Annotated in this window: 51 protein-coding genes, 1 pseudogene and 3 CRISPR repeat arrays (1 of these 55 running past the window's edge); of the genes and pseudogenes, 18 read left to right on the top strand and 34 right to left on the bottom strand. The window is 69.1% G+C overall.

All coding sequences use genetic code 11. The annotated features are described in order from the left end of the window. The first annotated feature begins 157 nt into the window (after window positions 1–157). Entirely contained in the window at window positions 158–754 is a 597-nt protein-coding gene (gene amaP / locus ACWC9R_RS10050) for an alkaline shock response membrane anchor protein AmaP (RefSeq protein WP_450730168.1), read from the top strand. 141 nt (window positions 755–895) lie between these two features. Here amaP and ACWC9R_RS10055 read toward each other — a convergent pair whose 3' ends face one another. The 4 genes from ACWC9R_RS10055 to ACWC9R_RS10070 form a co-directional block, all read right to left on the bottom strand. Then, window positions 896–1,024, bottom strand: a complete 129-nt coding sequence (locus ACWC9R_RS10055) for an LPFR motif small protein (RefSeq protein WP_263295776.1) — start codon at window positions 1,022–1,024, stop codon at window positions 896–898. Between the two features lie 83 nt (window positions 1,025–1,107). Then, window positions 1,108–1,491, bottom strand: a complete 384-nt coding sequence (locus ACWC9R_RS10060; RefSeq protein ID WP_450730170.1) for a hypothetical protein — start codon at window positions 1,489–1,491, stop codon at window positions 1,108–1,110. A 169-nt stretch (window positions 1,492–1,660) separates the two neighbouring features. Beyond that, window positions 1,661–2,635: an SRPBCC family protein gene (locus tag ACWC9R_RS10065; protein ID WP_450730172.1), complete on the bottom strand. Its 975-nt coding sequence runs from the start codon at window positions 2,633–2,635 to the stop codon at window positions 1,661–1,663. Between the two features lie 3 nt (window positions 2,636–2,638). Beyond that, complete coding sequence (locus tag ACWC9R_RS10070; protein ID WP_450730174.1) at window positions 2,639–3,277, bottom strand: hypothetical protein; 639 nt, start codon at window positions 3,275–3,277, stop codon at window positions 2,639–2,641. A gap of 828 nt (window positions 3,278–4,105) precedes the next feature. Here ACWC9R_RS10070 and ACWC9R_RS10075 point away from each other — a divergent pair. Together ACWC9R_RS10075 and ACWC9R_RS10080 are read left to right on the top strand one after the other, a co-directional pair. Further along, on the top strand, window positions 4,106–4,987 hold the full coding sequence (locus tag ACWC9R_RS10075; RefSeq protein WP_450730176.1) for a SigB/SigF/SigG family RNA polymerase sigma factor: 882 nt from the start codon (window positions 4,106–4,108) through the stop codon (window positions 4,985–4,987). A gap of 288 nt (window positions 4,988–5,275) precedes the next feature. After that, window positions 5,276–5,776 (top strand): annotated as a pseudogene (locus tag ACWC9R_RS10080) (hypothetical protein); the annotation flags it as partial. A gap of 106 nt (window positions 5,777–5,882) precedes the next feature. On the opposite strand, the gene ACWC9R_RS10085 reads toward ACWC9R_RS10080, so the two are convergent. The 3 genes from ACWC9R_RS10085 to ACWC9R_RS10095 form a co-directional block, all read right to left on the bottom strand. After that, complete coding sequence (locus ACWC9R_RS10085) at window positions 5,883–6,329, bottom strand: hypothetical protein (protein WP_450730178.1); 447 nt, start codon at window positions 6,327–6,329, stop codon at window positions 5,883–5,885. A gap of 686 nt (window positions 6,330–7,015) precedes the next feature. Continuing rightward, window positions 7,016–7,387 carry a zinc finger domain-containing protein gene (locus ACWC9R_RS10090; RefSeq protein ID WP_450730179.1) on the bottom strand — a complete coding sequence of 124 codons (372 nt, stop codon included), beginning with the start codon at window positions 7,385–7,387 and terminating at the stop codon, window positions 7,016–7,018. Between the two features lie 294 nt (window positions 7,388–7,681). After that, entirely contained in the window at window positions 7,682–9,619 is a 1,938-nt protein-coding gene (locus ACWC9R_RS10095; protein ID WP_450730181.1) for an AfsR/SARP family transcriptional regulator, read from the bottom strand. A gap of 111 nt (window positions 9,620–9,730) precedes the next feature. Here ACWC9R_RS10095 and ACWC9R_RS10100 point away from each other — a divergent pair, with 111 nt between their 5' ends. After that, entirely contained in the window at window positions 9,731–10,609 is an 879-nt protein-coding gene (locus tag ACWC9R_RS10100; protein WP_450730183.1) for an alpha/beta fold hydrolase, read from the top strand. Window positions 10,610–10,986: 377 nt separating this feature from the next. Here the strand turns inward: ACWC9R_RS10100 and ACWC9R_RS10105 are convergent, their stop codons facing one another. Next, entirely contained in the window at window positions 10,987–11,973 is a 987-nt protein-coding gene (locus ACWC9R_RS10105; protein ID WP_450730185.1) for an alpha/beta fold hydrolase, read from the bottom strand. A 142-nt stretch (window positions 11,974–12,115) separates the two neighbouring features. On the opposite strand from ACWC9R_RS10105, the gene ACWC9R_RS10110 reads away from it, so the two are divergent. Further along, window positions 12,116–12,721 carry a helix-turn-helix domain-containing protein gene (locus ACWC9R_RS10110; protein WP_450730186.1) on the top strand — a complete coding sequence of 202 codons (606 nt, stop codon included), beginning with the start codon at window positions 12,116–12,118 and terminating at the stop codon, window positions 12,719–12,721. A 687-nt stretch (window positions 12,722–13,408) separates the two neighbouring features. Here the strand turns inward: ACWC9R_RS10110 and ACWC9R_RS10115 are convergent. The 4 genes from ACWC9R_RS10115 to ACWC9R_RS10130 are packed head-to-tail and all read right to left on the bottom strand — an operon-like array spanning window position 13,409 to window position 16,696. After that, complete coding sequence (locus tag ACWC9R_RS10115) at window positions 13,409–14,299, bottom strand: glycosyltransferase (protein ID WP_450730188.1); 891 nt, start codon at window positions 14,297–14,299, stop codon at window positions 13,409–13,411. Beyond that, a complete protein-coding gene (locus ACWC9R_RS10120) occupies window positions 14,296–14,913 on the bottom strand; it encodes a class I SAM-dependent DNA methyltransferase (RefSeq protein ID WP_450730190.1) in 618 nt (205 codons plus the stop codon). Before ACWC9R_RS10120 ends, ACWC9R_RS10115 begins: the two co-directional genes overlap by 4 nt. Then, complete coding sequence (locus ACWC9R_RS10125; RefSeq protein ID WP_450730192.1) at window positions 14,910–15,677, bottom strand: PIG-L deacetylase family protein; 768 nt, start codon at window positions 15,675–15,677, stop codon at window positions 14,910–14,912. Before ACWC9R_RS10125 ends, ACWC9R_RS10120 begins: the two co-directional genes overlap by 4 nt. Next, window positions 15,674–16,696, bottom strand: a complete 1,023-nt coding sequence (locus ACWC9R_RS10130) for an acyl-CoA dehydrogenase (RefSeq protein ID WP_450730194.1) — start codon at window positions 16,694–16,696, stop codon at window positions 15,674–15,676. Before ACWC9R_RS10130 ends, ACWC9R_RS10125 begins: the two co-directional genes overlap by 4 nt. A 615-nt stretch (window positions 16,697–17,311) precedes the next feature. Between ACWC9R_RS10130 and ACWC9R_RS10135 the strand changes: the two genes are divergently transcribed. Then, window positions 17,312–18,379 (top strand): YihY/virulence factor BrkB family protein, encoded by a 1,068-nt coding sequence (locus ACWC9R_RS10135; RefSeq protein ID WP_450730196.1) that lies wholly within the window; start codon window positions 17,312–17,314, stop codon window positions 18,377–18,379. 478 nt (window positions 18,380–18,857) lie between these two features. Here the strand turns inward: ACWC9R_RS10135 and ACWC9R_RS10140 are convergent, their stop codons facing one another. Beyond that, window positions 18,858–19,247, bottom strand: coding sequence for an STAS domain-containing protein (locus tag ACWC9R_RS10140; protein ID WP_450730198.1), 390 nt, complete (start codon window positions 19,245–19,247; stop codon window positions 18,858–18,860). Between the two features lie 520 nt (window positions 19,248–19,767). Here ACWC9R_RS10140 and ACWC9R_RS10145 point away from each other — a divergent pair. Both ACWC9R_RS10145 and ACWC9R_RS10150 read left to right on the top strand, forming a co-directional pair. Further along, window positions 19,768–20,211 (top strand): hypothetical protein, encoded by a 444-nt coding sequence (locus ACWC9R_RS10145; RefSeq protein ID WP_450730200.1) that lies wholly within the window; start codon window positions 19,768–19,770, stop codon window positions 20,209–20,211. A gap of 502 nt (window positions 20,212–20,713) precedes the next feature. Continuing rightward, complete coding sequence (locus tag ACWC9R_RS10150; protein ID WP_450730202.1) at window positions 20,714–22,330, top strand: IPT/TIG domain-containing protein; 1,617 nt, start codon at window positions 20,714–20,716, stop codon at window positions 22,328–22,330. Window positions 22,331–23,382: 1,052 nt separating this feature from the next. Here the strand turns inward: ACWC9R_RS10150 and ACWC9R_RS10155 are convergent. Then, a complete protein-coding gene (locus ACWC9R_RS10155; protein ID WP_450730204.1) occupies window positions 23,383–23,634 on the bottom strand; it encodes a hypothetical protein in 252 nt (83 codons plus the stop codon). Between the two features lie 593 nt (window positions 23,635–24,227). On the opposite strand from ACWC9R_RS10155, the gene ACWC9R_RS10160 reads away from it, so the two are divergent. Then, the gene (locus ACWC9R_RS10160; RefSeq protein WP_450730205.1) at window positions 24,228–24,962 is read left to right on the top strand and encodes a GAP family protein; all 735 of its coding nucleotides are present in this window, start codon (window positions 24,228–24,230) and stop codon (window positions 24,960–24,962) included. Window positions 24,963–24,971: 9 nt separating this feature from the next. Then, the gene (locus ACWC9R_RS10165) at window positions 24,972–25,613 is read left to right on the top strand and encodes a carbonic anhydrase (protein ID WP_450730206.1); all 642 of its coding nucleotides are present in this window, start codon (window positions 24,972–24,974) and stop codon (window positions 25,611–25,613) included. 287 nt (window positions 25,614–25,900) lie between these two features. On the opposite strand, the gene ACWC9R_RS10170 is transcribed toward ACWC9R_RS10165, so the two are convergent. The 3 genes from ACWC9R_RS10170 to ACWC9R_RS10180 all read right to left on the bottom strand — a co-directional run bounded on the left by ACWC9R_RS10170 (window position 25,901) and on the right by ACWC9R_RS10180 (window position 29,410). Then, entirely contained in the window at window positions 25,901–26,878 is a 978-nt protein-coding gene (locus ACWC9R_RS10170; protein ID WP_450730208.1) for an L-threonylcarbamoyladenylate synthase, read from the bottom strand. 1,111 nt (window positions 26,879–27,989) lie between these two features. Continuing rightward, the gene (locus tag ACWC9R_RS10175) at window positions 27,990–28,316 is read right to left on the bottom strand and encodes a plasmid stabilization protein (RefSeq protein ID WP_450730210.1); all 327 of its coding nucleotides are present in this window, start codon (window positions 28,314–28,316) and stop codon (window positions 27,990–27,992) included. Between the two features lie 533 nt (window positions 28,317–28,849). Then, entirely contained in the window at window positions 28,850–29,410 is a 561-nt protein-coding gene (locus tag ACWC9R_RS10180; protein WP_450730212.1) for a hemerythrin domain-containing protein, read from the bottom strand. A gap of 447 nt (window positions 29,411–29,857) precedes the next feature. Between ACWC9R_RS10180 and ACWC9R_RS10185 the strand changes: the two genes are divergently transcribed. Both ACWC9R_RS10185 and ACWC9R_RS10190 read left to right on the top strand, forming a co-directional pair. Continuing rightward, window positions 29,858–31,159 carry a polyprenyl synthetase family protein gene (locus ACWC9R_RS10185; RefSeq protein WP_450730214.1) on the top strand — a complete coding sequence of 434 codons (1,302 nt, stop codon included), beginning with the start codon at window positions 29,858–29,860 and terminating at the stop codon, window positions 31,157–31,159. Between the two features lie 134 nt (window positions 31,160–31,293). Further along, entirely contained in the window at window positions 31,294–31,533 is a 240-nt protein-coding gene (locus tag ACWC9R_RS10190; protein ID WP_086715492.1) for a hypothetical protein, read from the top strand. 21 nt (window positions 31,534–31,554) lie between these two features. Here the strand turns inward: ACWC9R_RS10190 and ACWC9R_RS10195 are convergent, their stop codons facing one another. From ACWC9R_RS10195 to ACWC9R_RS10205, 3 genes are all read right to left on the bottom strand, one after another. Further along, on the bottom strand, window positions 31,555–31,887 hold the full coding sequence (locus tag ACWC9R_RS10195) for a hypothetical protein (RefSeq protein WP_450730216.1): 333 nt from the start codon (window positions 31,885–31,887) through the stop codon (window positions 31,555–31,557). Window positions 31,888–32,387: 500 nt separating this feature from the next. Then, a complete protein-coding gene (locus ACWC9R_RS10200; RefSeq protein WP_450730218.1) occupies window positions 32,388–34,715 on the bottom strand; it encodes an ATP-binding protein in 2,328 nt (775 codons plus the stop codon). Beyond that, a complete protein-coding gene (locus tag ACWC9R_RS10205; RefSeq protein ID WP_450730219.1) occupies window positions 34,693–35,022 on the bottom strand; it encodes a hypothetical protein in 330 nt (109 codons plus the stop codon). The genes ACWC9R_RS10200 and ACWC9R_RS10205 overlap by 23 nt, the downstream gene beginning before the upstream one ends. A gap of 538 nt (window positions 35,023–35,560) precedes the next feature. Here ACWC9R_RS10205 and ACWC9R_RS10210 point away from each other — a divergent pair. After that, on the top strand, window positions 35,561–36,745 hold the full coding sequence (locus ACWC9R_RS10210) for a zinc-dependent alcohol dehydrogenase (RefSeq protein ID WP_450730221.1): 1,185 nt from the start codon (window positions 35,561–35,563) through the stop codon (window positions 36,743–36,745). Window positions 36,746–36,828: 83 nt separating this feature from the next. Next, complete coding sequence (locus tag ACWC9R_RS10215; protein WP_450730223.1) at window positions 36,829–37,719, top strand: SDR family oxidoreductase; 891 nt, start codon at window positions 36,829–36,831, stop codon at window positions 37,717–37,719. 622 nt (window positions 37,720–38,341) lie between these two features. Here ACWC9R_RS10215 and ACWC9R_RS10220 read toward each other — a convergent pair. The 3 genes from ACWC9R_RS10220 to ACWC9R_RS10230 form a co-directional block, all read right to left on the bottom strand. Further along, window positions 38,342–38,578 carry a hypothetical protein gene (locus tag ACWC9R_RS10220; protein ID WP_450730224.1) on the bottom strand — a complete coding sequence of 79 codons (237 nt, stop codon included), beginning with the start codon at window positions 38,576–38,578 and terminating at the stop codon, window positions 38,342–38,344. Window positions 38,579–38,742: 164 nt separating this feature from the next. Next, window positions 38,743–38,895, bottom strand: a complete 153-nt coding sequence (locus ACWC9R_RS10225) for a hypothetical protein (RefSeq protein ID WP_450730226.1) — start codon at window positions 38,893–38,895, stop codon at window positions 38,743–38,745. Window positions 38,896–39,114: 219 nt separating this feature from the next. After that, window positions 39,115–39,336, bottom strand: coding sequence for a hypothetical protein (locus ACWC9R_RS10230; RefSeq protein WP_361328193.1), 222 nt, complete (start codon window positions 39,334–39,336; stop codon window positions 39,115–39,117). A 254-nt stretch (window positions 39,337–39,590) separates the two neighbouring features. Here ACWC9R_RS10230 and ACWC9R_RS10235 point away from each other — a divergent pair, with 254 nt between their 5' ends. From ACWC9R_RS10235 to ACWC9R_RS10250, 4 genes are all read left to right on the top strand, one after another. Continuing rightward, window positions 39,591–40,241 carry a carbonic anhydrase gene (locus ACWC9R_RS10235; protein WP_450730228.1) on the top strand — a complete coding sequence of 217 codons (651 nt, stop codon included), beginning with the start codon at window positions 39,591–39,593 and terminating at the stop codon, window positions 40,239–40,241. A gap of 344 nt (window positions 40,242–40,585) precedes the next feature. Next, entirely contained in the window at window positions 40,586–41,260 is a 675-nt protein-coding gene (locus ACWC9R_RS10240) for a TRADD-N-associated membrane domain-containing protein (RefSeq protein WP_450730230.1), read from the top strand. A gap of 86 nt (window positions 41,261–41,346) precedes the next feature. Beyond that, complete coding sequence (locus ACWC9R_RS10245) at window positions 41,347–41,715, top strand: hypothetical protein (RefSeq protein ID WP_450730406.1); 369 nt, start codon at window positions 41,347–41,349, stop codon at window positions 41,713–41,715. 381 nt (window positions 41,716–42,096) lie between these two features. Then, window positions 42,097–42,288, top strand: coding sequence for a GntR family transcriptional regulator (locus ACWC9R_RS10250; protein ID WP_450730232.1), 192 nt, complete (start codon window positions 42,097–42,099; stop codon window positions 42,286–42,288). A 56-nt stretch (window positions 42,289–42,344) separates the two neighbouring features. Here the strand turns inward: ACWC9R_RS10250 and ACWC9R_RS10255 are convergent, their stop codons facing one another. The 11 genes from ACWC9R_RS10255 to casA all read right to left on the bottom strand — a co-directional run bounded on the left by ACWC9R_RS10255 (window position 42,345) and on the right by casA (window position 54,984). Beyond that, window positions 42,345–42,542 (bottom strand): hypothetical protein, encoded by a 198-nt coding sequence (locus tag ACWC9R_RS10255; RefSeq protein WP_450730233.1) that lies wholly within the window; start codon window positions 42,540–42,542, stop codon window positions 42,345–42,347. Window positions 42,543–43,386: 844 nt separating this feature from the next. After that, window positions 43,387–43,605, bottom strand: a complete 219-nt coding sequence (locus tag ACWC9R_RS10260; protein WP_361328358.1) for a DUF3761 domain-containing protein — start codon at window positions 43,603–43,605, stop codon at window positions 43,387–43,389. 384 nt (window positions 43,606–43,989) lie between these two features. Beyond that, window positions 43,990–44,384: direct repeats of the CRISPR family, unit length 29 nt; unit sequence CGGCCCACCTCCGCCTGCGCGGAGAGCAC. Window positions 44,385–44,402: 18 nt separating this feature from the next. Next, the gene (gene cas2e, locus ACWC9R_RS10265) at window positions 44,403–44,732 is read right to left on the bottom strand and encodes a type I-E CRISPR-associated endoribonuclease Cas2e (protein ID WP_450730235.1); all 330 of its coding nucleotides are present in this window, start codon (window positions 44,730–44,732) and stop codon (window positions 44,403–44,405) included. A gap of 25 nt (window positions 44,733–44,757) precedes the next feature. Then, entirely contained in the window at window positions 44,758–45,735 is a 978-nt protein-coding gene (gene cas1e, locus ACWC9R_RS10270) for a type I-E CRISPR-associated endonuclease Cas1e (RefSeq protein ID WP_450730237.1), read from the bottom strand. Beyond that, window positions 45,732–46,388: a type I-E CRISPR-associated protein Cas6/Cse3/CasE gene (cas6e, locus tag ACWC9R_RS10275; RefSeq protein ID WP_450730239.1), complete on the bottom strand. Its 657-nt coding sequence runs from the start codon at window positions 46,386–46,388 to the stop codon at window positions 45,732–45,734. The genes cas1e and cas6e (ACWC9R_RS10275) overlap by 4 nt, the downstream gene beginning before the upstream one ends. A 272-nt stretch (window positions 46,389–46,660) precedes the next feature. After that, entirely contained in the window at window positions 46,661–49,429 is a 2,769-nt protein-coding gene (gene cas3, locus ACWC9R_RS10280) for a CRISPR-associated helicase Cas3' (RefSeq protein ID WP_450730241.1), read from the bottom strand. A 153-nt stretch (window positions 49,430–49,582) separates the two neighbouring features. Continuing rightward, window positions 49,583–49,917: a CRISPR direct-repeat array (repeat unit 30 nt; unit sequence CGGGACACCTCCGCCTGCGCGGAGCGGACG). A 39-nt stretch (window positions 49,918–49,956) separates the two neighbouring features. Further along, a complete protein-coding gene (gene cas6e / locus ACWC9R_RS10285) occupies window positions 49,957–50,616 on the bottom strand; it encodes a type I-E CRISPR-associated protein Cas6/Cse3/CasE (RefSeq protein ID WP_450730243.1) in 660 nt (219 codons plus the stop codon). 20 nt (window positions 50,617–50,636) lie between these two features. Further along, the gene (gene cas5e, locus ACWC9R_RS10290; protein WP_450730245.1) at window positions 50,637–51,368 is read right to left on the bottom strand and encodes a type I-E CRISPR-associated protein Cas5/CasD; all 732 of its coding nucleotides are present in this window, start codon (window positions 51,366–51,368) and stop codon (window positions 50,637–50,639) included. A 123-nt stretch (window positions 51,369–51,491) separates the two neighbouring features. Further along, on the bottom strand, window positions 51,492–52,775 hold the full coding sequence (locus ACWC9R_RS10295) for a type I-E CRISPR-associated protein Cas7/Cse4/CasC (protein ID WP_450730247.1): 1,284 nt from the start codon (window positions 52,773–52,775) through the stop codon (window positions 51,492–51,494). Continuing rightward, window positions 52,772–53,416: a type I-E CRISPR-associated protein Cse2/CasB gene (gene casB / locus ACWC9R_RS10300; protein ID WP_450730248.1), complete on the bottom strand. Its 645-nt coding sequence runs from the start codon at window positions 53,414–53,416 to the stop codon at window positions 52,772–52,774. Before casB ends, ACWC9R_RS10295 begins: the two co-directional genes overlap by 4 nt. Continuing rightward, on the bottom strand, window positions 53,413–54,984 hold the full coding sequence (gene casA, locus ACWC9R_RS10305; protein ID WP_450730250.1) for a type I-E CRISPR-associated protein Cse1/CasA: 1,572 nt from the start codon (window positions 54,982–54,984) through the stop codon (window positions 53,413–53,415). Before casA ends, casB begins: the two co-directional genes overlap by 4 nt. Before the next feature lie 572 nt (window positions 54,985–55,556). Further along, window positions 55,557–55,973: direct repeats of the CRISPR family, unit length 29 nt; unit sequence GTCCTCTCTGCGCGAGCAGAGGTGAACCG; it runs 346 nt beyond the window's last position.

Consider the following 55,973-nt stretch of genomic DNA (forward strand, 5'->3'; position numbering starts at 1 on the left):
ACCGCCGATGTGAAGGACGACCTCGCCGACACCCTTCGCCGCGAGGCACGCGACCAACTCGCCTTGGCGCGTCCTCCTCGGCTGAAGGTCCGCGTGCACCGGAGCACGAAGTAGCGAGCCCCGGACCGGGTACGCACAGACTCGCTAGGAGAACATGATGAGGAGACACGCTAAGACCAACCGAACTCTGCTCGCCCTGCTCGGGCTCGTGCTGCTGGGCGGCGGCCTCCTGGTGCTCGCCGGCGGCGCCGACATCTACCGGCGTCGGCACCTCGTACCCCCGGTCGGCTGGCCGCTCACCACTGCGCGCGATGTCCTGGTCCCATCCGCCGTTCAGACCAGGTGGACGGACATGAGCTGGTGGTGGCCGGCCGTCATCGCGGCACTGGCCCTGCTCATGCTGCTCGCCCTGGTGTGGCTGCTGTCCCAGCATCGGCGCCACCCCCGCCGACTGACCGTCGCGGACTCATCCGAGGAGACGGTGACGGTCAGCAACCACGCGTTGAGCGACGCGCTCGCCACCGACCTCGCCATGCTGCCGGGCGTCCGGGACAGCCGAGCACTGTTCTACGGCAAGCACACGCACCCACAGGCCCGTATCGGCCTCGCCCTTGGCCCGGGCACCGGTCCGGAGCAGATCCTGAAGGGCCTGCACGACGCCGTCGAACGGGCACGACGATCCGCCGGCTGGGACAACCTCCCCACCCGTGTCGACCTGAGCGTCGCCCACCACAGAGCACACCGCGTCGAATGACACCACGTCCCGTTCACGGTTCGGGACGCAGCTGAAGGACAGGGCAGCGGCGAGCCAACGCAGGCCGCGCTGGTCGCTTAGTTGGGGGCGCCGCCCGGCCTGCCGGGAAGTTCCAGTCCGCGGCCTGGGCAGAGCGAGGGTTCAGTGGCGTCCGTGGGCGCTGTCGGCAGCTCCGCCGAACAGCCGGGCGACGGCACGAAATGGGAGGGTGACGACGGTGGCGATGGCCCCGCCGATAGACCTGAGTACGTCTGCGATGGCCGTGAGCATGTCGATCCTCCAAGGGTCTCCTCGACCGCGGCGGGCGACGTGCTGCGGATCGCCGTGCGGTCGTGATGCGTCAGCTGGGCAGCTCAGTCCGACTTGGAGCGCGGTTCCTGCGGGTCGACGCCGGAGGATGCCTCGGCATCCCTGCTGCCGCTGGGGCGCTGCGAACGGCCTCGCCGACCTTCGTCGTGCATTCCCTTCTCCTTGGACCTGCCGCCCTGCTTTTCTCCGCGACGGGAGGAACTTTTGACGGTGTCGCCCGTGACGCCCTCCATCTCTTCCTGGGAAGTTTCCTTGCGAGGTCCGGTCTCGGGGGCGTACTGGTCAGGGTGGAACGACCGGTGCGCGCTCGGATTGTCTTGTTGCGTGGTTTCGTCGATATCAGGAGACCATCCGTGCTGTTTGGTTCCCTTGTGGCGGCTCGGCCCTTCGCCGTGGGAAGGGTGGGGCGTTTTTTCATGCTTGGTCATGAGCGGATCCGCCTCTCGTGTACGCCGCGCCGCGAGCCGGCGAGCGTGGCGTCACTGCCAGGATAGTTCACGCCGCAGAATAGTGAAATCGCCGAGAATTTCAGACGCATTTCACGCGCCATAAACTGCACCCGCAGTTGCACCGACGTGCGTTTCCTTCCGGCGCATCTTATTCTTCTTCCTCTTCGTATTCAGCGTCTTCGTCGTCCTCTTCGGGCTCGTCTTCTTCGGGGGCCTCGTCCTCTTCGGGCTCGTCCTCCAGGTCTTCGGAGTCTTCCTCATCCTCGACCTCTTGGTCCTCTTCGCCTTCGGCGTCTCGATCTTCGTCGTCTTCGAGTCCCTCTTCGTGGGTTCGGACGACTTCGCCATCGCGGATCTCGCCGCGCCAGCCTTCGAGATCTTCGTTGTCGGTGAGCGTGACGTACCGCTGGAAGTGCTTGAGGTCCAGGCGCAGGCGCCGTCCCTGAGCGCGCCAGATGTTGCCGGTCTTCTCGAAGAAGCCGGCGGGGTAGTACTCGACGACAGCGACAATGCGGGTGAGTTCCGGGGTCAGTTCATGGAAGCTGATGGCACCGCGTGTGGTGCCCTTGCCCCCTTCGGAGTTCCACACGATCCGCTCATCGGGAATCTGCTCTTGTACGGTCGCTTTCCAACTGCGGTTGGAGAACGCCACTTTCAGCTTCCAGTCGCTCTCGATCTCGTCCGACTGCGTGACACTCTTGACGCCCTTGGTGAAGCCGCTGAACTCCTCAAGCTGGGTCCATCGGTCATACACGGTACGCAGGGGCATACCGATGTCGATCACCTCGACGATGTTGGTGACCTTCTTGTCCCCGGCCTTGCCGCCACCGCCGAAGAACCCTTTCACGGTGTCGACTGCCTTGTCCTTGAGGTCACCGGCCTTCTCGCCGAGGAAAGCCTTCACAGGCGACTCGCCTCCGCCGAGCACCCGCTTCCCGACGTTGACCAGGGTGCTGTTGCCGTCCCCCACATCGCCCAGCCCCTGTGCAAGGTCGCTGATCTTCTCTCCGGCCTTGTCCACCAGCCTCTGGCCCTGCGCTTCGGCGAATCCGGCCAGCTGCTCCTTGAGCATGTCAAGGCCGGAAGCCTTGTCCGGAGTCGAGTCACCCTCCTTCGTGGCCATGACTTACCTCCTGCGACTGGTGCGGCTGGATGTCTTCTTGGCGGCCGTCTTCTTTGCAAATGTCTTCTTGGCAGCTGTCTTCTTCGCCGTCGGCTTACCGGAGGCAGCCTTCTTCGCCGGAGCCTTCTTGCCCGGGGACTTCGTTGTGCGGGCACGGTTCGCCGAAGACTTCTCCGGTCGCCGCCCGGAGGGCTTCTCCTCTTCGCCCTCTGCTTCTTCGCTCTCGTCCGCGCTTTCTTCCTCGTCGTCAGCCGGTCCTTCTTCGTCCTCGGCCTTGCCCTCTTCTTCATCCTCGGCCGGCTCTTCGCCCTCGGCTGGCTCCTCGTCCTCCGGGGGCCCCTGAAGGGCGCTGGTGCGTTTCTGTAGGGCACCGGCAAGTGCCCCGAGGCTGCGGTCGGCTGTCGCGGACAGCGCGGTGCGACCGGACTTCAGGAGCTCACCACGGACCTGGTCGATGAGCTGGGCGGCCTGGGGAGTGGCCGCGAGGCTGCGCAGCGCTTGACCGATCAATTCTCGCGGACTCAGCGCCTGACCTGCGACCATCGAGGCGACCCCGATGGCGAGTTTGCCCTTCTTGGTGCGGCCCAGTACATATCCAGCCGCGAGCGCTGCAGCCAGAGTGACTTTCGTATCGGTTTCCATGAATGGCCTCATGTCACGTTCGTGGGATCGCGTCGCTCAGGCACCGTGCGGCCCCGGTGCGAGACTCCCCAGATGTCTCGCAGCGCCTCTTGGGAGCAGAAGCTCTCTTCTCCCACCTTCACCCCACATCCTCAGACGCGCATCTCCCCAGGTGAATCGCCCTCGGTGCCGGACCACACCTCGACGACGCAGTTCGGGTTTGCCTGACGAACTCGTAGAGCTCCAGGTGCTCACGAGGCTTTCGAATCACGGTCGCTGATGACTTGCGCGTGATCGGGCTCCCCACAGGGAGCCCGGTCCGCCCCGTGAACAGTCCGTCCGCATTCACTGCACGATGAGTCCACCCGGAGACCGCTGCAGGGTCCGGGTTGCGACCGGACGTCAGGCCGGCACAGCTTCCTTTCCGCCCTGGTCGGCCGGGACGGACTTGTCGATCCTGCTGTCCGCCCCGGGTATGGATGCCTGATTTGCCGCCTTCGTGTGCCGGGAGAGCGGTTACGCCAGGACGCGGTGCGGCTTTCGTCTCGCGCTATCCGGCGGGCCGAACGAGTATCGGCTCTGCCGCGCCAGGTACGGGCGCGGCGGATGTCGCCCGGTCCGGGCGGCACGAACCACCCCCGAAACAGCTGTCTTTGGAGTCGTCGGACCCGCGTGCGTGGCCGTAATCCTGGTTCCGCACCCGACGCCGCGACCAACTGTCGAACGATCAGACGTCAGGTTCACCCGTTCCGATGGGTGAGCGGACCCGACGCGGCTGGCAGGGTGTGCTCGTGGCCGTGCCGGGTAGGGGCCTGGTGACGGGGGCTCAGCAACCGGAGGGAGCCGGTCATGAGCAACAGCACCATGACGGCACGAGCAGCGCAGGGGACCACGTCGAAGGTGTGTGCCGTCCCGGCCCCGACGGTGCTGCCGCAGATCGAGGACCCTCAGCACATGCCTCCCGCCGACGCGCGCGAGCTCACGAAGGTATTTCTGCAGCGACTTGACGCGCTGGAAGAGGGGACGCGCGAGTACCAGTACGTGCGCAACACCCTTATCGAGATGAACCTGACCTTAGTGCGCTACGTCGCCCGCCGTTTCTCCGGCCGTCGGGAGTCGGCCGAGGACATGCTGCAGGTCGGCACAATCGGTCTGATCAAGGCCATCGACCGCTACGACGTCTCGCGCGGCGTGGAGTTCACCACGCTCGCTGTCCCTTACATCCAGGGTGAGATCAAGCGGTTCTTCCGCGACACCACCTGGTCGGTCCACGTACCGCGGCGACTGCAGGAACTGCGCATCGACCTTGCCCGAGCCCGCGAACAGCTCGAAGGCCAGGGCATCCACGAGCCGACCGTCGCCGATCTCGCCGCTCACCTTGATCTGGACGAGGCAGAGGCGGGGGAAGGAGTTCTCGCTTCCAACGGCTACGAGAGTGACTCCATAGACCGGCCCGTTCAAGCCTCCGGCTCCAATCAGCAGACCGGCTTTGTCGCCGACCTCATCGGCGCCGAAGATCCTGCCCTCACACTGGCAGAAGACATCCAGGCCCTCAAGCCACACCTGGCCGAGCTCGGCGACCGCGACCGCACTCTCCTCGAACTCCGCTTCGGCGCCGAGATGACCCAGAGCGAAATCGGCGAGGAACTCGGCCTCTCCCAGATGCACGTCTCCCGCCTCATCACCCGCATCTGCACACACCTGCGGGAAGAGATGCTGGCCACCGACTGACTGAACAGCACCTCAACTGCTGCTCACAGCCAGCCACGTGCCTCCGCGTGGGCCTGCCGGGGCAAGAGGCACGGCTGCCCGTAAGCCCGCCGCAGCTGCTCCTTGCCCATAGTTGAAACGGCCCTCACTATTCTTCTTTGACCTCTTCGTAGTGCTGGTCCTTGGCCGGCCCGCCCGGTCCACGGTGGGAGCGTTTGCCCACTTCACGACGCCTCCCGACGGCGAAAGAGCGCCGGCCGCCGTCCTGGCACCCGCAGACGCCGACGACGACATCGACTGGACGGCGCCGTGGACTCCACAGGCATCCGGGCCCACCAGCACGCCGCCGGAGGACGCAAAAAGAGGCGACGCGCTCCGGCGAGCCTGCCGATCGCGCACTTGGACGCTCCCGCGGCGCGCTGAACACCAAGGCACACCTGGCCGCCGACGGCGCTGCACGGCCTCTGACCTTCACCGTCACCGCAGGCCAAGCCGGTGACGCCCCTACCTTCGCGACGGCGATGTCTGGCATCCCCGTGCCGCGAAACGGCCCGGGCAGGCTGAGAACCAGCCCCTCGCCGTGCTGGTCGGCCGGGCCCACTCGTCCCGCCATCCGCAGTCACTGCGACGCCGAGGCATCCGCGCGGTCACGCCCCAGCCCCTCGACCAGATAGGCCCCGCCTGCGGCGAGGCTGTCAAGGTGACCGTCCGCCCGACTTCGACCGCGACGTTTACTACAAGCGCCCGGTCCGCCTCGCCACGCGCGTCGGGCGGCGTACCGCTCGGCGCCTGTCGCGAGGTACACCGTGACGCTCTACGTTCGCCGTGCTGACGGCGCGCTGGAGGCCGACTCGGCCACCTCGGTGAGTGGCTCCCGGCGTGCGCGATGATGTGGACGACTCGCTCGGCTCATGACCTACCGGTGGGCAGGTCGATGTCCGAACAGGTGCCACTTGTGACGGTGTCCGTCGCCGTCGGGTCGGTCACCCCGAGGAGAGCTGTCGTCCTGCCGTGCCGCCGTTCCCAGGTCGCTCCTCGTGTCAGGGTGGTCGACGCGGCCCTCGTGGTCCGTGCCGCGTGCAGCGGCTGCATCGTGGCGCTCCCCTTTGAGCGCTTGACGCATTGCGTGCTTCTTGCGGGTGCTGCGGCGCATGCCGCCGAGCAGCAGACTCAGCCCGAGCACTGCCACCGCGCCGATGATGGCACCCAAGAGGAACAACATGCCGGTGGATCCGGTCATGTGGTACCCGAATACCTTGAACGCTGCCGTCAGCTCGTGTGCGCTACCCATGTTGGTGACAACGGCGGCGACGCCGACGACTACGGCAGCGATCAAGAGGATGACTCCGAGAATCACAATCATGACGAGCTCCTGATAATCACCCGAAAGCGCTGTTATCAGGCTGCACCCATCCGCTCGCGGGCACCACTGGGCACCTTCTTCAGCAGTTGCGCGCGATGCAAGAGCCCCGGGTTCGGAACACCGTCAGCAGAAGAACGAGAGCGCGACCGGTCCTCCCAGCCGGAGCGCTACGTGCCCAAGGTGGACCACCGCAAGGAGGACACAGGGCAGGAGAAGGTGCCACCGGCGAACGAGATGAAAAGCGAGACCAAGGGCAGCGAACCCCGAGCGGCGCAGACCGACGAGAAGGGCATGAGGACAGACCGGCTTCGAGAGTCGCTCATCGGCCGACCGGAGCCCGGGATGCCGCGGCGCACACTGGCGTGGACCGCAAAGCCCGGGCCGTCGCTGTACTGCGCGAGACGCTGGAACTCTTGGGGCCAGGTCTATCGGCTGGTCCGAGTCGGCGGCCTTCCGCTGCCTGGAAGCCGACAGCGCTGTTGGTGCGCGACACGCCGCGCCGGCTACGGTCTGGGCCCGCCACCGATGCCCTCTGCCAAGTGCCGGTGAGTCCATACCTGCGGGTGACCGGCGCTGCACGCCAGAGTGCGTGGCCCGGGGCGACAGGGTCGGTACGGGCGGAGCGGACCGCTCTCCTGGTTTCCGGGTCTGAGTAGTTGCGGTACAGGATGTAGCGTTGATATTGATCATGGCCCTGGGCTGGGGTTCTCGCGCTTGCAGTCGGCCCGCTCCAGGGCTTGAAGCTGGCTCGCCGGTTCTTGCGTGGCGACTGAGCACCGGGCGTACCCGATCCGGATCGGCTTGGCCACGCTCGCGGCGGCGGGCACCTCCGGGGCGGGCGAGCCCTGCTTCCACGGCCGGCCCGGCTGCCGGTCGGCCGGGACAGAGATCTCCAGTTCCTCGCGGAGCGCTGGGACAAGGATGAAGCGCGCGGTGTGGTATTTCACCGCGGTCTTGCTGGTCCGGGTGCGGCACGGGCTCCCGGCGGGGACTGTGCCCTTGGGGCAATTGTGGCGTTCTACCGCATGTGTCGCTTGACCGGCGGGCTTCAGCTCCATACGGGAATCTCTCAGAAGTGATTCTCAGAACGCCGGAGTTTGAGAGGCTTTCTGCGAGCGATTCCCGGGGCAAACCGGGCAGGATTCGGGGGTTTCTCAGAACTGTCGCAACTGTTCATTTATGAGAATCGCCGAGCGTCACACGTGCTGCCAAGAGTTGCGAACGGACCGCTCGGCACCCCCACGATGCGGTCGCCAGCAGGGACCACCAAGGCTGTCGCCCAGATCGCCACGACGGCCTTCACTTACGGGCAGTGGATCACCACGGGCTCGGGGTTCGCGTGTTGCGGTCGCTTACCCCGCTCCGGCGCACGCCTCCGCCTCAGCCAGGTAGCGCGCCACTGGGCCCAGGGTCAGCATTCCGCTGGCGGCGCCGGCGTGTTCGGCACGGGCATCGCGCAGGGCAGCCTCGGCGCGTGCGGCGATTCCGCGCTCGCCGAGGCGGACGGCGGCGCGGGCGGTCAGGCACCACATGGCTTCCTGCATGTGGTCACGCGGTGGTTCGGGCACCGCGGCGAGGGTGACACGGGCCTCCTCGACTCGGTCCTGGGCGAGCAGCACGAGGGATCGCGTCCACGGCCTGTACGGGCCCCAGTCGAGGTGCGGGTCGGTGGGCGCGGGCCGGTCGTGCAGCAGGCGCAGTCCCAGTAGGGCGAGCGGGAACAGGCCCCGATGCAGCCCCGGCATTCCGGCCGTCTGGAGGGCGCCCTCAGCAGCGCGGTAGTGCGCTGCTGCCGTGGCGGCGGTCGGTCCGCCGGGTTCGGTGCTGCGGGCGGCCGTGGCCCGGGCCCTGAACCACCTGGTGAGGACGGAGACGAGGGGCGCTTCGGTGGTGGCGGCGAGCTGGTTGGCTGCATTGGCGTGCGAGGTTGCGGCGTCGAGGTCGCCGAGGGCCGAGGCGGATTGCAGGCGGACGAGTCGGCCGAGTACGGCGAAGTTCGGCAGCTCGTGCCGGGTGGCCAGGTCGAGGATCTCGGCGCCGATCCGGTCTCTTACCGCCGCGAGCCCGGGGCGGGTGAAGGACTGCAGGAACACCCCGTTGAGGGCGAAGACCAGCAGGGCGGGATCGGCCAGGTCCCGTGCCAGTGCCTCGGCCTGCAGCGCCGCCTGCTGCGCGTGCTTCAGCTCGGTCCCGGACAGATCGGCGCTGCGGCTCTCGACGGCGATCGTGGCCAGGAGGCGGGCGCGCAGGTCGGCGGGGCCGTCTGGGCCGAGCGCGGTGAGCGTGCGCTCGGCAGCCGCGACGACGACGCGGGACTGCTCGGGGTCGTCGGCCCGGCTCCAGATGGCGGGCACGTCATAGGCGCCGATGATCCGGGCGGTCAGGGAGAGGTCTTCCGTGCGTTGCGCCGCCTGGACGGCGGCGAGGCGGTCGCGCCGCGAGTGGACGAGGGCGTCGCCGCCCGCCAGTGCGAGGGTGCGGGCCAGATCCACGGTGGTGCGCGGGCCGAGACGAACGCCAGGGCCGGTCCACACGGTACGTGCTCCTTCGGGGGGCACATACCCGTTGAGGATGTCCGTCTCCAGGCGCTGGAGATCGGCACCGGGGTCGAGTCCGAGTTGGTCAACGAGCATCGTGCGGGCGCGGCGGAGGGTGGCAAGCGCGTCGGCCTGGCGGCCCGCGCGGTACAGCGCCCGGGCAAGGAGCCCCCAGGCTGGCTCGCGCCACGGGTGTTCGGCGACATGGGCACCCAGTTCGGCGACGAGGCCGGCCCCTTCCCCAGAGTCGAGGAGGATGCGGGCGCGCAGTTCCGCCCCCTCCAACCTCAGCTCCTCCAGTCGGGTCCGCTCGCGCTGTGCCCATGGGGAGCCGGTCACATCGGCGTAGGCGGGTCCACGCCAGTCCGCGAGTACCGTGCCGAGGTCGGTCACCGCGTCGGGGTTGCGGCGGGCTCGGGCCAGGGTGTCCTGGAACTGATGGACGTCCACGTCCTCTCGCGGCAGGCACAGCGCGTAGCCGGGGCCTTCGGTGACGATTACGCGCGGCGGATTGCGGGGCGGTCGGTCGGGTTCGAGGGCGCGGCGCAGCGCGGCGACGAAGGTACGCATAGCGCCAACGGCGCGGGCAGGCGGATCGGTCCACAGGTCATTGACGAGGGTGTCGGTGGTGACCATCTGTCCCTCGGCGGCGACGAGCCGGGCGAGTACCTCACGATGGCGGGGTCCGCCCAGGTCAACCGGGCTGCCGTCGTCGTGGAGGGCCCGAACCACACCGAGCACGTCGATTCGCATGCCCCATCCTCCGTGCCAGAGGCCGGCCGCGCCAAACCGTACTGATCGGCTGCTGATCGCCGTCGCCCAAGCTGATCCGGTCCAGTCCCCGACCCGAAAGGGTGGTCCTTCATGACGCTCACCATTCCCGGCTTCGATCACATCCGCCTGCCCGGTGCGGACGGTGTGGAGCTGGCTGCAGCTGTCGGCGGCAGCGGCACCCCGGTCGTGCTGTTGCACGGTTTTCCCCAGACCCACCTGATGTGGCGACACGTCGCCGAGCGGCTCGCCGACGAGCACACGGTGATCTGTCCTGACCTGCGGGGCTACGGCGCCAGCGACAAGCCGGCGGCCACCGACCCCGATGTGTACGCCAAGCGCACCATGGCCGCCGACGCCATGACCCTGGCGGCGGCGCTCGGCCACGAGCGCTTTGCCCTCGTCGGTCACGACCGAGGCGCCCTGGTCGCCTTCCGGGCGGGGCTGGACTACCCCGAGACCGTCACGCACCTGGGCATCCTTGACATCGTGCCGACGCTCGACATGTGGAACGTCCTGCGCGGTGCCTCGGCGGCGGTCGGCTACCACCTCTTCCTGATGGCGCAGCCGCCGGGCCTGCCGGAGACGATGATCGCAGGCAGCGCGGACGCGTTCTTCGGCTCGTTCCTCGACGCCTGGGCAAACGACCCAACCGCCATACCGGAGGATGTGCGTGCCGAGTACCTGCGGGCGAGCGCCGCAGCGGTGACATCGATCGTCGCGGACTACCGGGCCTCGGCGGGCATCGACGTCACGCACGACCAAGCGGACCTGGACGCTGGGTCGCAGCTGGCCATGCCCGTGACGGTCGTCCAGCAGGACTGGGGCGCGCAGCTGGGCTATGACGCTGCTGCGGTATGGAAGGCGTGGGCGCCGGACCTGAACCACCGGCTGACCCGAGCGGGGCACTTCATGGCCGAGGAGGCACCCGACGAGATCGCCGAGGCGATCCAGGACCTGCTGGCCCGCTGAGCCTCCTGTTCCCGACTCGCCGGCTGGGCCACGGCGGGTCGGCGAGCCCTAGGTTTTCGGCAATGGACCGGTTCCGGGCTCTGCGAGAGGCCAGGATCAGCTCCAGTCCCGGGTGCCGCCGCACCCCCCTGGCCATGCCCATATGTCCGTTGCCGAGTTCGCATCAGATGCAAGCGGTACAGCGGTTATCGCTAAGCCGGTGATCATGGGATCAGGGCAGGTCGTGGGCGGGACTACCGCAGCTCGACGTTCCGGTGGGGCTGGGCCTGGAGCCGTTCGGGGAGGTTGACCTCCTCGGGGTGAGCAGGTCCTCGGGCCGGCGGATGCGTACGGGCTTGGGCCGCAGCGGCAGACCGTCGTCGGCCGTGGCTGGCGGTTCAACCCGTGAGGGTGTTGAGCCAGCCGGTCAGCAGACGGTTGATCTCCTCGGGGCGTTCCTGCTGGATCCAGTGGCCGCAGCCCTCTACGAGGTAGGAGGTGGTCAGGCCGGGGAGGGTGGTGGGGAAGGCGTCGATAGCGTCGGACATCCAGGTGGTGGAGGCGTCCAGGGCGCCGCCGATGAACAGGGATGGCTGCTTGATCGGGGCTCCGCAGTGGGGGGCGAGGTCCTCCCAGTCGCGGTCCACGTTGCGGTAGCGGTTGAGGGCGCCCGTCAGACCCGTGCGCTCGAACTCTCCGGCGTAGACGTCGAGGTCGTCCTCGGTCAGCCAGGCCGGGAGGATGCCGGCGGGAAAACGGTCGCGCAGCAGGCCGCCGTGGGCGACGAAGTGCGGGTCGGGTTCGCCCTGGGCGGGCATGGTGTCGGCGGACAGGGCGGCGTAGAAGCCCGCGAGCCAGCCCCGCACGTCAGGCTCGATCTCCGTCTCGGCGCGGCCGGGCTCCTGGAAGTAGGAGACGTAGAACTCCTGCTCGGGTCCGCCGATCTGGCCGAAGATGTCGGTGGGGCGGGGGCCGCCGGGCGGCGCGTACGGGACGCTCAGCAGGCCGACGGCCCGGAAGATTCCTGGGTGGAGCAGGGCGGAGGTGGCGGCGATGCTGGAGCCCCAGTCGTGGCCGACGACCACCGCGTTCTCCTCGCCGAGGGCGTGCACGACGGCGACGTTGTCCTCCACCAGGTCCACCAGCCGGTATGCGTCGGTCGCGGCGGGTTTGGAGGAGCGGCCGTAGCCGCGCACGTCGATCGCCACCGCCCGGTAGCCGGCCGCGGCGAGGGCCGGGAGCTGGCGGCGCCAGGAATACCAGGACTCGGGGAAGCCGTGCACGAGCAGGACCAGCGGGCCGGTGCCCTGCTCGACCAGGTGCAGGCGCCCGGCAGGGGTCTCGACGGTACAGTGGCGGAGTGCGGCGGACGGCTCGGGCTGCATGGGGTCTTCTCTCGGTTCGCGGGTGGACGCAGGTACGCATCGATCATGCGGCGCAGCGACCGTCCACCGCGATTGCCCTTGCCACTCTGGCAAACTTGCAGGACAGGATGGTGGAGCGGCACGTCCGGAAGGGGCAGAGCGGGTGGCAGGCGACGACGTGGCCGACACGCTGGCGGCGATGGGCCCCCGGATGCGGGCCGCGCGCGAACACCGCGGCTCCACGCTCACCGGCGTCAGCTGCGCGACCGGCATCTCCCCGAGCACGCTGTCGCGGATCGAGACCGGCCGACGCAAGCCCACCCTGGAAGTGGTGCTGCAGTTGGCGAAGGAGTACGGCGTCTCCCTGGACGAGCTGGCCGGCACCGCTCCCGCCGCCGAGCCCCGCACCTCCGCGCTCCAGCGTTCCGGCGACGACAAGGCGGTGCTGCCGCTGACCCGGTACGTCGGGGGCCTGCACGCCCACAAACACGTCCTACCCGCCGTCCAGGGGCCGCCCGCGCGGCCCCGGCAGGTCTCCCACGACGGCTGGGAATGGCTGTGCGTCCTGTACGGGCGGCTGTGGCTCGCACTCGGCGACCAGGACCTGGTCCTGAGTGCCGGGGACGTCGCCGAGTTCGACACCCGCAATCTCCATGGGGTCGCGAACGCCGGCCCCGGCGGCCCGGTCGAGTATCTGATCATGTTCGGGCCGCAGGGAGAGCGCCTGCGACCGCGCACCCCGCCCGCCCCCGGCCTCAGTGCCCGGTAGCGAGCACGGGTCCGAGTAGTTGCGCCACAGGATGCAGCGCTGAGATTGATCATGGCCGTGGGGTGGGAGTTCTCCGTGCCCCTCTGTCCTCAGCACGGGCCGTCCTGGTGCCGCATCCCGTCGTCCGCAGGTAGACGCGAGCGAAACGGGCCGCCGGCTAAATAAGCGGTACCGGGTGGGCGACCGGATCGCGTAGCCGCCACGCTGCCGTACGGCAGCGTCCGGAACAAAGGACCTGGTCAGAGCAGGTGAAGTAGCCGGGGGCCAGACGGTGGCCGCATCCCGGGCAGGTGAGCTACACATCCTGTACCGCAACTACTCACACCCGGTTTCGGCCCCGCAGCATCGAGGCCGTGACTCCCTGGGAACGGCGGTTGCATAGAGTGATCGTGACTGATCCCGGACAGAGCCGCGACGACCTCACCCACCTCACGCCGACCGTGATCACGGACGAGAGGGCCGACGTCAGCCGGGAGGCCGCCGGTGTGCGACGCAATGAGCCCCCTCTGCTGCGGGCTGCCGCGCAGTCCGCGCCCCCGACGCAAGGACGAGAGGGAAGCAGCCAAGGCCCAGGCCGAAGCCCAGCATGCACGCGCAACCGTCCAGGCCGATGGGGGCAGGCGCAGCGCAGCATCCTCGATGAGATATGTGTCCTCGCCTAGGGCACCTCGGTACCGGAGGCGCCCGTCAAGGAGATGGTCGCTGCGCTGGCGCTGTTGCCTTCTGGCCCGCGCGCTCAACAGCTGCTCCTCCGCTCGGAGACACGGCGGGTCGGCCCCGTTCGTCCTGTGCGGTCGATGGCTGCTCCGCCTCCGGGTCTGCGGCGCGTAGAGGCATGTCTCCCTGTGGTGTGTCGTCAAGCGCTATGCGCCGCAGGAAGGCGCCGAAGCCGTGCGGGGCCCGGGAGTCGGGTCGGGCCGAGGTGTGCACCGGGCAGGCGTCGGTGCGCAGGATGCGGTAGTCGCGCTGTTCGAGAGCGGCTACGAGCGCGCGGTCCTCTCCGTGGGCGAGAGCGGCGAATCCGCCCGCCGCGCGGTAGGGCGCGGCTGCTACGCCGAGGTTGGCACCGTGGACGTGCGGGTGCCCCCAGGGATGGGGTGGTGCGGGACGGCCGGCGAAGTAGTGGGCACGGTGCCGGGCCACCGTCCGAGGGGCGAGCGCGGCATTGGGGCGGATGCGCACGGTGCCGACGACGCAGTGCCAGCCCTGGCGCGCGCACCGCAGCTGGTGGGCCAGCCACCATGGCGGTACGAGGGAGTCGGCATCCGTCGTCGCGATCCATGCCCGCTCCCCTCGGGAACCGAGCAGGCGGAGGGCGCACGCCACGCCAGCCGCCCTGGCGGCCCCGACGTTGTGCGCCGGCAGTTCGACGATCGCCGCGCCCCAGTGCGCGGCGATCGCGGCCGTGGTGTCCGTGCAGGCATCTGCGGCGACCACCGTCACCACGGGCGCTCCGGCCGCCTCCGGGTGACGGAGAGCCACGCGGAGGGCGGCCAGTGCGGCCGGGAGTTCGTGCGCTTCGTTGTGCGCGGGGATGACCACGGCGAGCGCCGAGGGAGGGGGTGGTGGCCGTTTCACACCAGGTCCTCATGCTGGGCGGGCGAGCGCGGGGCGCTGTCGTTGCCGCGGCGGCGCAGCAGGGTCTGGAGGGTGAAATCCGCGTCGCGGACCTCGGTGAGCAGGGACAGCTGCGGGGTGGCGGCGACCGCGGTGGCGACTTCGGGACCGGTGCGCACATGCTCGGGTACGGGGTGGTTCCAGTGCACGGTGATCAGCGTGCCTCCGGGTTCCAGGCAGGCCACGGCCTGGTCGAGGGTGTTTTGCAGTGTCGTGTCGTCGAAGTAGTAGAGGAGTTCGGAGAGGACGACGAGGTCGAAGGTGCCTTCGGGCCACTGATCGGGGACGGTGAGCCGGCGCACGTCGACGTGCGGGAGGTCGCGGTTGCGCGCGTCGGCGGTGGCGACGGCGGAGGCGACGCGGTCGGCCGCGAGCAGATGGTCGCAGCGGGCGGCGAGTTGGCGGGTCAGGACGCCGACGGAGCAGCCCGGCTCAAAGCCGGCCCGGTAGTGCTGCCGGGGCAGCGAGGCGAGGGTCAGGGCGTACTTGCGGTGCTCGTACCAGCGGCCGGCCAGGTCCCAGGGGTCCGTAGAGGCGCCGTACATGGCCTCGAAGTAGCCGGGTGGGGTGCTCAACGGAACATCACCTCGAAGCGCCGGGTGTGGTGTGCGACCTCCTCCGGTGGAAGGATCGCCGCGTTCTGCGCGCCCTCGCCCAGGGGGTGGAGCTGGCTGACGAACTGCCCGATCGCCGCGGCCTTCAGCGCCGCGACATCGGCCGGCAGCCGCAGCAGCGCGGCGTCGCCCCAGGGGACGCGTGGATCGCCCGGGCGGGCCCAGTGCCACATCCACACCGGATACATCCACAGCCGCACCCCCGCCTGCCGGCACACGCGGCGGGCGGCCCGTCCGGCCGCCTCGTGGTCACTGTGCAGATCCCCGGACCACGGGGCGGCACACCAGGCGGCGCCGGTCTCGCGCAGCAGAGCGGCGAGCCGTCCGGCCACCGCGGCTTCGTGGCGGTCGACCTGGGTGTCGGGCACGCCGAGCCGCACCGGCCGCACGTCCGGTAGACCCAACACAGCGAGAGCGGAACGGAGTTCGGAGCTGCGTGTGCGGGCCAGCTGCTGTGGCGTGACAAGGGTGCTATGGGGATGCGACAGCTCGCCATCGGTGATGGTCACGACGTAGACCTCGGTGCCGGCGGTGGCGAGGCGGGCGAGGGTGCCGCCGAAGCCCAGCACCTCGTCGTCGGGATGGGCGGCCACGACGACGACCGGACCGCCGGGCAGGGCCGCGGTGGGCAGACGGTGCAGGGCGTCCCACGCCGCCCACAGTCCCTCTGCGGTGCCCGGGGCGTCGATGGCGTCGGCAGCGGCCTGCCGGAGGTCTGCGCTCACGCGGCCCCCTCGCCGCGCGCCAGCAGGGTGCCCAGTTCCGCGTCACTGCGCTCGGCGTGGTGCTGGCGGAGGTAGACGGTGAGGTCCGCCACCGCTCGGGCGTGCGCCGCGTTCCGGCACAGCGGCCCGGCGCCGGTGGCCCGTCCGACGTGCTGCAGCACCTCGGTGCAGACCTTCTCCACGAAGGCCCGCACCCGCAGGCTGCGCACCCGGCCTGTGCTGCTCCGGTCCAGGAAGTCCTCGTCGATCTCTCGCGCTGCGCGGTCGAGGACCGTCTCGGCGGCGTGCAACAGGGCGTCCGCCTGTCCCAGGTGGGCGGCGGCGTGCCCGTCGAGCGGGTGCTGCGCCGCCGCGTTCAGCAGCGTGTCGGCGACTGCTTGAGCGCCTCCCAGCCAGCAGGCCGCGACCCCGACACCGCCGTGCTGGAAGCCCGCCCGCTGCACATAGCCCTCCACCTCACCGACCGGCTCCGCGGGAACGTCGTGGAAGGTGACGTCGAGGGTGTCGCTGCCCACCATGCCCAGCGCCTGCCAGCTGTCCGGCACCGGTGCCACGCCCCGGTCGGCGAGGCGCACGGCGAACAGGCGCCGCCCCCGGCCGGTCTCGGCCGTCACCAGCGCGTGGGTGCAGATCCGTGCTCCGGAGCAGTACTGCTTGACGCCCCGCAGGCGCCAGCCGGTGCCGTCGTTGTCGGCGTGGAGCTCCGGGCCGGGCGGATGGGCCGCCCACACGCCCCACCGCTCTCCCGGATTCGCCGCGCAGCCGTCCAGTTCGTCGAGGATCGCCGCCGCATCGACGTGCCCTTCGGCCAGCCGGGCTACGGACAGGTCCTGCCGTCCCAGGGCCCGCAGGGCCCCGAACCGTTCGGCGGTCCGCCCGGAGCCGGGCAGGGGAAGGTCCAGGACGTGCCCTTCGACCAACCCGGCGAACTGCTCGGCGACCGCCTGAAACGGGTCCGGCGCGCCCGGCCGGGCTGCGGAGGCCGCCCCGGTCCCCGCGGGCGGCACGGGAATCCCCACCCTCGGCTCCTCTCCGCCACGTCATCGGTCTCCCGAGTAGTCTGCGGTCCCGTGCGACGCCCCCGCACCTTGAGATCCACCAGTGTGCGGGGCCGGGACCTGCGCCTCCCCTGGTGTCGGGGTCCGGCGAGCCGCCCGGTCGGCGTCGCCGAGTGCTTGGTCTCCGACGCCAGGACGCTCTCCGGGCCGGCCATGCACCCTGGCCGTCGCCGCGGTCGATGCTCCGCTCGGACAGCCGGTACCACCGCAGCTGGGCAATCCAGGTCGATCGCGTTCTTGATGAGACCTGGCTCCCGTGCCGGATTCGGTCAGACTGCGGCCCCGGTCGCTCAAGGCCGCTCGCACGAGATCTCCCAAGACCGCGGTCACCGAACATGCGCATCCCCGCCCCCTCGCATGGGGCGGGGAGCCACCACCCGTAGGTGGGGCGGCTGATCCAGATGGGTGCCGTCCGGGTGTCAGCAGCCAGCTCAGCGGGTGTGATGGGGACGCAATCCTGCGACCGTCTCAGCGGACAGCGTCCCGAGCCGGTACTGCCGGCCAGCGAGGTTGTATGCGAAGCAGAGTTGAGCGCGCCGGCCGCTGCGGGCGCCGACTCTCGCGAAAGGAGTCACAGTGGCCACGCCCCCCTCGGATGGTCCGGACCGAGAACACCACGAGGTCGACGACGCTGACCACGGTGGTAGCGCTCACAGACGCCCGAGCGGCGACGGTGGCGGCGCGCGTCGCTCCCACGCAGACGAGGATGGCGACGGCGGCGAGGCCGGTCGTCCGTCCCGGAAAGGTGCCGCCGAGGGTGGTTTGTCTACGGGCGTCGTGAAGCGCACGTTGCGGGAGTTCAAAAAGGACAATCTCACGGACTGGGCGGCTGCCCTGACCTACTACGGAGTACTGGCGATCTTCCCTGCCCTGCTGGCTCTGGTATCCATTCTGGGTCTGCTGGGTCCTTCCGCCATCGACTCAATGATCAAGAACCTCTCCACCGTCGCGCCCGGGTCCGTGCGCAGCCTCCTCACCACCATCCTGGAGCAGCTGAAGGGCGGCCAGGGCAAGGCCCTGCTCGCGTTGATCATCGGTATTGCCCTGGCTCTGTGGTCGGCCTCCGGCTACGTCGCCGCCTTCATGCGGGCGTCCAATGTCGTCTACGACATCGGTGAGGGCCGGCCGGTGTGGAAGACGCTGTGGGTCCGTCTCGGCATCACCGTCGCCGTGGTGATCCTTCTGGCCCTCACCGCGGTCGGGGTCGTGTTCACCGGCACCGTGGCCAAGAAGATGGGGTCGATCCTGGGCCTGGGTGACACGGCAGTGACCGTGTGGAATGTCGCCAAGTGGCCCGTCATGCTCATCCTGGTCGCTCTGAGTGTCATGGTGCTGTACTGGGCAGCCCCGAACGTCAAACGCCGCATCCGGCGCGTGCTGCCCGGCGGCGTCCTGGCCGTGGCCATCTGGCTCATCGCCTCTGCACTGTTCGCCCTCTACGTCGCCAATTTCAGCAGCTACAACAAGACCTACGGAACCTTCGCCACTCCTATCGTCGCGCTGATCTGGCTGTGGCTCACCAACATCGCGATCCTGCTCGGGCTGGAGTTCAATGCCGAACTTGAACGCGGACGCGCCACCGAACGCGGCCATCCCCCGGGTGACGAGCCCTACGCCGAGCCCCGCGACACTCGCAAGCTCTGAGAGCTGCAGGCAATCGGCACGATCGTCAGCGAGACGAGCGGCAGGCAGGACGCCGGTCGATGGGCAAGGGGTGCGCGCTGTCACCGATGAGGGGGGAGCTCGACCCGGCGTTGGTCCAGCGGGATGGTGAGTGGCAGCAGCCGCTTATGCACATCGGCAGCTGGGGCCGTGATCTCGTCGACCAGCCGCTTCCGCGGCCGACCGATGGCAACCCGCCGCGGCGGTGCCACCGGTACCTCGCGGCGGGTGCGGCCGCTGCGGGTGCGCTCGTGGCAGCGTCTCCTGCACCGGATCGTTGCCGGCCACCGCGTCAGGCGCCAGATGGCCGCCTAACGGTGTGCCTCGCCACGGGCACCGCCGCTCTTGCCCGCCTGCGGATCGTACGTGCACGACGGCTTGCTCCCCGGGAGTGTCGCCGCGCTCGTCGCCGCCGACGGACTGAGCAGTGCGCCCGGGCCGAACCGTCTGACGTCAGTTGTCAGAGCCTCGATCGGGGTGGTTGCAGGCTGATGAGCCACGGCTCGACCAGAGCGTCGGCCAGGCTGGGAAACACACGGAAGACGCCCTCGGTCCCGGTGAGCTCCAGCACACGTTGGGGGTTGAGTGCGAGCGGTCCTGCGAGACAAAGAGGGGCTTTCCCCGCCCGAAGCAGGGTTCCCACCGTTGCCACGTCCAGGAAGCTGACGCGTGAGAGGTCGATGATGACGTGTTTGCCGGAGAGCCGAGCCGTTCGCATCGTGAGGCGCAGCAGATCTTGGTCGTCGTGGTCAAGGTCTCCTTGCAGGACGACGACGCATGCGTGCTGGTAGTCCTCGATCGCAACGACCGGGCTCCCCTTGACCCTGGGGTGGTCTGGTTCAGGCAGCATGCCGAAGCCATGCCCGAACGTCTCAGGCCAACACCCGTATGACGGATGGTATTTGACGTTGGCTGAATGGGCGCGCTCGGCAGGCGAGGCCCGCGATGCGCTGGACGGCCACGTTCCCACTATCGAAGAGGTGGAAGGGCTCATGCTCGCACCGCGTGGCTGGCGGGCAGCGCCGTATCCGCGGGGCCGGCTCTCAAGCGGTGTACTCGGTCCGCCGGGGCGGTGCGGTCGGCCTGGCGCGCGAGGTCCGGGCTTCGGTTCTGTGTCGCGCCGGTGCCGCCATCGAGTGATCGTTTCCGGTAATTTACCGTTCCCGGGCTGCCGTGATTGCGCAGTTCGCCACAGGTCTCGCATGTGATCGGGAGTCCGGGCCGGCCGTCGCCGGGCTTTGCACGAGGTCGCCCCCGCCCACTCCAGGGGACCGTCGGGGGCGGCCTCACCATCGTGGTTCGGGCGGGTACTGGTGCGGCACCGGTGCGGCCGGCGTCCTGCATCCGCGTCCAGATGGAAGAAGGTCCACATGTGCGAAGGTGACCGGTCGGCCACCACCGGTCCTGATGCGGGTATGTGCGACCTGTGCGGCGCCCTGACCTCTCCCGCGTCTCAGGTCTTCACGCTGGTTCCGGATTCTTCCGCCATCCACCCCTACGATCCGCAGCAGGACGGCCTGCGACGCCTTGCGGCCTGCGGGCCCGATCACCTGGGTGAGCTTCAGCGGCAGTACCGGCAACGCCCGTATGTCAGGGAAGAGCTCTGGGCCGGTAAAGTCGCCCGGGCCCTGCGCTCTCAGCCGGAGCTCGATGAAGATGAGCTCGCTGAGGTGACAGGTCTGAACTTCATTCAGATCGAGCGCACTCTGACCTGGGAGAGCGAACGTTTCCTGAGCGATCAGGCGTCACCCGAGGACCGCGAACCGCCGCCTGGAGACAGCCCCGGAACGAACAACGCCGAAGGCTCAGCCTGATGCCGATTCTCACGCCCGGCGGGTCGGTCAGGTCGAGACTGCGCTGACCGAAGCGGCACCCAGGCTTGTGTCCCGCCCCATCACGGACCGTTCAGGGCCGACTTCTGGGTGGAGCGGATGGTGAGTCCGCCGCTCTCCTGGAGGCCATCCTTGGCGCGGGGAGCAGGCCGCTGGTCGCAGAGAGGCAACGCGCTGGGCTCGGCGTTGCGCCGGAGGGCCGTCGAACGGTGGGGGATGTCGCGCGCTTGGTGTGCGCGGTGGTGCGGGTTGTGCTGGGTTTTGCATGCGTCCGTCGTCCAGGTGGCTTGGGGACGCGGCTATTGCTGGCGGCCCGTCGCGGTGGATTACTGAACACGTTCCGTCGTCTGGTAAACCGCCTGCTTCCGGGGTGGCGCGGGGGCTCCTAGCTCATCAGCCCGATGATCGGGGCGCTGCGGTGGACCGGCGTACCGGTCGTGTGACATCGCGGTTCCGTCTGTGATCACAGGCAGGAGGCACCACCATGCCCATGTCCCCGAACCGGGGGTCCACCGCGGGTGGCACCCAGGTCACGTTCACCGGTACGAACCTCGCCGGCACCAGCGCGGTGATGTTCGGCTCCAAGCCGGCCACCAGCATCACCCAGATCTCGCCGACCGAAGTCACCGCGGTAGCCCCGGCCGGCACCGGTGTGGTGGAGGTGACGCTGACCACCCCGGCCGGTGTCAGTGACCCGATCCCCTTCTACTACTTCGACCCGCCCTTTCTGTGTTCGGTGACGCCTGCCTCCGGCCCGCTGGCAGGAGGTGCCACCGTCACCCTCACCGGCAGCGCCCTGTCCACCGCCACCAGCGTGCGCTTCGGCACCCACACCGTCATCCCGACCGTCATCAACGACCGCCAGATCAGCGTCACTACGCCCGCGGGGGATGCGGCCGGCACCGATACCGTCGCCGTCACCACAGCCGGCGGAACCAGCAACAGCCTCTCCTACACCTACGTCGGCGCACCCACCGTCACCGCTCTCACCCCCACCTTCGGCACTCCTTCCGGTGGCACGTCCTTCACCCTGACCGGAACGAATCTGACGGGGGCCGGCGTCACCTTCAACGGCGCCCCGGCCACCGGGGTCACCGTCAACGCAGCGGGAACCTCGCTGAGCGGCACCACTCCGGCGGGCACCGGCACCGCCACCGTCCAGGTCACCACGCCGGGCGGCAGCGTGACCGTCCCCGGAGGCTTCACCTACACCCTGCAGCGCGCCTACGTCACCAACACCGGCTCCAACAACGTGCTGGTGATCAACACAGCCACCAGCACCGTCACCGGCACCCCCATCACCGTCGGCGCCAACCCGCGGGGCGTGGCAGTCACCCCCGACGCAACCCGCGTCTACGTCACCAACAACGGCTCCGCCACCGTCTCGGTCATCGACACGGTCTCCAACGCCGTCACCACCACCATCCCCGTCAGCACCACCCCTCATGGCGTGGCGATCACCCCGGACGGCACCCGCGCCTACGTCGCGCACAACGGCCTGAGCACCGTGTCCGTGCTCAACACCGCTACCAACAGCGTCCTGACCACCGTCACCGTCGGCACCAACCCGTACGGCATTTCGGTCACCCCCAACGGCACGCGCGTCTACGTCACCAGCCAGGGGACGAACAGTGTCTCGGTGATCGACACGGCCTCCAACACCGTCGTCGGCAGCCCTATCCCTGTCGGCTCCAGCCCGCGCGGAGTGACCTTCACCCCCGACGGCACCCGCGCCTACGTCACCAACTCCGGCTCCGGCACCGTCTCTGTCATCAACACCGCCACGAACACCGTCACCACGACCATCACCGTCGGGACCACCCCGCGCAGGTCGGCGATCACTCCGGACGGCACCCGTGCCTACGTCACCAACTCCGGCTCCGGCACCGTCTCCGTCATCAACACGGCCACCAACACCGTGACCGGCACGCCCCTCACCGTCGGCACCACCCCCTACGGCGTGGCGCTCACCCCCGACGGGGCCCGTGCCTACGTCGCCAACCAAGGGTCGAACAGCGTGTCGGTGATCGATACCGCCGCCAACACCGTGACCAGCACCCTCACTGTCGGCACGGGCCCCTTCGCCGTGGCCACCGCCTGACCGCCTGACAAGGCGCCAGGCCGCAGCCGCGCTCGGGTGAGCACTCTGCGTAAAGGCGGATCGCGGCAGCCCCGGCTTCAGTCCGGGCTGCTTCGGCAGCACCGTCTGGTTTCGCCATGCGATCGAGAGTGAACTGCTGCGGCCGGCAATTCGTGAAGCCACGCGTGCTGCTTGCGGCTCCAGCGACGTCGTCGGCCCTGTGCCCGCCGGACGCCCCTTGGAACGGGAGACGGGGCACAGGGCCGCCGGCCGAGGAATGGCCGGGACGATGGGCACAGAACGCACCGCACCCGCCCGTGATGATCCCGCTTCCCGCACCGAGCCTGTGCCGCGCCACGCGCATGATCAGGCATATGGGGCAATCAGGTGCCGCGCCCTAGCGCGACAGCGGGCTGGGCACCCGTGCACCGGGCACTGGACAGCCGGGTGGTTGCGTACGAGGCCAGCATCATCGGCAGGGGCGTCGACGAAACCCGGTCAGCGCGGTGCACCGGCGGCGCCCAGCGCTCGCGTCGCCCCGGCGAGCAGGCGCGCTTCGGCCCCGCGCGCAGGGCCCCCGTCGAGCCGGCCTCCCTGGGCATCCAACCGGAGTCCGTGAGAACAAGCACAAGAGAAGGCATTCTTGCTGGGCTTGAGCGATGCGTCGGCCCGCCCTCCGGCCGCTGCCGCTCGTCCCGAGAGGTCCGGAGGCCGGGCCGCCCCCCGGGAACCCACGTTCACAAAACTCTGTGCACCCCACAACTGACGGAAGAGAAATCCAGCCACTCCAGACCCAGGGCCCGCCCGGAAGAAACCTCCACCCCTGTCTGCTTTCAGCCACTTCCAGCTTGTGCTGCGTGGGTGAAGCTTCTTCACAGAGCGCTTGCAGCCGACTCCTGACAGCCTCGCGCCCGGAAGCCCCCGTGGCCTCGCCGGCCGCCATCAACATCACCGCCACAGGGGCCCTTCTGCGAGGCGTAGGGAGGAGGACGGGGCGGCGCGGCGCGGTGTCGCGAGCTGGCCTGAATTGACGGTGCTCTTCATCATCGACAGAGCCCGTCGGCCGGGCGCGCTCAGGGATGGTGTGGATTGGGCTGGCCGGCCATGTGGATGAGCTGGATGTCGAGGTCGTCGGCCTGGGCGTTGAGCATCGCGGCGAGGGCGGACAGAGTGGTGCAGTCCAGCTCCACCTCCTCGCCGTCGCCCAGCACCCGTACGGACCCGCCCGGCCCGGCGAGCGCCGTGTACTCCTCGGCGATCCCGCGCAGCAGACCGCCGACGCCCTCCGCCGCGATATAGAGCCGGCCCTCCCGGCTCTTCACCACGTCCAATAACGCCCTGCCGACCGGACCGCTCACACCTACCACTCCCAATCTCTTTCGCCGCCACGCACGGGTAGCCGGCCGGGGAACGTGCCTCGCGCCGGTGCGCCCACCATGGGACCGACTCCGTAACGTATCGGTTCCAGCGGGCCATCTCGCGCCTCACCAGGGTCTTCAGCGCCTGCCCGTAAGCCACGCAGCAGCCCCCGTCACGTTGCGGGGGGGGGATTCAGGCTCTCGAAGAGCGATGCTCCGCCCACCAACCGCGCGTCACTCGCGGCCCGATTCCGATTTGCCTAGTGTCGCGGCCAGGTCTCCGGTCCGGCCGCCATCGTCTCCCCGTGCGTGCGTCACCGGGCCGGAGACCCGAGCATCACGAAGTCCTTCCCACAGGCCCTCCGACCAGACGGCCCACCCCCGTACGGGCCTTCCGCATCGCCCCCGCACACCGTTGCCGCTACGTTCGCCGTGCGGCCTGGTCACAGCCGCGGACTGCGGCGCACCGCCCCGGACGGAGGTGCGCCGCAGCTCAAGCCCCCTGCCGGTCGTGGTGAGCGCCCGCTCGTGCGGTGCCCCCTGGGAGCAGAGCCCCCGCCGTGCCGGAGTGCACTGGGCATCGCGCACTCGCCGTTTCCCTTCCGGCGATCCTCCTGCTGTTCACGCCCCGGGCCAGGGCGACCAGCGGGGGCTTCCTGGCCGGTTGGACGGGCGGAATCGCAGTGGTTGCGTCGGTGCTCGCCATGCTCGCCGTGCTCGCCACCAGCATCGAGGTTCGTGAGAAGACGGCCACCTGGGCGTCCTGGACCAAAGTCGGCCTCGCCGCAATTCTCCTTCTTCTCGCTTCTCGCCGTGCGACGGTGGCGCTCCGGCGCGAAGAAGGGGACTCCGGCCTGGATACGGTCGCTGACGGACGCCACACCGCTCAAGGCCCTGCGCCTGGGCCTGGTGCTTTCGCTGGCCAACCCGAAGGTCTTCTTGCTGTCGGCGGCGGCCGGGCTGACGATCGGCTCCGCCGGAGTGGGAGCGCCCCTCGCGGCAGCTGGACGCCGAGCGCCACCCCGCGCGGTGCTCGGAACGCCGGTGAGCGGTTGGTCGAGGGCCAGCTGCTGCCGCAGGAAGCCCCTGCACGCGGCACTCCTTGCGTCGGGGTGCACACTGGCGAACGCCGCCGTGTCGGCGGTTTCCTGGAACGGAATGAAGGACTCGCGGTCGGCCCAAGCAGTCGAGGCCGCCCTCGCCCGACGCCTGGGGTTATGGCAACGCCGTCAGCCTGGCCCGCGCCAGCGAGCTCGGGCCGAACCGGCCATGCGGCGGCGGGTGCCGGGTTCTAGGCTGCGACCATGACCGAGATCAAGACCCCGAAGCCCCGCGACGCCTTCGAGCTGCTGCTGGCCGGTAATCAGCGTTTCGTCGCCGGCACCCCCGAGCACCCCAACCAGGACGCCACCCGCCGCGCCGCGATCGCTCCGTCCCAGCAACCTTTCGCGGTGCTGTTCGGGTGCTCCGACTCCCGGCTGGCCGCCGAGATCATCTTCGATCGCGGCCTGGGCGATCTCTTCGTGGTCCGCACTGCAGGCCACGTCATGGGTGCGGAAGTGCTGGGCAGCATCGAGTACGGGGTGGACGTGCTGGACTCCCCGCTGGTGGTGGTTCTTGGCCATGACTCGTGCGGCGCGGTGGGCGCAGCGTGCGCTGCCCTGGAGAACGGCGTGACACCGGCCGGGTACATCGGGGACGTTGTCGAGCGCGTGACGCCCAGCGTGTTGGCCGCCCGGGCCGCCGGCCACGTGGAGCCCGAGGAGATTTTGGCTGAGCACATTAGGCGCACCGTCGACTTGCTGCTGGACCGCTCCCGGGTGCTCGCCGAGAAGGTCGCCGCCGGCCAGGCCGCGGTGGTGGGCCTGTGCTACCGCCTGGCCGACGGCAGTGCACAGCTGGTCGCCGCTCGCGGCCTCGACGCGGTGGCCCCCGCAGCGTCCTGACCGCCCGGCCGTGCTGCTCGGCGTGGTCGCGGTGATTCGGAGGCCCTGGGGTTAGGAATCCGCCGGGTTCACCGTGTGAACTCCATGGAGGGGTCTGCGGTGGCTCACGGAGCCGACCGTGCGTCTAGCACGCCCCGGCTCCGGTCTGGCGGGGCGAGGTGTGCAGGGGGTGCGGTCGGCACCGGCGGCTGGCACGAGCTGTGCCCGGTCTGCCTGACCGGCGGGCGCCGCCACGGGTCCGTCCGGCCGCAGGTGCCGGGGGTGGTGAGGCAGAGCGTCGGTGTTGGTCACACGGTGGGTCGGGGACCCGCGGCGCGGCGGAGTCGGTTGGCGATCGCCGGTCCCAGCCCCTCTTCTGCGGGCAAGGACGCGATGATGAGGTCGCACCCTTGCTGGTCGAGTTCGCGCAGGAATCCGTACAGCCCGCGCGCGTAGGCGTCCATCGAACGGGGGACCGCCACCACGGCGTGCGCCTTCACCGGAGCGTCGGCGAAGGAGGCAGGCACAAAGACGCCCACCTGGTGCCCCAGCTCCTGCGCCAGCTCCGCTTCGCAGACAATCTTCTCCGGCTCGACGAGGACGACCCGCGCACGCGGCGCGTAGTGCGAAGGATGCTGGCCCGGCACCCGAACACGGCTCGTCGAGGGAACTTCAAGCGGGCGCCCGAGTACCTCTTCGAGGTTTTCGCGCGTCACCCCGCCCGGCCGAAGGACGCTCGGGACATCGCCTGTGGCGTCGACGATGGTCGACTCGACGCCGACCTCGCAGGGGCCGCCGTCCAGCACGAAGTCGACGGCGTCGCCGAGTTCGGCACGGACATGGTCCGTCGTCGTGGGGCTGACCGAGCCGAAGCGGTTGGCGGACGGGGCCGTGACACCGCCGCCGAAGGCCGACAGCAGCGCGAGTGCGACGGGGTGGTCGGGCACGCGCACCGCCACCGTCTCCAGGCCACCGGTCGCTTCGAGGGGCACGCGGGGACCACGCCGCAGGACCAGCGTGAGTGGTCCCGGCCAGAAGTGCTCGGCCAGCAGGCGCGCCGTCGCGGGCACGTCCTGGACCCAGTCGTCCAGATCCTCCGCGCCCCCGATGTGGACGATCAGCGGATGGGAGGGCGGACGGCCCTTGACCTGGAAGATGCGCGCGATGGCGGCGGGGTCCTCGGCGTTGGCGCCCAGGCCGTAGACGGTTTCGGTCGGGAGGGCGACCAGGCCGCCGGCACGCAGCACACCGGCCGCCTTCTCGATGTCACTGTTTCTTGCCGTCACCCTCGCAATCTTAGAAGCACAAGCCACCGGCAACGGCCGTGGTCCATCTCAGCGCCAAGGAGGGTTCCACCGGTCCCCGGAGTCGCAAGATCGACTGCTTCGCGTTGATGGCTGTGTTTCGTTGGGCCCCGAGTTCGTTTTCCGCAGCCATCAGGGCAACTTCCAGGTCGGGCGGGGCCCGGGGCAGTGTCGGTGTGGGCGGACCGCTTTCCGTGTTGCGGCCCTCAGCGCTGCGCAGGCTCGCCCCGAGCCCGAAGGGCGGCCATTCGGATGACGTCGGAGCAATCACCCGGATGGCTCACGAAGCCAGATGCAACGCTGGAGGATGACGACTTCGCAAGAACCCACACCGGACCGGCTGTGTGTACTGCCCGGCGATCCGTCCTGGATTCACGAGGCGCGGTACCTGGACGACCAACTTCTAATGTCTCTCGCAGAAGCCGCCACGGCCCAGAAAGACGCGGGCACGTTGCCTGCCGCTCCGTATCAGGCTGCGGCCGCGACCATCAGACGTCTGGCCGAAGCAATGCCTCAGGAGACCTGCGAGTCCGAGAGCGCCGCGGCGCCCCCCGGCGTCCGCTTGTACGTCATGAACCTGCCCGCCTGGGAGACGGAAGCCCTCAGTGACCGCTACCTTCTCGGTCTGCCACGCCCATGGAGACTCAGAACGCTTGCCGAGTGATACGGACTGGGTCCGCACCCCCGGTCACCGAGGCTGGCACCAAACAACTCGTCGCGTCCACGCCGCACTGCGCCCCGCCCGGGGCTCCGCGGGAGAGAGCCAGCCTCTCCCGATAGGCATTGCGCGACCCCGGGCACCATCATTCGGGCGGGCCGTAACTCCTGCGGCGAAGCTTCGTTGAACCGGCGCGCACACCGTCCCCACGGAGCGCTGGCGGGCTCGGACTCGATTACGGATTCGAGCCCGCTTTCCCTTTCCGCCATGCTAGCTGCTGCACTGTCGCCCGGCTCGCCCACTGGCCGGGCGAAACAGATCGCATGCAATCGCCTGACCGGGGCGGATGACGTCTCAGTGCGCTCTGACAAGCCGTGCAGCGTCGGTGCCGACTCCGGTCGTCCCTGCTGCCCGGGGCCGGCTTCTGTGCATGGTTCAGCGGCCGACGGCCCGGCGCAGCTGTTCCTTGTTCATGTGGGAGCGGCCCTCGACGTTCTTCTTCTTGGCCTCTTCGTAGAGCTGGTCGCGCGTGGGGCCGCCCGGTCCCTTGTGGGAGCGCTCTCCGCCGCGCTGGGGTGCGGACTTCGGATCGCGCAGGGAGGTCTTGCTGGCGGACTTCGCCTCGCCGGATCGGGCGCGTTCCTTGTTCACGGTGCGGGCGGCGATCTCCTTGGCGCGCTTGTCGGACATGCCGCGCTCCTCGGCCTGATCCTTGATGTGCTCGTACTGCCGCTCACGCTTTTCACTGGCTCCTGCAGGCATGACTGCCCATCCCATTCATCGGTCAGCTGTCCGGGGTGGATGCACCCTTCGTTACCAGTCCACGCCTGATCAGGACCGGGCGCCAGGGGAGCTGCGCCGACCGGCTGCGAGGACCCCCCTCGTCTCGGCGTCCCGGGCGACGCGGCCTCGGCGTACTGCACACCTCTGACGGGGCCCGTGAAAGGGTGGAGGTCCGAGGCAGACAGCTTGCCGATGGGAGGCCCGGGCATGGAGGGACGGCCCACGTCGGCACCCGGCCGCTCCGGCTGACGTCGGAACACCCCTTCCCGGACCGGCGACTCACAACACCGGTATGTGCGCAATTGCCCCGCCTGCCGAGCGCCGGGCGTGGCACTCGCGCCTTCACTCCGGGATACGGGAAGATCACCGCGGGTGCGGTGCGTGCTGTGCCCATCGTCCCGGCCGGTCTCCCCCGGCCGGCGGCCCTGTGTCCGTCTCCCGATTCAGGGCGGCTGGCGGCACAGGGCCGACGACAAGGCCGACGCAGCACACGGCCCGTGGTGTCCCTGTGCTCAGGTGTGGTGGCGGCCGGTGCGGTAGTCACGCACACGGCCCGCCAGCTCCAGGCCCGGCGCGAGCGCCTCACCGGCCGGCTGCGCATCCGGGGCAGCGAGATGCGGGCGTGTGGGGGCGGTCTTCTTCGAACGGCGGATCTTGTCGCCCAGCTCCTGCAGGACGGCGGCATCGACGTTGCTGCGCACCTGGAGGTACAGGTTGTTCTCCTCGTCATCGACGTGCGCCCCCACCTCGGTGCGCAGCCTGCGCACCAGGTACTCGAAGTCCTCATCCAGGGCCTCGCGCCGCTGGAGCTCGTTGAGCAGGTGCTCGATGCGGGCATAGCCGGCGAGCGCCTTGTCCGCCAGGGCGTGGCCGCCGTCGAGGTGCTTGCGCACCGCGGGGTAGAGGTACTGCTCCTGGGCGACGGAGTGCCGCACCAGCGCGATCGTCAGAGCGTCCACGAGCCGCTTGCGGTCCTCGCTGCCCGGGGGCGCCTGGTCGAACCGCGCGAAGAGCTCCTCGACCTCCCGGTGATCGGCGATCAGCTCCGCAACTACATCCCCGTCATGCTCCACAGCGCGCCGCCTCTCCTCCGGCAGCCGGTTCCTCCGGCTCACGCACCACGAGTTCCCGGACGTCACACGCATGACACCAACATGCCCGGAATTGCCCCAACCGCCTGACCTACGGGCGTGGCGCCCAGACAGTGCGCGCCGAAAGCAGGACCATCAGGGTGGGTGCGATCCGTTCCGTGCCCGTTGTCCCGGCCACCCCTCACCGGCCGGCGGCCCTGTGCCCACCCCACTCTCCCCCGGGGCACCCGGCGGCACAGGGCCGACAACACCCCAACTGAAGCCTCCTCGGCCCCGGGTAACAGGTCCCAGTCCGCAGAGTCGGCGGCGCGACGCGGTGTCCTGGCCCGACGCCCCGTGTGCCGGAGAGTGCTCACCGATCGACTGAGTGAACTGTGGTCCGTTTCTGGTCATTGCGAAAGTGCGCACAGAGGAGAGGGAATGCACCACATGGGGGCACAGCAACCCTCCCGCTCCGAGCATCTCCCAACTTCCCCCAGGGGCCAGCAGCCGGACCCTCCGGGTCCCGCTCGTGCCCGCGGACCCAGAAGCCGTCGTGCGGTGGTGTGGCGAGGAGCAGCATCCGTCGACCGGGACGTGGCGGCTGCCGTCGGCTCCGTGCTCGCTGATGTCCTGCGCGAGAGAGCGAGTTCGGCCTGTGGCCTGGACGGGGTCTTCGGGCGTGATGTCGCCGAGCGCGTCGTCCGGTTCACGCTCGGCGGCGGCAAGCGGATGCGGTCACAGTTCCTGTGGTGGGCCTTGCGGGCCTGCCGGGCAGGTCACGACCACGAGCAGGTCCGCCGCGCGCTGCGTCTCGCTGCCGCACTCGAACTCCTCCAGAGCTGCGCGCTCGTGCATGACGACTTGTTGGATGCCTCCCGGCTTCGCCGTGGCAGACCTACCCTGCAGGTCGACATCGCCGCCCAGTACGCCGCGGCCCCTCGTCCGGGAGCGGGCGAGGCGCTGGGCGTCGCTGGAGCCCTGCTCGGCGGCGACCTCGCGCTGGCCTGGGCGGATGACACCGTCGCCCACCTCGAACTGCCGGCACAGACCGGCCGCCGCGTCCGGGAGACGTGGGCCGCCATGCGGATCGAGATGGCCGCAGGCCAATACCTCGACCTGCACGCTCAGGCCACCGGATCGACCTCGCTGTCCGACGCGATCCGCATCGCCTACCTCAAGAGCGCCTTGTATTCGGTGGAGCGGCCCCTGGCGCTCGGCGCCGCCCTGGCCGGCGCCGACGCAACCTCCGCCCGGGCGCTGCGGGCGGCTGGCCGCGGCGCCGGCATCGCCTTCCAGCTCCGCGACGACCTCCACGGCGCCTTCGGTGACCCCGGGCAGACCGGAAAGCCCTCGGGCGACGACATCCGGCAGGGCAAGCTCACCCCTCTCGTCGCCCTGGCCCGCGCGCGAGCCCTGGCCAACGGCGACGCAGCCTCCCTGGCTGTCCTGGACGATTGTGTCGGCTGCCCCGGCCTGACCCCTGAAGACCTCACGGCGGTACGGCACGTGCTCGTCGTCACCGGTGCCCGAACCGCAGTCGAGACGAAGATCGTCCGGCTCGTCAGGCACAGCACGCACCACCTGAACTCCGCCGATCTGGAGCCCCACGCCCGCCGCAGGCTCCACGCCCTGGTGTGCGCGGCGGCCGGTGCACCCGCCACCGCCGCGGGCTCCTCCACCTCGCGGGCGACGAAAGAGGCGGGCGCGCCACCACCGTCGGGCAGCACCGCCGACGCCGACCACTGGTGAGGGACAGAGCGCGATGCGGCAGGGTCCGGCCGCGGGTGTCGTTGTTGTCCATGCATTCGGCGCAGCACGAGGAGCGCGGGCCGTGTCGCGGTGGTCTTCTTTGAGGACCGACGTCCTTCACCGAGGAGAATGCTGTGATCATCAAGAAGCTGCACGAAGCCGGGCTGCGCAGTGAGCACGCCTACTGCGCCGCTCTGGGGTCCATCGGCATCTCGTTCCTGAGCTGGGCCGCCTCCACCAAGCTGGAGAAGTCCGCCGATGTGGACCGGGCCGACCGGTGGGGCATCTTCGTCGGCGAATGGGCTCCCACCTTCTTCGGCCTCGGCCTGGCGCTGGCACAGTACGAGAAGGACGGCCTCCTGCACCGGCGCTGACAGCACCGACCGGGCCCGCCGTCACTGGTTTTGCGGGTCCACTCCGGTGTGCGCCTCGGCGTCCCGGGTGCCGGTCGGCCGGCGCGAGCGCCCCCTGGTGCCGACCTTGCGCATGCCCTTCTCATCACTCTGCGCGGCGCGGCGTTCGCCGCCCTTGGTCTCGCTCTTCACCTCGCGCGCCGGCGGCACCTTCTCCTGCCCCGCGCCCTCCTTGCTGCGGTCCGCCTCAGGCGCGTAGCACTCCGGGTGGAAGGACCAGTGCGCGCTCTTGTTCTCCTGCTGACGGGTCTCATCGACGTCGGGCGATGCCCCGTGCTGTTCGCTTCCCTTGTGCCTACTGGGGCCCTCGCCCATTCCGGGTGCGAGGACTTCCGGTCCTTGGACATGCCGCCTCCTGCTCCGGTGGCACCGAGGGGCAAACCGCGACCTGGGCTGCCGCGGCTCCGTAGGACCCGCGCTGCCTACCTCCAGCCTGGAGACCCGACCGAGCCTTCGCATCCCGGCCATGGCTTTGTGCATGAGAACCGAAAGCAGAGGTTCACCACTTCGGGAGGCACCAGAGCACACAGGGGATTCGAACGCTGCTCGGGTCTCGGCCCGAGAGGCCGCTGTCGATGTCTGGTGGGTGGTATGTGGCTCCTACCTGCCGACGCACATCCGAACGTCGTCACGACGTTCCCGCATCTGCAGCACCGGCTGCGTCAGAGTCGCGCAAGGGGCGAGCAGGTGCTCAATGGTCGCCCGTATACAGGCAGCTTTGACGATGGCACCCGCGGCAGAGACACCTGCCAAGCCGGTTAGAGCATGCGCAGCGGAGTAGCGACACCAGACCGCAATGAGCCGCAATCGTGAGTTCAGCTTCTGCGTACAAGCTTTCGCCATAGTGTCCGCAGTCCTCGCGATCGACGCATCTTGCCCTGGGCGAGGCCGAGGTTGCCCAGCGCCGCGGCTTCGCCGTGGCGGTCGTCGAACTCCCGGAAGATGGCGGCGGCGCGGCTGTGGGCGTCGATGGCCTCCTCGAACCGCCGCACCTCAAATAGTGCGGCGCCGAGGTTGGTCAGCGCTCCGGCCTCGCTGTGGCGGTCGTCGAACTCACGGTAGATGGCGGCGGCGCGGGTGTGGGCATCGATGGCCTCCTCGAACCGCCGCACCTCGTCCTGCACGACGCCGAGGTTGGTCAGCGCCCGAGCTTCGCCGTGGCGGTCGTCGAACTCACGGTAGATGGCGGCGGCGCGGCTGTGGGCGTCGATGGCCTCCTCGAACCGCCGCACCTCATACAGCGCGAGACCGAGGTTGCCCAGCGCCCGAGCTTCGCCGTGGCGGTCGCCGAGCTCACGGCAGATGGCCAGATCCTGGGTGTGGACGTCGATGGCCTCCTCGAACCGCCGCACTTCATTCAGGGCGCGCCCGAGGTTGCCCAGCGCCGTGGCTTCGCGATGGCGGTCACCGAGCTCACGGAAGATGGCGGCGGCGCGGGTGTGGGCATCGATGGCCTCCTCGAACCGCCGCACCTCATACAGGGCGAGACCGAGGTTGTTCCGCGTCGTGGCCTCGCGGTGGCGGTCGCCGAGCTCACGACAGATGGCCAGACCCTGGGTGTGGACGTCGATGGCCTCCTCGAACCGCCGCACCTCGCGCAGGACGAGGCCGCGGAAGTTCAGCGCTCGGTCTTCGCCGTGGCGGTCGCCGAGCTCACGGGCGGCGCTGAGAGCGTGCTGTGCGGTGGCGAGGGCGTCGTGGAAGTAGCGGAACTGGTGCAGGTAGGGGCTCAAGCTGCCGGCCAGGGACGTGGTGATGTCGGGGTGGCCAGCGGCGGCGGTGAGGGCAACGGTAGCGGTGAGGTTGAGACGTTCGGCATTCAGCCAGCCCAAGGCGGCGGTGCGATCAAGGAAATGGTCGGAAACTCGCTGCCCGGGCAGAGCCCGCAGGCGGTGATCGGCGGCGCGGGTGCAGTCGCGGTAGTAGTCGAAGAGACGGCTGAGGGCTTGTTGCCGGGCAGGGTCGGTGTCGTGGCGCCGGCACTGGTTGTCGGCATACAGACGAGTCAGGTCGTGCATGCGCCAGCGGCCGGAGCCGACGGGCTGCTCGCTGATCAGTCCGGCCCGCGCCAGAGCGGCTAGGCTCTGCCGGGCGGGCCGCACCGGCTGGCCGACCAGGGCGGCGGCGGTGTCGGTGGCCAGGTCGAGACCCGGGTTGAGCGACAGCAGCCGAAACAGCCGCGCATGCTGATCGTCCAGCCGCCGGTAGGACAGGTCGAAGGCAGCCTGCACCGCCAGGGAACGCCCGCCGTGCTCCTGGTAGCGGAGGGCCTCCAATCGGGTACGGGTGTCGGCGAGGTCGGCGGCCAGGTCAGTCAGTGGCAGTCCGGGGTCGGCGGTGAGCTGGGCCGCGGCGATCGTCAATGCCAACGGCAGGTACCCGCAGTGCGCGGCCACCTCCCGCATCGCTTGGGGATCTTGGTGCGGACGCGAGTCTGCGGGCCGGGCCCGGGTGAGAGCATCGGCGATGAGGCCGGCGGCCGACTGGGCATTCAGTTGGTCCAGGCCGATCAGACGGGCCGGGACGTCCGGGCCAACCAGCGCGTCGCGGGAGGTAGCCAGCAGCCGGTGCCCGGAATGCGCGGGCAACAAAGGCCGCAGCTGGGCAGCGCTGGAGGCGTCATCGGCAACGATTAGCACCGACCCGTCCCGGGCGCGGAGGGACAGCTCCGACCGATACAGATTCTCCTGCTCCCCCCGCGTGGGCGGCAGGTCGTCCTCCCGGACACCTAAGGCCCGCAGCAGCGCCTCCAGCGCCTGATCGCCGCTGACCGGTCCGGCCGGGTCGTAGCCCCGAAGGTGCACGAACAGCGTCCCGCCGGGGAACCAGCCGCGGGCGACGGCATCGTGAGCAGTGTGCAGCGCCAAGGCAGTCTTGCCGACCCCTGCAAGTCCCGTCACCACCACCATGCCGGGGCCCGGGCCGGACGGATCGAGCACATCCAGCAGCTCCCGGGTGCGCTCCTTACGGCCGACCAGATCCACAGTTGCCGGCAGCGCGGCCAGCGCCTGCGGGGCGGGGCCGCTCCCCGGACCCCACACCGTGGTGTAGTTGTACTGATCCCGCCCGACCTGGTTCGCCCGTGCGTGGCCGGAGGCGGTGATCTGCTGGGACGTCCGGTCAGGCCCGTGACTGCTGCTCATCGTCCCCCACCCTGGTGTGCTGATCCCCGCCGACCTGGGTGACCGAAGCATCGTCAGACACCTGCGCGTCCTGCTGCACACTCCCTGGCACACTGCCGACCCCGGCGTTCTGATGGCCACCAACCTGCTCTGTCCGACCGCGGCCGGACGCCACGGTTTGCTGCGACACCGTGCGCTCCGTCGACGGCAGGGACGGGCCGGGCTGCTCATGTCCAGCCCACCAGCCGACCGCGGCGGCAGCCACGGTGCTCATCACCGAAGCAAACGCGGTCGCCACCACCCACCGGTCAGCCTCCGCCTCGGGCATCTATCCGAACGAAGCCGACCGTGCTCCCCACAGACACACCCCAAACACCACGGCCGCCACCACCACTGCGACCGAATAACGCACCGAACGCGGCATCCCCCACCTTCCCCATCCGGTCCGGCCGCAGCCCCCACCGCGACCCACCGAAACCAGCCTACGCCGCACACTCACGTAAAGCCCACCACTAACCACACAAAGTCACCACAGTAGCCAGCCCCGATGACCGGCACACGCGGTTCGCCACCCATGCCCGATCCGCGACCAGCACCCCCGTCCCGGGGCCTTCAGCAGGCCATCGGGCGCTCGGGACGAGTGCTGTCACTTCTCAATGAACATCGATCACGGAGGGGTGCAGGTGCCTCCCGAAGCGGCGAACAACCGCTGTCGAAACTCGCGAACAGAGCCACGGCCAGAGCCTGCAAGGAGATGCGGAGAGTTGACGGGCGCGCACTGTCTGTTCTTCGCTGCGTATGCCCGGGGGCGGACGCATGGTGGTAGCGGGTAACCATTTGCCCAGGGGGACTGTCGAGGAGTAGCGATGAGAGCTCTGACCTGGCACGGAAAGCGCGACGTGCGTGTGGAGACCGTCCCCGACCCGAAAATCCAGGATCCGACCGACATCATCGTGCGTGTCACCTCCACCGGCATCTGCGGGTCGGATCTGCACCTCTACGAGATCTTCGGGCCCTACCTTGACCCCGGAGACATCCTCGGGCACGAGGCCATGGGCATCGTCGAGGAGACCGGCCCCGAGGTCACCGAGGTCTCGGTCGGCGACCGCGTGGTTGTTCCGTTCAACGTCTCCTGCGGCACGTGCTGGATGTGCCAGCGCGGCCTTCAATCACAGTGCGAGACCACCCAGGTCACCGACCGGGGCATGGGCGCCTCCCTCTTCGGATTCACCAAGCTCTACGGCCAAGTCCCCGGAGGACAAGCAGAGTTCCTCCGGGTGCCGTTCGGCAACACGCTCCCCATCAAGGTTCCGAAAGGGCCGCCGGACCAGCGCTTCGTCTACCTCTCCGACGTCCTGCCCACGGCCTGGCAGGCCGTCGCCTACGCCGCCATCCCGCCGGGCGGAAGCGTCACCGTCCTCGGACTCGGCCCCATCGGCGACATGGCCGCCCGCATCGCCCTCCACCAGAACGCGGGCAAGGTCATCGGCGTCGACCTGGTCCCCGAACGCCTCGCACGGGCCCGGGAACGCGGCGTCCACACCCTCGACCTGAACGATCACGGCAAGGGCCTTGCGGAGGAGATCCGCCGGCTCACCGACGGCCGCGGCACGGACTCCGTCATCGAGGCGGTCGGTATGGAGGCTCACGGCGCCCCGCTCACGCGCGCCGCGCAGAACATGGCATCAGTGCTGCCCGACGCCTGGGGCGAAAAGCTCATGGCACGCGCCGGCGTGGACAGCATGACCGCCTTCAACACAGCCGTGGACGCAGTGCGTAGAGGGGGCACCATCTCCCTCATAGGCGTGTACGGCGGCGCCGTCGACCCCGTGCCCATGCTCACCCTGTTCGACAAGCAGATCCAGCTCAGGATGGGCCAGGCCAACGTCAAACACTGGGTCGACGACATCCTGCCCCTGCTCAACGACGAGGACGCCCTGGGCGTCGACCACTTCGCCACCCACACCCTCCCCCTCGAAGACGGCCCCCAGGCGTACAAGACCTTCCAGGCCAAGGACGACGGAATGATCAAGACCGTCCTCACCCCGTAAAACCGCAGCCCGACGCAAGCCGGGGCGCTGTTGCACGAGTCTGGGCGGGCGTGGCCGGTGGCTGAACGCAGCAGGAGGTCGAGATGGCAGCTGAAGAACGGGACCCCGAGGACCCGGTCAGCAAGCATCCGCAGCCTGAATTCCCTCAGCAGGACCAGAGCCACCCGGGCTGGACGGGGCCGATGGACCCGCCGCCCGATCACGGCGAGGAGTCCTACCGGGGCAGCGGTCTCCTCGAAGGACGCAAGACGGTGATCACCGGAGGAGACTCCGGCATCGGCCGGGCCGTCGCCTTGGCGTTCGCCCGGGAGGGCGCGGATGTGCTCTTCACCTTCCTGCCCGCCGAAGAGGACGAAGCGGCAGCGACCACGCGACTCGTCACCGAAGCAGGCCGCAGAGCCATACCGATCGCCTGCGACATCCGGGAAGAGGAGCAGTGCCGGCTGCTTATCGAGCGTGCCGTCACCGAGCTCGGCCGAATCGACATCCTGGTCAACAACGCGGCGTACCAGATGTCGCAACCCGACGGGATCCAGGCCATCACCACCGAGCAGTTCGACCGGGTGATGCGCACCAACCTCTACGGGATGTTCTGGCTGTCCAAAATGGCGCTGCCGCACATCCCCGCCGGTGGCTGCATCATCAACACCGCTTCGGTCCAGGCATACAAGCCCAGCCCCCATCTGCTCGACTACGCCACCACAAAGGGGGCCATCGTCACCTTCACCCAGGGACTGGCACAGATGCTGGCCTCCGACGGCATCCGCGTGAACGCGGTGGCTCCCGGACCGGTATGGACACCGCTGATCCCAGCGACCATGCCGGACACCACCACCTTCGGCAGGCAAGCCCCCCTCGGACGGCCGGCCCAGCCCGCGGAGATGGCCCCCGCCTACGTCTTTCTCGCCTCCCCGCAGGCCAGCTACATCACCGCAGAGATCGTCAACGCCACCGGCGGAACACCGCTGCCGTGAGAACCGAGAGGCGAACGCGCATCCGCACCTTGCCGCGGCCTGAGGCGCGAACCGTCCCATCCACACGCCTGGCCCGGCGCCCTCCCAGACGATCTAGACCGTCCAGGCCAAGGAAGACGGAATGATCAAGACAGTCCTCACCCCGTGAAGCTGCGGCCCGCCGGGACAGTGACGGGCATCGTGAGAAGGGATTCGCATGACCTCTCCCCCGCCGGTCCCGCCCGGCCCTGACCGGCCCGAACCCCCGCCCGCCCCGGGCCGCCTCCGACTCCGCCCGAGCCGGTCCCCGGACCGACCCCACCGCCTTCTCCCGAAGCTGTTCCACCCCCGCCACCACCCCCAAGCCACTGTCCTGATCTGCAGCGCACTCCGGGTACGGGGCGCTCCACGAACTGCGCTCGCTAACCGCAGCTCAGTGCTACGAGGAGCACCACCGCGCCGGCGCCAAGGTCCGCCGCAATCGCACAGGACCCTGGGCGGTCACCGGCTCCGCGCCGGTGCGCCGTTGCTTCACGGCTGCCTCCTCACAGCGGTCCCGCCCCGTGCGCCCGCAATGCTGAGCACTACTGCCCGTGGCGGCGCGCCGCGCGAACGTCGGCTGCGGGGACGAGGCCGTGGTCGTTCATGCGTGGTCGGTGAGCGCGGTGTGGCCCTTGGCGCGGGCGCAGTGGGCGCAACAGAAGAACTTTCCGTCGGTCTGGTGGCCGTGGCCCAGGATGCGGCAGCCGCAGTGGTCGCAGAGGGGAGCGAGTTTGTGCGCCGCGCATTCGAGGCTGTCGAAGGTGTAGGCGGCGCCGCCGACCATGTGGACCTCGAAGGCCGCCGCGTAGTCGTTGCCGCAGACATCGCAGGCTGCCATCTGGTCTCCTTGGGGCGTGTGCGGTCACCACTCCGGCCGGAGTGGTATCCCCATGACCTCACGGGTTCCGGGACCCTGCGTATGCGGAGGGGCAGATGGCGTAGTCCCGCTGTCAGCGCGGCGGGAGGAGAACCGCGAGACTGCCGCGGGTCGGGCCGCCTGATTCAGTCCCACACGTCCGGCCCGCCGCCCTTCCAGTCGATCAGCCTGTCGTCATCAAGGGCAATGAGTTCGTCGTCGATGCCGGCCTGACGCAGAAGCTTGTGAAGATCAGCGCGGCTGCGGGCCACACCGAGCGCCACGCCGCCGAGGAGCACCGGGCGTCCTCCACTGCTGGCAGGCGGACAGATACGGAGAGGAGGATGTCTCCCCATGGCCCCAACCTGGCCCCGGAGACCGACTACCGCGCCCGCTCCGGCAGCGGGCCACCACGGGGAACCGCCCCCGAGGAGAGGCAGCGTCGGACACGACGCCCGCGCCGAAGAACCCGCAGTCCGCTCGGCGGAGCCAGAGCGCACTACGTGCCTGCCGTACGGTCAGACGGCTTCAGTGCCCCAGACATGGGGCCCGCCCCCGCGCCATTTGATCGCCGGGTCGTTCAGCCGAACTTCCTCGGGGTCCAGACCGGCCCGGCGCAGGAACTCCAGCAAATCCACCACACCGTAAGCAACACCGCAGTCCACATCAGCGACACGCACCCAACGGCCCCCGGAGGGGCTCGGCGGGTGCACCACGATGAGAGGCAGAGACTCGGGCATACCCTCAGCCTGCCCAAACGCAGCCGCGGACGCCCTGCGTGGAAGCCAGTCAGGCGATGCCGTCCACCAGCCAGCAAGCCCGCGCACGCGGCATCACCGCGATCCATGCAGACAGCTATGCGGCGTGAGAGCTTGAGCTGGTGGCGCTGTTCCCGGACACCGGTACCGTGGTGATGTCAGCAGGTGCTGCACCTGTGCCTGCCTTTGGCGGCCCCGGTACTGCGGCGGGTTGGGGTCGGCCGTAGCCTGCTGGCATGACTGACGCCCCGCCTCCGTCCCCCTCCGAAGCGGTCGAGCTGCTGCTGGCCGGCAACCAGCGCTTCGTTGCCGGCGCCCCAGCGCACCCGAACCAGGATGCCGCACGCCGTGCCCAGACGGCCCCCGGCCAGCGCCCCTTCGCCGTGCTCTTCGGCTGCTCCGACTCACGCCTGGCCGCCGAGATCATCTTCGACCAGGGCCTGGGCGACCTTTTCGTAGTCCGCACCGCGGGCCATGTCGCGGGTCCGGAGGTGTTGGGCAGCATCGAGTACGGGGTGAGCGTGCTGGACTGCCCGCTGGTCGTGGTGCTCGGCCACGACTCGTGCGGCGCGGTCGCAGCCACCCGTGCAGCCCTGTCCGACGGCGTCGCCGCCACCGGGTACGTACGCGACGTCATCGAACGCGTCACCCCCAGCGTCCTGGCCGCTCACGCAGCCGGGCTCACCAGCGACGACGACATCATCGCCGAACACATTCGGCACACCGTCGACCTGCTCCTGGACCGCTCCCGGGCCCTCGCCGACCAAGTTGCCGCCGGACGCACGGCCGTAGTGGGCCTGTCCTACCGACTGGCCGACGGAAGCGCCCGCCTGGTCACCTCTCACGGTCTGCAGACAGAAGCCGCCACCACCGGCCCAGCCACCTGAACAGCAGTGGTCTCCGCGCGAGCGGGGATGAGCCCGGTCTGGACAACGGCGTTCTCGTGGAGGACTACCGCTCCCCGCACCCGCGGGGATGAGCCCGCGCCAAGATTGGTGAAATCGCGAAGAGTTCCTCCTCGAAGTCAGCGTCAGCGAAGGGTAACCCGAGCACATCACGCATTCGCATCACCAGAAAGGCCCTTGGGAACACGGCACTCGAGACTGGTGGGCTCGCATGTTGAGGTATGGCCTATTCCATGAGCGACGGATCGAACCCGTCACCTGACGGCCGAGCCGCCGCTACTCTGACCGAAGTTGGAGCAGCGGCGGCCAGGTCGAAGGGGGATGGCATGTCGAGAGACGACATGGACGATCCGAGTTATGCGGTGCCAGCAGAGGATGAACGGGGCCGGGATGCAGTGTCGCAGGGCGGTGTAGCAAACATTGGCGTGATCGGCGGCTATAATGTCATCCAGGTTGGTCGGGACATGGGTGTTTCGTCGGGCGGCGATCAGAAGCCCGATGCCGAGAGCCTCGCTCAGCAGCGCCAGAAGTTCTTCTTTGACTTTCTGAAGCACTCGCTCAAGCAAGCTGAGTGGACGTTCAGGCTGAGCGTGTGGTTCATGGCTGGTGGCGCGGCCATCATCCTGACTGCGGCTGTCCTTGGCTTGGTGCACGCCGGGAATCCGGACCTCAGTTACCTGCCGATCGTGACGTTCCTGACGGGTGCGCTGATCACAGGCGGCGGTGGCGCGCTGGCGGTTCACGCACGACGTGCCAGGGCCCACGTCACCGAGCAGGCCGACCGGATGGACGTCAAGATCGACCTTGACCACAAGATGGAGACCGCCACGACCTTCATCGACCGCGTCGACGACCCGGCGGTGCGCGATCGGCTCAACTCGGCCGCAGCGATGAAGGCGCTCGACATGCAGTCGACCCCAGAGGTGATGGTCGACCGCCTCTTGCCTGGGCAGGAGGGCCGCCAGCCGGACGAAATCGAGCCCGGCGGCACCACCCGCTGAGCAGCGAGAGGCCCCCGGCGGTATCTCCGGGGGCCTCTCGCGTGCCCGCCGGGCCCCTGGGAGGCCGGAGGGGTCTCGTGCGCTCCATGGTGCCACCGGAGGCCGGGACGGCCTATGAGGCGGGCTGGGACTGCGGTCCCTGCCGCTGGGCTGCCTTCCGCTCGTGTGCTTCCCGTCGGGCTCGCTTCAACTTCGAGGTCCTGGTGCACGAGGACGTCAGCGGTGACAAGGTGTGGCAGCTGAAGGCCACCGGCTGCGCCGTGACGACCCAAAGCAAGTTCGCTCCAGGGCATGACGCCAAGCTCAAGTCGTTGCTCATTCAGGCCGGGATCGGCGCCCACCAGGTCCGGCGCATCGCTCGCGACACGGTGGTGGCCAAGGATGCGCTGAGGGTGGCCGCCGACCTGGGGTGGGAAGACCTCGTTCGGGACGCCATCACCTGGGGGAGTAGCTAACCCATGTCGACCTCGGACACCGGCTTGATGCGCTCCAAGGGCGTATCCCATTCCTGCCCCCCGCCGGCCGGGCACATGAATGCCTGACGGCTGACCACCTGCCGCCGTCCTTGGTGCGTTCCTCGATCACGCCGACCAGGTGGCCCGTGCGCTCCGAGATCGTGTCTTCAACAAAGAGTGCCGGCCGGATACCGCAATGTTCCGTGACTCAACATCGTCTGCGGCTTCTCGTGCATGGCATTCCGTCCCCTCGTCGGCCTGACCAGCAGGTATCGCGATGTCGCGTGTTCGCGTAATACTGCGGTAGCGCGGGTATCGGCGTTCTCTTACGGTCAGAGGACGACTGGGGATCTTGATCGAAGTCGTCCGATTCGGTGGCAGGTGGCCGCGATCATCGAGGCGCGCGTGGCCGACGGCACCTGTCCGCCAGGCAGCCGCGTACCGGGCATCGTTGAGCTGAGCGCCCAGTTCAACATCGCCGCGTCGACCGAGCAGAAGGCCCTGTCTCACCTGCGGACGACCGGCATCGTGCGCACGGAGCTGGGCTTGGGCACCTTCGTCGCCGACAAGTAGAAGACCGACTTACGCGGAGCCCTGGAGAGACGACTCTCCAGGGCTCCGGTGCGCGGTCAAAGCACGCTGAACGTGGACAGCGCAGCCAGGCAGAGAATCATGCAGCCAGCGAACGCGCCGCCACCATAGAGGACTGCATCACTGATTGGCGCTCCTGAGGAGTGGTTGATCCAGGTCGCCACGATGGCGACGATGAGCGAGATCAAGACGCAGATGACGATCACGAGCAGTTTGACACCGGGAGACAGTTTCACTTCCGACTTCCCGTTTCGGGTGGCGGTCGGAGTCTGTGGCACGCAGCTCTCAGCCCGACCACCACGTATACAGACGTGTGGTCCTGCTGAGGCCGTGCCGACGTCAGGCTCTCGGTGCCTTTCCAGGGCTGACTTGGACTATTTCACCCTCTGACTGTGCGCATCTTTGTGCGCCTGGCTTCTGGTTCGACGTCCCGAGGAAGCTTGCTCGGGATCGCTGGGCGTTTCTGCGGCCCATTTCCGTGCCTGCGACTCAGTCCGAGATGGTCCATCAACTAAGGACGGCCAGCTACTCAACTTCACGGAGGTGTCGGGCAATCCGCTCGCAGCACGAAGAACGTTACCTGAAACAGCGGGCGTTGGATGACCAGGCAGCTACGGGGGTCTCTGGGCCTTGTGCTGGCGGGCACGGCCGGACGCCCCGGGCGGGGGTCTCGTGCGCTCCCGTACCGCACGGGAGCCCGCCGCTGGGTATGCCGTGCTCGCCGGCCGGAGTCCCGGACGGCGGGGCGTCATGTTGAGATATCAAGTCCCGGCCGGCCGTCACCTCCCGTGTCGATGGTCCCTCCGGCGGCTCGTCGCCACAGCAGCAGGGTCCCTGCTCCCCGTAACCCGCGGAGATGAGCCCACGAAGGCTGCGTCGCGTAGTTCACGGCGGGTTCGGTCACCGTGCCCGCGGAGGTGACCCGTTCGAGGTGCGCTTCATGGGAATGACGCAGATGAGTTCTCCGCGCAGCCGGAGGTAGGTTTGAGCTGGCCAGGGCAACCGGCATACAGCTGCCGGTTGCCCGTCGATAGCGCAATCGAGGTGCCGGTACGCCAACGCTGCACGCGTCGGGCTGGCTTACTTGAACCAGTACTTCACGCCGCGGTGGTGGGAGCAGGTGCCGGAGAAGTGCTTCGAGTACGACCAGGTGCCGTCTTTGCACTTGGCCATAACGCCCTTGGGGTGCTTGATGTGGGTGCCGCAAGTGCCAGTGGTGTGGTGGGCACAGTGGACTGTGGCGGCCTGAGCCGTGCCTGTGCCGACGGCTACGGGTGCGATGACGGCGGCGCTAAGCACAGCGGCGGCCAACGCGCTTCGGATACGAAGCGCCGGACGTGTGATGGTGCGAGTCAAAAGTCCCCCTTGTTTGGGATGGTCCGCTGAGCTTTGCAGCGTCTCGTCACCGTGTCGACGCCATGGAGAGCATGTGACGAGTGTGTGACAAAAGGTTCGATGGTGAACGAATGTCAAAGCCGCCGAGTTCTCCGCGAAGGCGGAGGCGGGCCGGCGATGGTGGCGGCCGCCAGCAGCCAAGCGGCTTGCTCTCCGCGCGAGCGGCGGAGGTGATCCGCCATGCCGGTGGTGTGCCGGACCGGAGGAGCTGCTGTAGATGCGGGCGAGGACTGGTGCGCGTTTGGGGCCAGGGCGTGCAGGGTCACCCTGCGGCGGCCAGTTACTTCACAGCCCACCTCCGCCTGCGCGGAGAGCACACAGCGGAGACCGGGTCACCATCCTGTACCGCCGGCCCACCTCCGCCTGCGCGGAGAGCACTCTTGCCAGGGGCGGGCTTGGACTCCGGGCGCCGGCCCACCTCCGCCTGCGCGGAGAGCACTGCCGGTGGTCCAAGCCCATCAATACCGCCAGCGGCCCACCTCCGCCTGCGCGGAGAGCACCGGTTCGGGAGGGCGCAGTGGGTGCCGTAGAGCGGCCCACCTCCGCCTGCGCGGAGAGCACCGATGCCCGACTGGTCGGAAAACTGGCTCTGCCGGCCCACCTCCGCCTGCGCGGAGAGCACGACCTCCCAGTCCCAGTTGTGATCCTCCGGGGCGGCCCACCTCCGCCTGCGCGGAGAGCACCCTTCGCGACCTGGGACGTTAGGGGTGTTTTGCCGTTTCGTAATCTTCTCCTGCGGTGGGTTGTGCTGAATTGAACGAGATCAAGGTGAGTCCCTCGAAGTCGCGAAGGTGTCGACGGCGTTGCCCGGCCATCCGCATGGCGAAGCCTTGTTCGTTATCGGCTGGGTAGATCAGCACAGCGATTCCGTCTCCCGTGCAGTTGGCCGTGGCTTCCCATAGTTCGTCTCTGACCTTTGCTGAGACGGTGCCGACGTACAGCTCTGGGGTGACCTCCAAGAGCCAGCGGGTCAATGCTCCGCGCAGGTGGTCTGGTACCGCCGTTGCGGACAGGGTGATCATCGACGGCATGGGCCACCACCGATCCAAGGGGGTGTCATTGGCCACCGTCGCGGGCGTGGTTAATGCCGCCTGGTACGGAGCCGGTCACGGGGTCCCACAGGTCGACGAGTTCTTCCTGGAGGTCGTCCGTTTGGTCATCGGTGTTCTCCGGTGCGAGGAGACGCTGTACGTCGGTGACGATGCGCGGCATCAGCCGGAAGAGGCGCAGGCCCTCGCGGAAGCTGCGGCGTGCGGCCTGCTCCGGGTGGGACGCGTTGTGGAGGGTGAAGGCGAGGGGGATGGTGAGTTCGGCTTTGTATAGGTCGGCGATGTCGTAGATGAAGGACTGCTGGTTGCCGCTGTGGACGAAGCCGAGTGCGGGGGTGCAGCCCATGGAGATGATTGCGGCGTGGACGATCCCGTACAGGCAGGTGTTGGCGGAGGACAGGGCGAGGTTGACGGGGTCTTGTTGGTCCCAGGCTGCGGGGTCGTAGACGCGCTTGAACCTGCCGATGCGGTGCTGCTGGGCGAGGAGTTTGTACAGGGCTTTCATCCTGTGCCCTTCCAGACCGCGGAGCTTTTCCAGCGAGGTTCCTGAGGGCACGGTGCCTTGGCCGAAGCGCTGTTCATACATGCGCCGGGCAACGGCGAGGTGTTCGTGGGGGTCAGCCCAGGCGCGTGCCTGGGTCTCCAGCCACCGGGTACTCAGGGAGCTTGGCACGGTGGCACTGTAGGTGCGGACTCCACCGGCGCCGGTCGCCACGACGGTGGTGCCGTGGCGGGCCAGAGTGGCCAGAGCGCGGGTGGTGATGCTGGTGCCGGGGCCGAGCAGCACGCAGCTGAGGGCGGCGGTGGGCAGGTAGACCGTTTCGGTGCCGTGTGCTTCGGTGGTGACGACGGCGCAGACGCCGGTGTCGTCTTGTTGGACGCGGACCAGGTCGAGGTAGAGGAAGGACAGGGAGTCGGCGGTGCGTGGCAGCATCGCGACGGTGGGGGCGGCGAGTTTGCGGCGGGCGTTGGCGGGTGTGGTCATGAGGTGTGCCGGCTGGCTGGGGCCACGGTGAGCAGGCCGCAGCCGTAGGCTTTGCCGCGGCCGATGCCGTCGAGGATGCGCTGGCGCAGCAGCTCGGTGTCCTTGATGTGGGCGATGCCGTCGAAGCGGGCGTGGGTGATGCGGCGTTTGTCCTGGGCGCGTTCGCCGCGGGCGGTATCGAGGGGGATGGAGCGGGCGGTGGTCAGGTGCAGGCCGCTGTGTTCTTCGGCTCGGCGTTGCCACCAGTGGTCGGCGTCGGTGCCGGAAAGCGGGATGACGGCGGGGGCGCCGGTGGTGGCGCAGGTGGTGTGGCCTGGTTTGCGGACGGCGTTGGCGGTGATGCGGTAACGGACTGCGAGGCCGGGTCGGAGTGCCTCCAGCAGGGGGGTGAGTTCCTTGGTGGCTGCGGTGGCGTAGCCGGTGGGGAGTTCGTCGAGGTCGGGGCGCAGGTGGCTTTGCAGGAGGGTCACGGGGGTGGGGCCGGTGTCCTCGGTGCGGAAGAGGACACCGGCCTTGCGGCGGGCCTGGTCACCGAGGTGGTCGGGGAAGAGCTGCATCAAGCGTTGGTGCAGGGGCACGGCGCTGGCGAGGTCTTTGCGTGCCTGGCGTTGGTGCAGGTGGGGCTGGATGCGGGTGAGCCACAGCGTCGTCATCGCGCGGTTCCTTCACTGCAGGCGGCTTCGAGGTAGGCGGACAGGGCGGTGCGAGCAGGGCTTATTCGCAGGCGCGGAGGGTGTCGGGGGCGTCGGTGAGGCAGGCGGTGAAGGTGGCGTCCGCGAGGGAGGAGCGGTGCGAGAACAGGGTGCCCTGTGGGCGCTACCTGTTCCTCCAGCCAGTGCTCCGCATCCGAGATGGCAACTGCCATCTGAGCCTGGAGTTCGCCCACACCGCTGATGGCGGCGAAATGGTTCTGCACGGGCTGCGTCTATTCCCGTACGAGACCGTCAACTCGGCTGAGGTGGAGGCACTGCCTGCCGATGCGGTAGGGGCGTGGGGTGCCGTCGGGGGTGACGGGTTGCGGGAGGAGGAGAACGTCGCGGAGACCTCCAATGCTCGCCCAGCCGGTGGGGGTGTTGGTTTCGGGTCCACGGCCGGTGAGCCATCGGTGGTCGATTTGGATGGTGCGGGCCATGAGGTTGCGGATGGTGGTGGTGTCGTTGGGGTTGATGGTGGTGGGGAGAGGGGCGTGGGTGGCATCGCGGTCGAGGTGGGGTGTGCCGTCGGGGCTGGTCCAGACGGGGAGGATGCGGGCGCTGTCGGCTCCGAGGCGGGTGACGAGTAGGTCTTCGTCGTCAATGGTGGTGAGGGGGTGGAGGTCGCGGATGGGGCGGGTGGGAGTGGGGATGGTGGCCTGGTCGGCGATGGTGCGCATGGCCTGTTCGGTGGCGATGTCGTTCGTGCCGGCGTCGGTGGCCCAGTCGGCGGTGTAGACGGTGTCGACCAGGTGTTGGACGTCTTCGGGGATGTTGCAGACGCCTGCGGGGAGGGTGGTGAGGGCGTCTCGGGTGCGGGTGAGGAGGTTTTCGCTGTAGACGGTTCCCCAGTTGCGAGGCGGGAGTTGGCCGGTGGGGATCAGGACGGTCATGGCCGGGTCGGGTGCCCAGTGGGGGCGTTCTGGGCGGTCGTGGCGGTGGCAGCGGCCCGCGCGCTGGAGGAGGAGGGCGATGGGGGCGAGGTCGCTGATGACGTGGTCGAAGTCCACGTCAAGGGATTGTTCAACGACTTGGGTGGCGACCACGATCACAGGCCGCGGCGGTCGCTGGCCGCGGGCGCGGGTGTAGTGGCCGCTGGGGGTGGTGTGGGCGGGGCGGGGTTTGCCTGCCCAGTGTTCGAGGCGGCGGGTGATGGCGTCGCGTTGGCGTGCGGGCATGCGGGCGTGGAGGAGCTGCACAAGCGGCCGGTGGGTGCCGGTCCAGGCTTGGCGCAGATGCCGGGCGGTGGCCTGGGCGTCGGCGACAGTGTTGCAGACGACGAGCGCGCACCCGGTGCCTTCGCTAGTCATGGGCTGGAGGGTGCGGGTGATGGTGGCGAGGCGGCTGTCGGCGTTGGCCGAGGCGGCTGCGTGCTGGACGCTTTGGGCGGTGATGGTGAGGGCGCGGGCACGGGTGGTGGGGAGGGTTTCGCTGGTGGTGACCTGGCCGGTCGTGGCGTCCACGAACGTCCAGCCTGGGTAGGTGGGGGCGAGCGTGATGGGGGTGGTGTGGCCTGCGCCGCGGCGATAGGCGTCGGCGAGACAGGTGGCGATGGTCCCGGTGAGCGTGGCGGACAGCAGTACGACCGGGGTGCGGGTGTGCCCGAGCCATTCGAGGAGGCGTTCGGTGAGGCGGTGGCCGTATGCGTCGTAGGCATGGGCCTCGTCGATAATGATGGTCTTCCCGGTGAGGCCGAGCCAGCGCATAACGTTGTAGCGGACGGGCAGCGCGGCGAGCGCGGCGGTGTCCCAGGTGCCGACGGCCGCGCCGGCGAGGAGCCCGCGATGGCGGCCTCGAAGCCACTCCCCCGAAATCCTGACGGTATCGCGGCAGTTCGCGATCAGCGTGTCCTCGGTGGTCTTGGCGCTTTCTTCGAGCCACGCCATGGAGTGCAGGAGCCGCACGGGGACGGGAGCGGCCTGGAGGCGTTGGACGTGTTCGACGATGCGGCGATGCATGGCGTTGGTCGTGGCCATGGTCGGCAGGAACACACCTAGGCCCTCGGTGCCGGACGCGTGCCCGAGGACATGCGCGGCATAGAGCGCGGATTCGGTTTTGCCGTCGCCGGTCGGAGCGGTGACGAGGACGAGGCCGGGCCCGTTCACGAGTGCGGGGAGGCGCTTGCCGAGGTCGGCTTGCAGGGGGTGAGGTTCGGTGATCAACGGGAACATGTCCGCGAACGAGTCGATCGACTTCCAGACGGGGGCGGTGAGCTGCACGCCGGTCACCGCGGCTAGCGCATGCTTGTGGGCCCGTGCCGCGTGTTCGGTCCAGTCGTTCGCGTCCGGGGCGTGGTTTCGCTCCCAGTGGCGGGCGCGGATCCAGCCTGTTCGGGAGGCGAGCCAGTCAGCGAGGACGATCAGGCCGGTCGCCAGGACGCACGCCCCACCCGGCGCGAACTCGGCCGGAGGTGCCGGGTTTCCGCACAGAGCGCGCAGAGTGTGGAGGTGCGTGGCCCGCTGCTCGACCCACCCAGGGGTGTGGCCGACACGCGGTTCCTGACGCTCGGGATCAGTGAGGGCATGGGCGGTGAGGGCCTGACTGTAGGTGCCGTGGTGGCCACCGAGGATCTGCCCGACCTGGTGGGCAATCGACCGGAGCGGACGCCCATGTGTGGGGTAGCCGAGCTGGACCAGGAGAGCCGGGGTGGTGAGGTGCGAGACCCGCTCGTGCTTGATCGCGCTGTCGTCCGTTGATGGTTTGTAGTGGGGGTGGTCAAGGAGGCCAGCCGTGGCCTCGGGGGCTTGGTGCTGGAACGACGGACATAGTTTCCCGAGGTCGTGGAGTCCAGCCCAGAACATCATCAGTTGCTGGGCGTGCTCCTCGCTCACGCCCCACCCGGCGGCGATGACGCGTCGCTGACCGGCGGTGAGGTAGGAGTCCCACAGGCGACCAGCGATCATCGCGGTGTCGATCAGGTGACACACCACTGGGTACGGGGCGCCCGTGTCCTCCAAACCACTCCATTTACCCCACAGTCGATGGTCAACAGGCGGACGCATCACGGTAGTTCTCCGATCAAATGTGGGATGGATTTGCACCTTCCCCGCGAACGCAGAGCGGACTGGGACGGCCCCCTGGTTCAACCCGGGAACCCGCGGTCACCTCCGCGTGTGCGGAAGCGGACCTGCAGAACCGGCCGGTGACCGTGCCGTAGGGACACCTCCGCCTGCGCGGAGCGGACGGCGCGTTGCGCACCGCCACGTGGTACACGTGCGGGACACCTCCGCCTGCGCGGAGCGGACGCGGTGAGCAGTGAGACCTGGCCTGGTGTGGCCGGGACACCTCCGCCTGCGCGGAGCGGACGGCGCGTTGCGCACCGCCACGTGGTACACGTGCGGGACACCTCCGCCTGCGCGGAGCGGACGCGGTGAGCAGTGAGACCTGGCCTGGTGTGGCCGGGACACCTCCGCCTGCGCGGAGCGGACTGCGGGGCGCTGATCTCTTTCCGCCGCATTTCCGGGACACCTCCGCCTGCGCGGAGCGGACCCTTGGCGACCTGCATCTTCCCGAGCGCTTTGCCATTTCGTTAGTGCTGGTGGGGGGCGATGGAGAGAAGGCCGAGGCCGTAAGCGCGGCCCTGGCCGATGCCGGTGGTGATGGCGTGGCGGAGGGCAGTGGGCTCGGTGATGGTGGCGATGCCCTCGAACCTCACCGAAGCGATTTTGGCGCGCTGGGCCCCGTTGCGGCTGGCGAGTACGGGCGGGTTGGGGTTGTCGAGGATGAGGGTGGGGTCGATGCCGTTGCGGTGGGCGCGCTGCTGCCACCAGATGACGGCGTCGTCGCCGCGGAGGGCGGTGCGGCGCCCGCGGCGCCCGGGGATGGAGACGGCCTTGATGGGGTTGGCGTCGATGCGGTACCGGACGGCGGTGCCGGGGTTGAGCCAGTCAAGGAGCGGGGTGAGGTCGCGGTATTCAACGGGGTTGGTGGTGTAGCCGGCGGGGAGGGCGGTGCGGTTGATGGTGATGCCGGTGGACTGGACGAGGAGGGTGGCGGTGTTCTCGGTCCTCTCCAGTCGGTAGAGGACGTTGTAGGCGGTGCGGGGGGCGGTGACGGTGTTGTCGGGGAACAGGCCGCAGATACGACGGTGGAGGTTGGTGTGGTCGCGGAGGTCGCTGAGGACGTTCCGGTTGGTGAGGTCGAGGTGGAGCTGAGCGAGGTGGGTGGTGGCAGGGGTCGTGGTGGTCATCGGGTTCTCCGAAGCGAGGGTCAGCGGGTGTAGCTGGTAAGGGCGTTGATCCAGTCGGTTCCGGCACCGGCGCAGAGGCTGGCGGGGAGGTTGACGTGGGTTTCCCAGATGTCGCGGCTGGTCCAGGTGCGGCCAGGCCCTGGGATGTCGCGGAGGGTGGCGGTCGGGTGGGCACTCGGTTCGGGTGCGGTCTCGTGGATGAACTTCACGGTCACCGTGTCGGCGCCTCGGGGGGCATTGGCGTGCAGAGGCATGCGGTGCAGTTCGGCCGCGGGGTCGTTGTCGGTGGTGCGGATGAGGAGCGGGGTGTCGGGAGGGCAGGAGCGGCGGCCGAGATAGGGGGCGTAGACGGGGGCGGCGAGAGCCTCGGAGGCGAGGGTGATGACGTCCGCGGGGCCGGTGGCCGCGACGGTGAACGCGGCGTCGGCGAGATACCAGCGCTCGGTGAGTAGCGTCCCTTCCCCCTCTTTCCTCCTCTTACCGTCGGCGGTGGCGGGAGTCATAGCGCGCGGGTAGCCGCCGCCGATGGTGTGGAAGTCCATCTCCCGGTGACCGGCGCGATCCACACGGACGGTGTACGTGAGCTGGTTTAGGTCTGTGTTCGCGAAGTCGCGGGGGCGGCCGAGCGCGGAGGCGATCAGGCCGGTAAGGCCACTGCGGGTGGGGTACTGGTGGGTGGGGCGCACGGTGTGGTCGGTGGGTGCGCCCCAGGACTGCCAGGGGGCGGAGAGGTGCAGGATCAGACCAGGCATGTGGGTCCTTCTGAAGGGGGTACGGGGTACGGGGTACCTCCGCGATGCGGAGCAGTATCTGCAGCGCCCCTCCCGGTTGTTGCGCGGCTGAGTATGTCCGCGAGCGCGGAGCGGGATAGCGGCTCAGGCGATGTTCTTGGCGATGATGCTGGTGACGCTGTCGACGAGGTGGTCGAGGCTGTCGGTGCGGTCGCCAAGATGCTCGAACTCGGTGTCTACGAGGGCTGTGTGGGCGGCGCCGGCGATACGGCTGCTGCCGAGCATGCGGTTGTGGGCACCGGCATGCGCGTCGAGGGCGGCGAGGGAAGCGGGAAGGTAGCCGTCGGTGGTGGCGGGGACAGGGGTCTCGTAGGCGCCGACGAGGTTGATGGGCCGGTCGGTGCGGACGGCGACGTGGATGAGGTGCGGCACCGTATGCGGCGCAGTCCCTGATGCCTTGGCAGGGAGGACGGCGAGGGGGAAGGCGCGCAGGAACTCGCTGGTCACCTGGAGGACGGTGTCGGCGTCGCCCTCGAGGTTGTCGACGAGTTCGCGGATGTTGAGGGTGGAGTAGCGGTAGAAAGTGGCGGAGGTGTAGCGCTGGTCTCCCATGTGACCTGCGCCGGTCTCGGTGCCTGCGTTGTGGACCACGTCGTCGACTGCGGAGAAGAAGTCGACCTGGGTCCGGGCGCTGTGGGTGGCCAGTGAGTGGGCCATCTGTACGGCGCCGTCGACCGTGGAGGCGGACTCGTTGGCGAGCATGCGGCCGAACGCGGCGATGGACGCGTTGCGGCTGCGGAGGACGTCCAGGACCTCGCCCGTGATCTTCTTCCGGTCAGCGGCGCTGATCTTCTTCCAGGCAGCGGCAACCGGCCCGGCCTCGGCGGCCTCCTGCTCTTCGGGGGCGTCGGCCTGTTCCCCGTCGCTGTCGGCCGCCTTCTGGGCAGCGGCTTCAGCCTTGGCCTTGGCGTCGGCGATGGCCTGAGCTGCGGAGTCTGCGGCGGTGGTGAGGGCCTCGCGGTATTCGGTGGCGATGGAGGCGAGTGCGTCGAACGCCGTCTCAGGGAGGAACAACAGGGCATTGGTGCCCTCGGTGGTCAGGCCGAGCCCCTTGATGTCGGCACCGATGATGAGGAGCTGGGCGGCGGTGAGGGCGGTGTCGGCGTCCCAGCCCTGGGCGTTCAGCCGCGTGGCCACTTCCTGGGGTGTGCGACGGGTGCGGAGCGCGCGGACGCCGAGGGCGTTTTGGAGGTGGGTGCGGGTGTGGCGGCGGCCGTTTTGAGAGGAGAGGCGCGGGCGGAGGCTGCCACCGTACGTGGCCGTTTTGGGAGCACCCTGGCGGTCGCGGTTCAAATTTGCGTAGGGGGTGGAGTGGATGAGATGGACGTCGATGTAGAGGGGGGTGCGGGCGGCGGAAGCGGTGGTCACTTGGTGTTCTCCTTGTTGCTGTTCTGCTTGGTGGTGTACGAGCGGGCCCATTCGATGCGGACGTCGTCGGGCCAGCGCTGCCAGCGGACGACGTCACGGATGAGCACGGGGTAGCGGAGAGTGGCGCCGCTGCTGCGTAGGAGGCTGACGGTGGCGGGGAGTGCGGTGATGAGGTCCGTGTAGTCGCACTCGCAGAGGCTGGTGAGGATGCCGCGGGCGGTATCGGGGCGGAGAGCGGTGGCGGTGCGCAGGGTCCAGCCGAGGTTCTGCCAGGGCTGCGCGTCCGGCTCCCGTTTCAGGGGGGCCTGGGTGTCGGTGCGCTTGGGATTGGGGGCGTCGTAGGTGGCGTACAGGGTCGCGGCGAGGAGGTAGGGCTCTTCGGCGGTGCGGCGGCGGGCGGGTGGGGTCTGGTCGGGGATGGGGATGGTGTAGTTGCCCGTGGTGATGCGCATGTACATGCGCCAGAGGTCACCGTGGCCGTGTTCGCTGGTGGTGTCTGCGTGGTGTTCGCCGATGCCGTTCAGGAGGCCGGTGCGGAGGTCGACGCGGCCTTCGGGTGAGGTGCACAGGCGGCGGACGTGGTTCATGAAGGCGGTGTAGCGGCCGAGACCGCTGCCGTTGGCGGGCGTCGGGGTGGTCATTCGCTCTTCTTCCTGCGGATGGCCGACGGCTGGGTGAGGGTGCGCCGGCTCTGGGCGATGGGCAGCATTCCGGTGGGGGTGGAGGCGTCGATGCGGGTAGCGTCGTCGTACATGCGGACGGCGAGCCGGGTGAAGTCAGCGATCTCCGAACTGGGCTCGATACCGGTCCAGAACAGCGCGTCGGCCTGGTCCCAGTAGGCGGCGATGGCGGTGTGGGTCCAGGGGCATTCACTGCGGGGGTCAGGGCTGATGCCGCGCCATGCCCGGCGCAGGGCCTGGCCGAGGGCCTGGGCGCTGGACTCGGCGTTCCCGCGGGTGGTGGCGACGCGAGCGGCCTGCTCGGGGTGGCGGCCGGAGGTGTAGGCGGCGACACCGACTGGCGTGGTCTGCGCGAACCACAACTCATCCTTCTCCTGCTTGTCCTGGTGGCAGGCGAGGGCGCGGGCGCGGATGGTGCCGAGCTGGTCGAGGGCGTCGGTGGGCAGGGTGTCGAGGAACCGGATCCACGCGGGCGGCGTGACGCCGCTCTTCGTGGTGTCGCCGGCGCGGCGGATGTGGATGAGGGAATCGAAGTCGCGGAGCAGGCTGCGGGTGTGGTTGGCGCGGACCGGGCCCTTGGTGTCGCGGTTGATGAGGAACGGGTCGTCGGCCCCCGTGATGGCTTCGAGCGTCGTCTCCAGCGCCGCCTTCGCCCCGGTGTTCTTGATGGCGGAGGGGACGGGAGTGCGCCAGGCGATCCGGCAGCCGGTGACTTGCCCGCTGGTGGGGTCGGCGATGGTGAGGACGGCGTGGGAGGCGCGGTTGATGAGGCGCGAGACAGGGCCGGTGGGAAGCTGGGGGTGGAGGGGGTCAGGGAGAGTGTCCTGTTCCCATTCGGGCAGGTCGGGGCCGGTGACGGGGATAGTCGTCGGGGTGGGGCACGACAGGAGGAGGTTGGCGTATTCGCTGCCGGTGTCGGGGTGCCACGAGATGGTCGCGCGGAGCGGGGCGGCGGCCATCGACTTGTGGGTGATGCCGTTGTGGCTGCGGTTGGCGCCGAGACCGGACGGCCCGTAGTTCCGCCAGGCGAGGACCCACCAGAACGCCTCATGAGGGGTAACCGGCGCGCTCTGGTGGGTGTGGTTCATCCACGGCTGGTTGTTGCCTGACGGACGCGTCATGACCAGTTTTCCGGGGGAGGCGGGTTCGCCGCACTCGTCGGCAAGGCGCGGGTCCTGGAGGAAGGGCCGGACCGGGTCGTGAAGGTTGAAACGCGTGGCCCACTTGTCGACGTAGGCGGACACGGCAGTCGGGTCGAGCCGGCCAGCAGCTAGGAGTCTGTCCCAGGAGTCTTCCCACTCGTCGGTGTCGTCGCAGGTGAGGCCCGTGATCCGGATGAACAGCGCGACGAGGAGCCGGCGTAGGGAGGATTCGACGGCGACATCAGGAACATCAAGCGTGCCGAGGTGAGAGGCGACCAGGGCCTGCGCCGCGGGCACGAGGCTGGTGACGCCGGGTGCCGCCCCCGGGGCGGCGTCCGGAGCGAGATCGGCGAGTTCGACTGGGTCGGCATCACGACGCCAACTCATCGGCACGCACGGCGACATCATCACATTGAACACAGAGTAGAACTCCAACTATGGCAAGCACCCGGAAGTTTCGAATGCATGAACGATCAACTGGGCTGCAATCGCAGGAATTTGACGCACCATCTGATCAGCGCCGGCATCAACATAGGGTTCGGCGAATCGCCCGTGCAAGCGCTCTCGGCAACTGTCAGTAGGGCTGTATATGGTGGTTGCGGAGGCGCTCCGCTCATGCGAACGGATCCCGTTAGACGACCCGAACACGCAAGCCGCGACGTCGTCGGTCCTGCTGGCGCTGACCTGCTCATACGGCATTCGAAGATTGAGAATTGAATGGCAAAAAGCCCCAAACATCGGCGGCGGTAGGTGCTTTCCGCGCAGGCGGAAGTGAGCCGACGATGGCGTGGATGTGCGGGCGCCAGAGGTTGTGCTCTCCGCGCAGGCGGAGGTGAGTGGCCGTGGACCGGTCAGCGCCTGCGAGAGGCCGTATGGCCGGAAGGTTCAGACGTGTGCATGACCGGCGTTCCTTGAATCACGAATCGGCAAAGCGCTCCTAACACCGCAGGTCGCGAAGGGTCCTCTCTGCGCGAGCAGAGGTGAACCGCAGCGGGGGGAGGAAGTCCTGGCGGTGCTGCTGTCCTCTCTGCGCGAGCAGAGGTGAACCGCGGTTCATTCGGGGGCTCCTGCGAGGGTGTAGGTCCTCTCTGCGCGAGCAGAGGTGAACCGTTCGTCCCGGCCGACCGCGCCGAGACGCGCAGGTCCTCTCTGCGCGAGCAGAGGTGAACCGTCCCTCGGACGCGGCTGAGTTCATAGGCGGCCGTCCTCTCTGCGCGAGCAGAGGTGAACCGCCGTCCAGATCGATCCCCCGCGATCGGTCACCGTCCTCTCTGCGCGAGCAGAGGTGAACCGCCGTCCCCCGGCGTCGTGACGTGGCTGCGGTGGTCCTCTCTGCGCGAGCAGAGGTGAACCGTCAGTGAATCCGCCGGACAGAT

This window comes from Streptomyces sp. NPDC001219 (assembly GCF_053597915.1).

Bases quoted from the DNA above. Each gene is read 5' to 3' on its own strand.
- ACWC9R_RS10195 (WP_450730216.1), bottom strand. From the start codon at position 31,887: ATGGGCGAGGGCCCCAGTAGGCACAAGGGAAGCGAACAGCACGGGGCA.
- ACWC9R_RS10100 (WP_450730183.1), top strand. From the start codon at position 9,731: ATGACGCTCACCATTCCCGGCTTCGATCACATCCGCCTGCCCGGTGCG.
- cas5e (WP_450730245.1), bottom strand. From the start codon at position 51,368: ATGCCTGGTCTGATCCTGCACCTCTCCGCCCCCTGGCAGTCCTGGGGC.
- ACWC9R_RS10090 (WP_450730179.1), bottom strand. From the start codon at position 7,387: ATGGAGCTGAAGCCCGCCGGTCAAGCGACACATGCGGTAGAACGCCAC.
- ACWC9R_RS10200 (WP_450730218.1), bottom strand. From the start codon at position 34,715: ATGAGCAGCAGTCACGGGCCTGACCGGACGTCCCAGCAGATCACCGCC.
- ACWC9R_RS10145 (WP_450730200.1), top strand. From the start codon at position 19,768: ATGTGCGAAGGTGACCGGTCGGCCACCACCGGTCCTGATGCGGGTATG.
- ACWC9R_RS10065 (WP_450730172.1), bottom strand. From the start codon at position 2,635: ATGGCCACGAAGGAGGGTGACTCGACTCCGGACAAGGCTTCCGGCCTT.
- ACWC9R_RS10095 (WP_450730181.1), bottom strand. From the start codon at position 9,619: ATGCGAATCGACGTGCTCGGTGTGGTTCGGGCCCTCCACGACGACGGC.
- ACWC9R_RS10175 (WP_450730210.1), bottom strand. From the start codon at position 28,316: ATGCCTGCAGGAGCCAGTGAAAAGCGTGAGCGGCAGTACGAGCACATC.
- ACWC9R_RS10085 (WP_450730178.1), bottom strand. From the start codon at position 6,329: ATGATTGTGATTCTCGGAGTCATCCTCTTGATCGCTGCCGTAGTCGTC.
- cas6e (WP_450730243.1), bottom strand. From the start codon at position 50,616: ATGACCACCACGACCCCTGCCACCACCCACCTCGCTCAGCTCCACCTC.
- ACWC9R_RS10165 (WP_450730206.1), top strand. From the start codon at position 24,972: ATGACCGAGATCAAGACCCCGAAGCCCCGCGACGCCTTCGAGCTGCTG.
- ACWC9R_RS10210 (WP_450730221.1), top strand. From the start codon at position 35,561: ATGAGAGCTCTGACCTGGCACGGAAAGCGCGACGTGCGTGTGGAGACC.
- ACWC9R_RS10060 (WP_450730170.1), bottom strand. From the start codon at position 1,491: ATGACCAAGCATGAAAAAACGCCCCACCCTTCCCACGGCGAAGGGCCG.
- cas2e (WP_450730235.1), bottom strand. From the start codon at position 44,732: ATGCCGTCGATGATCACCCTGTCCGCAACGGCGGTACCAGACCACCTG.
- ACWC9R_RS10055 (WP_263295776.1), bottom strand. From the start codon at position 1,024: ATGCTCACGGCCATCGCAGACGTACTCAGGTCTATCGGCGGGGCCATC.
- cas3 (WP_450730241.1), bottom strand. From the start codon at position 49,429: ATGCGTCCGCCTGTTGACCATCGACTGTGGGGTAAATGGAGTGGTTTG.
- ACWC9R_RS10150 (WP_450730202.1), top strand. From the start codon at position 20,714: ATGCCCATGTCCCCGAACCGGGGGTCCACCGCGGGTGGCACCCAGGTC.
- ACWC9R_RS10105 (WP_450730185.1), bottom strand. From the start codon at position 11,973: ATGCAGCCCGAGCCGTCCGCCGCACTCCGCCACTGTACCGTCGAGACC.
- ACWC9R_RS10075 (WP_450730176.1), top strand. From the start codon at position 4,106: ATGAGCAACAGCACCATGACGGCACGAGCAGCGCAGGGGACCACGTCG.
- casA (WP_450730250.1), bottom strand. From the start codon at position 54,984: ATGAGTTGGCGTCGTGATGCCGACCCAGTCGAACTCGCCGATCTCGCT.
- ACWC9R_RS10205 (WP_450730219.1), bottom strand. From the start codon at position 35,022: ATGCCCGAGGCGGAGGCTGACCGGTGGGTGGTGGCGACCGCGTTTGCT.
- ACWC9R_RS10215 (WP_450730223.1), top strand. From the start codon at position 36,829: ATGGCAGCTGAAGAACGGGACCCCGAGGACCCGGTCAGCAAGCATCCG.
- ACWC9R_RS10140 (WP_450730198.1), bottom strand. From the start codon at position 19,247: ATGCTGCCTGAACCAGACCACCCCAGGGTCAAGGGGAGCCCGGTCGTT.
- ACWC9R_RS10230 (WP_361328193.1), bottom strand. From the start codon at position 39,336: ATGCCCGAGTCTCTGCCTCTCATCGTGGTGCACCCGCCGAGCCCCTCC.
- cas1e (WP_450730237.1), bottom strand. From the start codon at position 45,735: ATGACCACACCCGCCAACGCCCGCCGCAAACTCGCCGCCCCCACCGTC.
- ACWC9R_RS10235 (WP_450730228.1), top strand. From the start codon at position 39,591: ATGACTGACGCCCCGCCTCCGTCCCCCTCCGAAGCGGTCGAGCTGCTG.
- ACWC9R_RS10245 (WP_450730406.1), top strand. From the start codon at position 41,347: ATGGTGCCACCGGAGGCCGGGACGGCCTATGAGGCGGGCTGGGACTGC.
- ACWC9R_RS10070 (WP_450730174.1), bottom strand. From the start codon at position 3,277: ATGGAAACCGATACGAAAGTCACTCTGGCTGCAGCGCTCGCGGCTGGA.
- ACWC9R_RS10220 (WP_450730224.1), bottom strand. From the start codon at position 38,578: ATGGCAGCCTGCGATGTCTGCGGCAACGACTACGCGGCGGCCTTCGAG.
- casB (WP_450730248.1), bottom strand. From the start codon at position 53,416: ATGACCACCCCGACGCCCGCCAACGGCAGCGGTCTCGGCCGCTACACC.
- cas6e (WP_450730239.1), bottom strand. From the start codon at position 46,388: ATGACGACGCTGTGGCTCACCCGCATCCAGCCCCACCTGCACCAACGC.
- ACWC9R_RS10240 (WP_450730230.1), top strand. From the start codon at position 40,586: ATGTCGAGAGACGACATGGACGATCCGAGTTATGCGGTGCCAGCAGAG.
- ACWC9R_RS10185 (WP_450730214.1), top strand. From the start codon at position 29,858: ATGGGGGCACAGCAACCCTCCCGCTCCGAGCATCTCCCAACTTCCCCC.
- amaP (WP_450730168.1), top strand. From the start codon at position 158: ATGAGGAGACACGCTAAGACCAACCGAACTCTGCTCGCCCTGCTCGGG.